Here is a 57,055-nt window from a genome sequence, read left to right on the forward strand (position 1 = left end):
ACCCGCTACGACAAACGCGCCCTCCACTACAAAGCCATGGTCACCATCGCCTGCCTACGACTCTGGCTGCCATGACTTTGCGGACACGACCTAGGACCAGGGGCGTGCGTCGAGGCGGAAACAGGGGTGGCGGGCGCGGTCGCCTGCGGGAATGGGGGGACGCGTGATCGGCCGTTCACCAGGCGATGTCGCGGGTACGGCGGTGCCGTCCCCCTCGGTGCTGCTGCGTGGCCACGGTCTGCGCGCCACCTCGAACCGCCGCCGGATTCTGGACCTCCTGGGGGCCCGGGACGCTCACCTGTCCGCGGCGGAGGTGCACGACGCGCTGCACCGGTCGGGTGAACGGGTGGATCCGGCGACCGTCTACCGCACCCTGGAAGTTCTGACCGAGGTCAGCCTGGCGCACGCGGTCGACGGGTCCGGGCCCAAGCGCTACGGCGGCGGGTCCGAGCCGCACCATCACGCCGTCTGCCGCGGGTGCGGGGCGGTGAAGGACCTGCCCCTCGGCGGCCTGGCCGAAGCGACCCGCCACATCGAGGAGTTGACCGGGCTGCGGCCCGACGCCTCCGGCGCGCTGCTCTTCCACGGGCTGTGCGGGGCCTGCTCGGTCTGACCGCCCAAGCCCGTCGCGCGCCTGCGCCTTGGGATGGTGCGCGGCCACGGTAAACAGGCGCGGCTGCACGTCGGTGGTGATGGTGGCGGCGAGATCCATGTGGCCTCGCGCCGCGCTGCCGGCGCGCATCTCCCAGTAGTGCTCCTCGCTCTCCCGCCGGGCGTAGTTGACGACGCGTACGCCGTGCTGGCCGGCGTGGAAGTTCGCACAGATGAAGCGGGGCTGGTGCCTCATCGACTCCTCGGTGGTGTGCGCGAGCAGGGCGATGGGCTCGTACTGCCGCTCGGGGGGGGCGACCGTGAACACGTTGATCGGCGTCGCCACGGTTCTGCTGCTGTCGATGGCCGCGGTGGTGGGCATGGGCGTCCCTTTTTCCGTCCTGGCGTGTCCTGGTGCCCTGCGTCCCGCGGTGACCAGGCGATCTGCCGGTAGCTCCTTATTGCACATATATTGCAAGTGCAGATGAAATGCAGAAGGAGGCTGGAGTGAGCGGACCGGTGGTGCTGGGGATCGAGTCGTCGTGCGACGAGACCGGCGCGGGCATCGTGCAGGACGGAAAGCTGCTGGCCCACGTGGTGGCGTCGAGCATGGACGAGCACGCCCGCTTCGGCGGCGTGGTCCCCGAGATCGCCTCGCGCGCACACCTCCAGGCGTTCACGCCGGTCGTGCGACAGGCCCTGTCCGAGGCCGGGCTGCGCCTCGGACAGATCGACGCGCTCGCCGTCACCACCGGCCCCGGGCTGTCGGGGGCCCTTCAGGTCGGGCTGGCAGGGGCGAAGACCCTTGCCTACGCGGCCGGGGTCCCGCTGTACGGCGTGCACCACCTGGCCGGACACGTCGCCGCCGACACTCTGGAGCACGGCCCGCTGCCCGAACCGTGCGTCGTCCTCATCGTCTCCGGCGGGCACACCTCCCTGCTCCTGGTCCGCGACCTGGTGCGCGAGCCGATCCTGCACCTGGGAGACACCCTCGACGACGCCGCCGGCGAATGCTTCGACAAAGTCGCCCGGATCCTCGGCCTGCCCTATCCGGGCGGCCCGGCCATCGACCGTGCCGCGAAGACGGGCAACCCGGACGCGGTCGCCTTCCCCCGCCCGCTGACCAAGGGCGGCGACGACCCGTACACGTTCTCCTTCTCCGGCCTGAAGACGGCTGCCGCCCGCTGGGTGGAACAGCACCGGCTGCGCGGCGCGGAGCCGTCGGTCGCCGATGGCGCTGCCGCGCTCCAGGAGGCGGTCGCGGACGTCCTCACCCGCAAAGCCGTGCGGGCCTGCCGCGACCACGACGTGCGCACGCTGATCGTCGTCGGGGGAGTGGCCGCGAACTCCCGGGTCCGCGCGCTGGCCGAACAGCGCTGTGCCGCGGCCGGAATCGAGCTGCGGGTGCCGCCGATGACGTTGTGCACGGACAACGGCGCGATGATCGCCGCGGTCGGGGACCTGCTGGTCCGCTCCGACGCCGAGCCGGCTCCGCTCGACGTGTCCATCGACCCGTCCGCGCCCCTGGAGTACGCCTCCCTGACTCCGCTCTCCGCGCCCGCGCCCCGGGCCGCCTGATGACCGCGGACGTGCACGTCGTCCCTGCTCAACGACTGCTCTCGTACGCGAACGGAGTGCGGGACGTCTACCGGGACGCTTTCGGACGGCCTCCCTGGAACGAGGACGCCGGGCGGGCCGACGCCTACCTGGACCGGCTCGACGGGGACGTGCACCGGCCCGGCTTCACGGCGGCGCTGGCCCTGGCCGGTGAGACGATAGTCGGCTGGGCCACCGCTTGGGACACCCCGAAACCCCTTCCCGCCGACCGCTGCTATCCGCAGGTCGCCGCCGCACTCGGGACTCAGCGAACGCAGGACTGGCTGTGCGGCGCCCGCGAGGTCGACGAACTGGCGGTCGCCGGCCACGCCCGCGGAACCGGCGTCGGCGCACGCCTCCTGCACGCGGTGACCGCGGACCGTACAGACGGCCGCTGCTGGCTGCTCACCGCGGCCCGCGCCACCGACACCCTCCGCTTCTATGAACGGGCCGGCTGGACGACCGCCACCCATCCCTCGCCCTCGGGCACGAGCCACGCGGCGTTGCTCGGCCCCAGGCATCCCGCCCGGCACCTCGCGCCCCGCCCTCTGTGATCACCGAAACTGTGGAGCACCACCCCATGCGTACCGCCGACATCCGTTCCCGATTCCTGGACTACTTCGCCGCGCGCCGCCACACGGTGGTGCCGAGCGCGCCGTTGCCCACCCCGGACCCGACGCTGCTGTTCGTCAACGCAGGCATGGTGCCGTTCAAGCCGTACCTGACGGGCGAGCAGGAGGCGCCGTGGCCGCGGGCGACCAGCGTGCAGAAGTGCGTGCGCACCCTGGACATCGAGGAAGTCGGCAGGACCACCCGGCACGGCTCGTTCTTCCAGATGAACGGCAACTTTTCGCTGGGCGACTACTTCAAGCACGAGGCCATCGCCTACGCCTGGGACCTGTCGACCACCGCCCAGGCGGAGGGCGGCTACGGTCTGGACCCGGACAAGATCTGGGTGACCGTTCACCATTCCGACGACGAGTCGCGGAGTATCTGGCGAGACGTCGTCGGCCTGCCCGATGCGCGGATCGTCGCGCGTGGCGACGAGGACAACTTCTGGTCGATGGGCGTGCCAGGCCCGTGCGGGCCGTGCTCGGAGCTGTACTACGACCGCGGCCCGGCGCTCGGCCGCGAAGGCGGACCGGCGGTCGACGAGGACCGCTACATGGAGTTCTGGAACCTCGTCTTCATGCAGTACGAGCGCGGCGAGGGCGTCGGCAAGTCGGGTTACCCGATCCTGGGCGAACTGCCGCGCCGCAACATCGACACCGGCATGGGCTTGGAGCGCATGGCCACCCTGCTCCAGGGCGTCGACAACCTCTACGAGATCGACGAGACCCGCCCCATCCTTGACCGGGCGGCCGATCTCGCCGCCGTCCGTTACGGCGTCGACGCCCAGGCCGATGTCCGCCTGCGCGTCGTCGCCGACCACGTCCGCACTGCCCTGATGCTGCTGGCCGACGGCACCAGCCCCGGCAACGAAGGCCGCGGCTACGTGCTTCGCCGGATCCTGCGCCGCGCGGTCCGCTCCATGCGCCAACTCGGCCACCAGGATCCCGTGTTGGGCGATCTGCTGGCGGTGGCCCGCGACTGCATGGCGCCCAGCTACCCAGAGGTGGCCGACGCGTACGCCCGCGTCGCCGACCAGGCGCAGGGCGAGGAGGACGCTTTCCGCGCGACCCTCAAGCAGGGCACCACCGTCCTGGACACCGCCGTCACCCAGGTGATGGAAGAGGGCGGCCGGACGTTGCCCGGCACCCAGGCGTTCCTGCTGCATGACACCTACGGCTTCCCCATCGACCTCACCCTGGAAATGGCCGCCGAACAAGGCGTCGAGGTCGACCGCGACGGCTTCACCGCCCTGATGAACGACCAGCGCGAGCGCGCCCGCGCCGACGCCCGCGCCCGCAAGTCCGGCGGCACCACCGACACCACGGCGCTGCGCGCCCTGCTGGATGCGCACGGGCCCACCGACTGGCAAGCCTGGTCCACCTTGACCACCGAATCCCGCGTCCTCGGCATCCTGGGCACGGCAGGCCCGGTTCCGGTCGCCCGAGAGGGCGAGATCGTCACCGTCGTCCTGGACCGCTCACCCTTCTACGCCGAATCCGGCGGTCAGGACAGCGACGCCGGTCGCCTCTCGTCGGCCCACGCGGAGGCCGAAGTCCTGGACGTGCAGCGTCCGCTGCCCGGCCTCGTCGCCCATCAAGTCCGCATCACCGCAGGCGAGCTGGCCCCCGACGACCACGTGGTCGCCGCGGTCGACCCGGAGTGGCGGCTCGGCGCCCGCCAGGCCCATTCCGGCACCCACGTCCTGCACGCCGCCCTGCGCGAGATCCTCGGTCCGACCGCGCTGCAGTCCGGCTCCTACAACCGGCCCGGCCACCTCCGCCTCGACTTCCCCTGGCGCGGAGCCCTGTCCCCGGCCGTGCGCAGCGAGATCGAGGAAGCCGCCAACCGGGCCCTGCGCAAGGACCTGCCCGTCGGCGTGCGTTGGATGACGCTGCCCGAGGCCAAGGAGATCGGCGCGCTCGCCCTGTTCGACGAGACCTACGGCGAGAAGGTCCGCGTCGTCGAGATCGGCGGTGCCTGGTCACGCGAACTGTGCGGCGGCACCCACGTCGAGCGCGCCTCCCAGATCGGCACCGTCGCCCTTACCGGCGAGTCCTCCGTCGGCGCCGGCATGCGCCGCCTGGAGGCGGCCGTCGGCATCGAGGGCTTCGACTACCTCGCGCGGGAACGAGACCTCGTCACCGCCCTCGCCGCACAGGTCGGCGCTCCCCGCGCCGAACTCCCGGAGAAGATCGCCGCACTCATCGACCGTCTCAAGACGACCGACCGGGAGAACGCCCGCCTCAAGGCGCAGGCCACCACCGCGCGCGCCCGGGAACTCGCCGGCACCGCGACCGACGTCAACGGCGTCCAGGTCGTCACCGTCACTGTCGAGGGAGGCGCGGAAGAGGCCCGCGCACTGGCCACGGCCGTCCGCGACCTCCTGCCCGCCGCCGTCCCCGTTGCGGTGGCAGTCGCCACGGCCAAGGGAGTCCTGGTCATCGGCCTGAACACGGCGGCTGGCGAACACGGCCTGGACGCCTCCGCACTGATCAAGGCACTCCTCGACGGACGAGGCGGCGGCTCCGCCGAACTCGCCCAGGGCGGCGGCCTGCCCACCGACCGCGTCACCGGGACGCTCGCCTCACTGCCCCGCCTCATCAGCGAACGCTGACGCACTCGCAGGCTGCGTCGGCCGCGCTCGGCGACTTCGCGCAGCGCAACCGACAGGCGGTCACGGGAACAGCCGTGCCCCCACCCGGGGCACCTCGGGGAGTGGGTCGATCGGCCGCACGACGGGGCGGGGCGACCGGCCGCGCCGACTGGAAACCGGGGCCATGTCCCGACAGGCGCCGGCGTCGTCCACGAACAGTGCGCCCTGAGGGGTGGTCCTGGTGGACAGGGCGGCGAAGCGGTCTCCGGTGCGCCGGCCCAACGAGCTTGCGGCCGCGCCGTGTTGGGCGCCGAGGACGCTGCTGTCGAGACGGGTCGCGTCGGTCGGCCGGGGCCAGGGACACCGGGACGAAGGTGCTCGCGGCCAGGCCGACGCGTTCTCCGTCCACTTCGGCGGCGAGGGCGACGACACCGGTGGGGAACTGCCCGAAGGCCTCGCGCAGCGTCCGCGGGTCGAGCGAGTGACCCGTCGGGGTGGCGATCGGGACGGCCACCCGCCACCGATCCGCGGAACATGCCCAGAAAGGCCGCCGCCGTCGAACGTGAACAGGGCCCCAGCACGACACACCACACCCGCTGCCACGGGGTCGTTCAGGGCAGCGAACTCAGGCGTGCCGTGGGAGAGGACGCCGACCTGTCGCCGCCGAAGGTGTCTTCTCTGCAGTCATCCGCCGTCCTCACACCGTCGTGAAGCCCGCCCCGGGCGAGGCGGAACACGATCATGCTCGGCGCCTCGCAACCCCGTGAACGAACGGAGTTGCGGCGACTGCAACATCGGGGATTACGTTGACTCAGGTGGTACGGAACGTGTCCAGGATGCGTTCCGCTGCCAGGGTCGCGGTGAGGGTGCCCTCGCGGACCTGTTGCTCCAGTTCGGGCGCCAGGCGGCGGACCGCCGGGTCGGTGTGCAGGCGGCTCAGCAGGTCGTCGCGGACCATCGTCCACGTCCAGTCGACCTGTTGGTCGCGGCGGCGATCGGCGAGCCGGCCGGAGGAGTCGAGGAGTAGGCGATGCTGCTCCAGGCGGTCCCAGAGCGTGTCGAGGCCCGTCCCCTCCCGTGCGCTGCAACTGAGTACCGGGGGCGTCCAGAAGGCGTCCTTGCCGTGCATCAGCCGCAGCGCGCCCGCGAGTTCCCGCGCGGCCGTCTGCGCGTCGCGTGCGTGCGGGCCGTCGGCCTTGTTGACGCTGATCACGTCGGCCAGTTCCAGGACGCCCTTCTTGATGCCCTGCAACTGGTCCCCGGTCCGGGCCAGGGTGAGCAGGAGGAAGGTGTCGACCATGTTGGCGACGGCCGTCTCCGACTGGCCGACGCCGACGGTCTCCACGAGCACCACGTCGTAGCCCGCGGCCTCCATGACGACGATCGACTCGCGCGTCGCCTTGGCGACACCGCCGAGCGTGCCGGACGTGGGGGAGGGGCGGACGAACGCCGCGGGGTCGACGGCGAGCCGCTCCATGCGCGTCTTGTCACCGAGGATCGAACCGCCCGTCCGGCTCGACGACGGGTCGACGGCGAGCACCGCCACCCGGTGCCCGAGCCCGGTGAGCATGGTGCCGAACGCGTCGATGAACGTCGACTTGCCCACCCCGGGCACACCGCTGACCCCGATCCGCCGGGACCGGCCGCTGTGCGGCAGCAGCTGGGTCAACAACTGCTGTGCCAGCTCCCGGTGTTGGGGCCGGGTGGACTCGACGAGGGTGATCGCGCGGGCGACGACCGCCCGCTTCCCGTCGAGCACACCCTTGACGTAGGTGTCGAGATCGATGGCCATGCGTGTCACCGGCTCACAGGTCGTCGTGCCCGAGCTCGCCTGCGAGCCGTGCCACGAGGTCGTACGCCGCGTCCGGGATGACCGTGCCGGGCGGGAACACCGCCGCCGCGCCCATCTCCAGCAGCGTCGGTACGTCGGTCGGCGGGATCACACCGCCCACGACGACCATGATGTCCTCGCGCCCCTCGTCGGCCAGCGCCTCGCGCAGCGCCGGCACGAGCGTGAGGTGGCCCGCGGCGAGCGAGGACACCCCGACGATGTGCACGTCCGCCTCGACCGCCTGGCGCGCCACCTCGGCCGGGGTCTGGAACAGCGGGCCGACGTCCACGTCGAAGCCGAGGTCGGCGAAGGCCGTCGCGATGACCTTCTGGCCGCGGTCGTGCCCGTCCTGGCCCATCTTGGCGACGAGGATGCGCGGCCGGCGCCCCTCCGCCTCGTCGAACGCGTCCACGCGGGCGCGGGTGCGGTCCACGTTCGGCGACTCGCCTGCTTCATTGCGGTACACACCGGAGATCGTACGGATCTGTCCGGCATGCCGCCCGTACACCTTCTCCAGGGCGTCGGAGATCTCGCCGACGGTGGCCTTCGCGCGCGCCGCGTTCACGGCGAGTTCCAGGAGGTTGCCCTCGCCCTCGGCGGCGCGGGTCAGGGCGGCCAGCGCGTCCCGGCAGGCCGTGTCGTCGCGCTCCTCGCGCAGCCGCCGCAGCTTCTCGACCTGCTGGGAGCGGACCGAGGAGTTGTCGACCTTGAGGACCTCGATCTCCTCGTCGCTGTCCACCCGGTACTTGTTCACCCCGATCACCGGCTGCCGACCGGAGTCGATTCGGGCCTGGGTGCGCGCCGCGGCCTCCTCGATGCGCAGCTTGGGGATGCCCGCGTCGATGGCCTTGGCCATGCCGCCCGCGTCCTCGACCTCCTGAATGTGTTGCCAGGCGCGCCGCGCCAGGTCGTACGTCAGCTTCTCCACGTACGCGCTGCCGCCCCACGGGTCGATCGACCGGGTCGTGCCGGACTCCTGCTGGAGGAGCAGCTGCGTGTTGCGGGCGATGCGCGCCGAGAAGTCGGTGGGCAGCGCGAGCGCCTCGTCGAGGGCGTTGGTGTGCAGCGACTGCGTGTGCCCCTGCGTCGCCGCCATCGCCTCCACGCACGTACGTGTCACGTTGTTGAACACGTCCTGCGCCGTCAGCGACCAGCCCGACGTCTGCGAATGGGTGCGCAGGGAAAGGGACTTGGCGTTCTTCGGGTCGAACTGCTTGACCAGCTTCGCCCACAGCAGGCGGGCGGCACGGAGCTTGGCGACCTCCATGAAGAAGTTCATGCCGATGGCCCAGAAGAAGCTCAGCCGCGGCGCGAACGCGTCCACGTCCAGCCCCGCCTCACGCCCCGCCCGGATGTACTCGACGCCGTCCGCGAGGGTGTACGCCAGCTCCAGGTCGGCCGTCGCGCCCGCCTCCTGGATGTGGTACCCGGAGATGGAGATCGAGTTGTAGCGCGGCATGCGCTGCGAGGTGTACGCGAAGATGTCGGAGATGATCCGCATCGACGGCTTCGGCGGGTAGATGTAGGTGTTGCGGACCATGAACTCCTTGAGGATGTCGTTCTGAATGGTCCCGGCCAGCTTCTCGGGCGGTACACCCTGCTCCTCCGCCGCCACGATGTACAGCGCGAGCACCGGCAGCACGGCGCCGTTCATGGTCATCGAGACGGTCATCCTGTCGAGCGGGATGCCGTCGAAGAGCTGGCGCATGTCGTAGATGGAGTCGATGGCGACGCCCGCCATGCCGACATCGCCGGTGACCCGCGGGTGATCGCTGTCGTAGCCCCGGTGCGTCGGCAGGTCGAACGCGACGGACAGGCCCTTCTGACCCGCCGCGAGGTTGCGCCGGTAGAAGGCGTTGGACTCCGCCGCCGTGGAGAAGCCGGCGTACTGGCGGATGGTCCACGGCTGGTTCACGTACATCGTCGGGTACGGTCCGCGCAGATACGGCTCCACACCCGGATACGTGCCCAGGAAGTCCAGGCCCTCCAGGTCCTGCCCGGTGTACAGCGGCTGCACCGTGATGCCCTCGGGGGTCTCCCACAGCAGGTCGTCGCCGCCCGCGGCCTTCTTGAGTGCCGCACGCCACTCGTCGGCGCTCCCGCCCGCCGCGGACGGGGTTCCCAGCGCGATCGACGAGAAGTCGGGGATGGACATCAGGACACTCCCATACGGTCGAGCGTGGCGGTGAGGACGGCCACGGCGTCGCAGCCGGCGTGGACGTGGTCGTCGATCCCCGCCCGGGTTCCGGGGCGGCCCGCGAGGAACACCCGGCTCGCGCCCGCCTCGCGCAGCGTCCGCGCGGCGGCCTCGGCCTGCTCCTCGTACACCGTGTCGCTGGAGCACAGGCAGGCCTCCGACGCCCCGCTCTCCTCGAACGTGCCCTCGGTGACCGGCTCGATGCCGCCCGCCTGGAACAGGTTGGCGGCGAAGGACAGGCGGGCGGTGTGCGCGGCGGCCGGTCCGAGGGCTGCCAGATACACGCGGGGGCGGGCGCCGGTCGCGGCCAGGTGCGCGTCGGAACGGGCCCGCAGCGCCTCGAACGCCTCGTCGCGACGCACCCGGGGCAGGCCGCCGCCGCGGGTGGCGGGCGCCGACTCGCGTGCCACGGGCTTCTCGGCGAGGTTCGGGAACTCGCTCACACCGGTGACCGGTTCACGTCGTGTGGCCAGCTTCTTGCTCCGCGCGCTCCAGGTGGCGGCCAGCCGGTCGCCGATCAGGCCCGAGCGCAGCGCCGCCGCCTGGCCGCCGGCCCGCTCGATCTCCTGGAAGAAGTCCCAGCCGACGTGCGCGAGTTCGTCCGTCAGACGCTCCACGTACCAGGAGCCGCCCGCGGGGTCGACGACCCGGGTGAGGTGGGACTCCTCGATGAGGATGGTCGAGGTGTTGCGGGCGATGCGGCGGGCGAACGCGTCCGGCAGCCCCAGTGCGTGATCGAAGGGCAGCACCGTCACGGAGTCCGCCCCGGCCACCCCGGCGGCCAGCGACGCCACCGTGGTGCGCAGCATGTTCACCCACGGATCGCGCCGGCTCATCATCACCGGCGACGTCACCGCGTGCTGCGGCTGCGCACCCGAGGCCGGAGCCCCGCACGCCTCGGCGACCCGTGCCCACAGGCGCCGCGCGGCACGGAACTTGGCGATGGTGAGGAACTGGTCGGCCGTCGCGGCGTACCGGAACTCCAGCTGGTGCAGGGCGTGTTGCATGCTCAGTCCCGCGTCCGTCAGGGTCCGCAGGTAGGCGACGCCGGTCGAGAGAGATGCGCCGAGTTCCTGGGCGGCCGACCCGCCGGCCTCGTGGTACGGCAGCGCGTCCACGGTCAGCGCGCGCAGCCCCGGGTACGACTCGGCGCAGCTGCCGGCCAGTTCGATGGCGGGCGCCACGTCGACAGCGGCTCCCGAGCGGGCCTCGTGCCCCAGCGGGTCGGCGCCCAGATTGCCGCGTACGGCGTCGGGGGCGACGCCACGCGTGTCGTAGAGTCGCAGCAGCTCCCGCGCGGCGTCGTCGTACTCGGCTCCCGCGTCGAGGACGACGGGGGCCAGATCGAGGTGGACGCCGTCGAGCGCGGACGCCAGCGCAGTGACCGGGAAGCGTGTCGCGTCGCCCGTGGTCAGCCACAGCGACGTGACACCGTTCTCCAGGTCGGCGAGTACCGTCGCGGAGTCGGCGACCGTGTGCTGCTGCCGTACGTCCCAGCCGCCGGCCGTGTTCCCCTCGGCGCGGCCGCCGCGTACGAACGGCGCGAATCCGGGCAGGCCGGGGTCGGGCGCGTCGCTGTCGGCTGTGTACAGGGGCGGGACAAGCAACCCGTCCTCAAGTGCGGTGGACAGGGTGCCCTCCGCCTCGGCGGCCGATACTTCCTTGCCCGACTTGCGCAGGACACCCGCCACCAGGTGCTGCCATTGCTCAAGGGTCGCGTCAGGGAACTCGGCTGCCAGGGAGAGCCCGTCGTCAGGCAGGACCGTCATGCTCGGATGCTAGGTCAGGAGGGTGCCGAGCGGGACGGGACGCGAGTGTGACCTTCTTTACCTTGCCCGTGAGGCGTCGACACCCTAGCGACCGGGCGCGGACGCCCTGGCGGCCGGCCACGACGGACTCTTGACCGCACCCCGTCTTGGCCGTGCACACGACACGCACTGTCCGAGGGATTCGACGACAGCACGACGGAAGCCGGTGAGAGTCCGGCACGGTCGCGCCACTGTAAACGGAGGCCTTCGGGTGCTCCGTGAGTCAGACCCGTGGCTGTCGTTCCACGCACCACCGATATGGGACGCGAACTCCCGAAGGAGGCCTTGCGCGATGGCGCAACACGTCGCCCAGCCGACCGCCACCACCCCCGTCGTTCCGGCCAAGCTGCCGCTGAAGGCCATCGCCCCTTGGGCGATCTTCTTCGGCGTCCTGATGCTGGTCCTGTTGTACTTCGTCGGCGCCGAACAGGGCGCCACCTCCGTGTTCAGCGGAGCGGACGTTCACGAATGGGTGCACGACGCCCGTCACCTGCTCGGCTTCCCCTGCCACTGAGAACACAGAGGAACGTCGCGCTCTCATGAACTCAACCACCGTACGCAACCTGCTCGTTCGCGGAATGCTCGCCGGTCTCGCGGCCGGCGTGCTCGCCCTCGTCATCTCCTACTGGCTCGGCGAGCCGATGGTCGACAAGGCCATCGGATTCGAGGAGGCGCACGCCGGCCACTCGCACGGCGACGAGGTCGAACTCGTCTCCCGCGGCCTCCAGTCGACGGCCGGACTCGCCACCGGCGTCCTCGTCTACGGCGTCGCCTTCGGCGGCATCGCGGCACTCGCCTACTGCTTCGCGCTCGGTCGTGTGGGCCGCTTCGGCCCCCGCGCGACCGCGCTGCTGCTGTCGGGCTGTGCGCTGCTCGCCGTGTACGTCGTACCGTTCCTGAAGTACCCGGCCAACCCGCCCGCCGTCGGCAACTCCGACACCATCGGCAAACGGACCACCCTGTACTTCCTGATGATGGTGCTCAGCATCCTCCTCGCGGTCGCGGCCACCATCCTCGGCAAGCGACTCGCACCCCGCATGGGCAACTGGTGGGCCGCCGTGGTCGCCGTCCTCGCCTTCGCCGTGGTCGTCGGTCTGGCCTTCCAGTTCCTGCCCGTGATCAACGAGGTGCCCGAGCACTTCCCGGCTGCTGTGCTCTGGCGCTTCCGACTCTCCGCCCTCGCCATCCAGCTCACGCTGTGGACGGGATTCGGACTGATCTTCGGCGAGTTTGCCGAGCGGCTGCTCAATCCCAAGCCTGCCACGGCAGGCCAGGCGGTGCCGGCAGGGAACTGACCAGCCGGCCGAGCACGCGGATCGAGGCAGAAATGAGGGCCCACGGAACCATCCGGGGGCCCTCACTCGTTTACCCCGGCACCACTGGTCCGGCGACGAAGCGAGGAGCCGAGTGGGCAGACAGATGCAGCCCCGACACATCGTCCTCGGCGGCCGGGAGGCCGTCGCACTCACCGTGGAGGAGTACGAGCAACTCGTCGCGAGCCGAAGGCAGATTCGGCGGCCAGAGCGCCAAGGTGCGCGTCCTTGCCCAGCAGGCGAAACGGACGCAGCGCCTCCTTGAGGAGCTTGAGGAACTGGCGGGGGACTGCGCCGAGGGCTCCTGTGCCGTGTCACCATCAGGAGCGCGGAGCGGCATCGCGGCCGACTGCCCGCGTTGCGCCCTCGCGGCGCTGCTGAGCCGCTTCCGCGACGGCACCTACTGAGGAAGCGGGCCGACGGAAGCTCGGGGCTGGGCGAGGGGTCGGCCGCAGCGCACGTTCCAGCGCCCGTCGCGCCCGCTCAGTTCGGTGACTGTCAGCGGTGTCACGTCGCAGCGCCAGAACGCCGACAGCGGTGCGCCCAGGGCGTGTACGACGGCGGCGCGCGTCAACTCCGGCTCCACGACGGCGATCACGAGACCGCCGTCAGTGGCCATCGCGTCGAGCCAGCGCGACACCCGCGCGCACACGGCGGCCACCGATTCCCCGCCTCCGGCGGGGAAAGCGGGGTCCCCGAGCCACTGGGCGACATCCTGCGGTGCTGTCTCGCTCACCTCGGCCAAGGTCCGGCCGCGCCAGTTGCCCGTGTCCGGTGCGGCCAACTCGTCCGGCGCGACGGGCGAACCGAGGCCCAGCAGCTCGGCGGTCTCACGGCAGCGTCGGCTCCCGGACACAACGGCCAGGGCAGGCTTCGGCAGCGCACAGGCCGCGGCACCGGCGGCCTCGCGGCCCGCGGCGTCCAGCGGGGCCCCGTCGTCGAACCGGGCCTGCCGCAGCGAGGCGTTCATGGCGGGCGAGACGAACCAGACGCGTTGGGTCATGGTGGGGTCCTTCCGGCATACGGGAGGTGCGATGGGGCGGGCCTCCGGACAGGAGACCGGACTGGAAATCAGAATCCCTGCCCCTCGACCGGATACGGCACGTGCGTGCGCCGGTCCGCGTCGATCGACAGGCGTCCGCCGGCCGGCGGACGCGCCCGCTGGGCTCGAAGAGGCTCGCGCCCGCGAAGAATCCGTCCTCGTGTCCGTCGAGGCCTCAAGGACCGGATCGGTGCGCTCACGATCGGCCGCAGCGAGCCGTTCCAGGAAGTCGGCCACATCGCTGAGTGCTCTCCGCAGTGACTGCATACGCGCTCCCTGGGCCCCCAGCTGCCTGCGCAGGGCGAGGAGGGACTCGTACTGCTTGACCGGTACGGCGATCATGGGTTTTCCGTTGACGACTACGGTCGTCGGCTCTTGCTTCACGACTGTCCCCCTGCTTCGTGAAAGGCGCTCGGGTGCGGCGGTGGGGGCGCCGGCGCCCTGTGCGACCGGCGCCCCCACCGCAATGCGTCAGGCCGGGTCGAGGTCCGCTCGCACGGTTCGTGCGGCGGACACCAGGTTCTCCAGGGAGGCCCGGGTCTCGGTCCAGCCGCGGGTCTTCAGGCCGCAGTCCGGGTTGACCCACAGGCGCTCGGCGGGAATGGCCTCAAGTCCCTTGCGCAGCAGGGTGGATACCTCCTCGGCGTTCGGGATGCGGGGGGAGTGGATGTCGTAGACACCCGGCCCGGCCTCGCGCGGGTAGCCGTGCTCGGCCAGCTCGCGGGCGACCTGCATGTGTGAGCGGGCGGCCTCCAGGCTGATGACATCGGCGTCGAGGTCGTCGATGGCCTGGACGATGTCGCCGAACTCGGCATAGCACATGTGCGTGTGGATCTGGGTCTCCGGCCGCACCCCCGTCGTCGACAGCCGGAACGCCTCGGTCGCCCACTCCAGGTACGCGGCGTGGTCCGCGGCGCGCAGCGGCAGGGTCTCGCGCAGTGCCGGCTCGTCGACCTGGATGATCGAAGTGCCGTTCGCCTCAAGGTCGTTGACCTCGTCGCGCAGGGCCAGGGCGACCTGGCGTGCGGTGTCGCCGAGCGGCTGGTCGTCGCGGACGAAGGACCAGGCGAGCATGGTGACCGGGCCGGTGAGCATGCCCTTGACCGGGCGGTCCGACAGCGACTGGGCGTACGAGGTCCAGCGCACCGTCATCGGTTCGGGGCGGGAGATGTCCCCGGCCAGGACCGGCGGGCGGACGTAGCGGGTGCCGTAGGACTGCACCCATCCGTGCTGCGTGGCCAGGTAGCCGGTGAGCTGTTCGGCGAAGTACTGCACCATGTCGTTGCGCTCGGCCTCGCCGTGCACGAGGACGTCGATGCCGGTCTTCTCCTGGAAGGAGACGACGTCGCGGATCTCGTTCCTGATGCGCCCCTCGTAGCCGGCCGTGTCGATGCGGCCGGTGCGCAGGTCGGCCCGGGCGGTGCGCAACTCGGTGGTCTGCGGGAACGAGCCGATGGTCGTGGTCGGCAGCAGCGGCAGTCCCAGGTGGACGCGCTGGGCCGTCGCCCGCTCCGGGTACGCCTGGGCGCGACGGGTGTCGGACTCCGTGACGGCGGCGGCACGGGCGCGCACCGCCGGGTCGCGGGTGATCGGCGACGTGGCGCGGGAGGACAGCGCGGCCCGGTTGACCGCCAGGTCGGCGGTGATCGAGTCCGTGCCCTGGGCGAGGCCCTTGGCGAGGGCGACGATCTCGGCGGTCTTCTGGCGGGCGAAGGCCAGCCAGCGCAGGATCTGCGGGTCGACGTCCTTCTCCAGGGCGGCGTCCAGCGGCACGTGCAGCAGGGAGCAGGAGGCTGCGACGTCGACGCGGTCGGCGAGGCCGAGGAGGGTGCCGAGCGTGGCGAGGGACTTCTCCAGGTCGTTGACCCAGATGTTGCGCCCGTTGACGACACCGGCGACCAGCCGCTTGCCGGACAGACCGCCGACGGCGGCGAGCGCGCCGAGGTTGGCGGCCGCGGCGTCGGTGAAGTCGAGGGCGAGGCCGTCGACGGGCGCCTTGGCGAGCACCGGAAGGGCATCGCCGAGCCGGTCGAAGTAGGAGGCCACAAGGAGCTTCGGCCGGTCGGTCGCGGTACCGAGGTCGCGGTAGGCGCGCTCGGCGGCGTTGAGCTCGGCCGCGGTACGGTCCTGGACCAGGGCGGGCTCGTCGAGCTGCACCCACTCGGCACCGGCGGCACGCAGGTCCGCGAGGACCTCGGCGTACACGGGCAGCAGCCGGTCCAGCAGCGTCAGCGGGTCGAAGTCCGTGGCGACGCCCGGCGCCGGCTTCGACAGCAGGAGGTACGTGACCGGGCCCACCAGAACCGGTCGGGCGGTGAGGCCCTCGGCGAGGGCCTCCTTCAGCTCGGCGACCTGCTTGGTGGAGTCGGCGGTGAACACCGTGTCCGGACCCAACTCGGGCACCAGGTAGTGGTAGTTGGTGTCGAACCACTTGGTCATCTCCAGCGGCGCCACGTCCTGGGTGCCGCGGGCCATCGCGAAGTACCCGTCGAGGGCGTCGGCAGCGACGGCGGCCTGGTGGCGTTCCGGGATCGCACCGACCATGACGGTGGTGTCGAGGACGTGGTCGTAGTAGGAGAAGTCACCGGTGGGGACCTCGTCGATGCCGGCCGCCGCCATTTCCTGACGGTTGGTGCGGCGCAGTTCGGCGGCGGTGGTACGCAGGGCGTCGGCGGTGATGCGGCCCTTCCAGTACCCCTCGATCGCCTTCTTCAGCTCTCGGTTCTGGCCCTGGCGCGGGTAGCCGTACACGGTGGCCCGTGCTGCCGCGGCTGCGGTCTTGGTGGTCACGGAGTTCTCCTTCGAGAGACGTATCCCTGGGATCCCGAAGACCCGAGCGCGCGAAGGAGCGACAGAAACGGCGGTACGACCTCGCGCGGCAAAGGCGCGATCGTTCGCCGGATATGTACGCCGACCCGCCCTCGAGGTCACCGGAATGTCCGTGCGCGCGTCGTACGCGCACGGGCAGATGGCAGGTCTTCGGACTCGCGGGCGCGTCCTCCTGTCATGGAGGACATCTACTGGCCGTCGCTTCCCAGGCCCTGTCTGTCGGACCCAGTGCGTATGACGGCGGTCGTTCCCACTCACCGCTGCGGGGCAGTCCCGGATTCCCACCGGGTTCCCTCTTGCGACGCATCCCGCCTGGCGGACGGGGCGAACCAGCTGCAGCGCTCACCCTACGGGCCGGTGGCGGAGAGTGGCCAGATGGTCCGGATTCCGGACGGTGAGATGGGCCACCTGAGAGCTGGACGGCCGAAAGCCCGTGGGGCGTGGACCGGCGTCGTGCGCCGACCCACGCCCCACGGGCTCAACCGTCGCCGTCCCTCATTCCGGCGGCGGTACCCGGGCCCCTCAGCCCCGGTGGTTCTCGGTGGCCACCTGCTCGTAGACATGGAAGCCCCGCCCGGTCTTCCGCCCCAACAGGCCTGCCTCCACCATGCGTTGGAGCAGTGGCGGCGGTGCGTACAGCGGCTCCTTGAACTCCTCGTAGAGCGATTCGGCGATCGCGGCGACGGTGTCGAGCCCGATCAGGTCGGCGAGCCGCAGCGGTCCCATGGGATGTGCGCAGCCGAGCTCCATGCCGTGGTCGACGTCGGCCGGTGTCGCGAAGCCGGACTCCGTCATACGGATCGCCGACAGGAGGTACGGGACGAGCAGCGCGTTGACGACGAACCCGGCGCGGTCACGGGAGCGCACCACGGTCTTGCCGAGTGTCCCCGTGGCGAAGTGCTCCACCAGCGCGGCGGTCCCGGCCGAGGTGTGCAGCGATGTGACGACCTCGACCAGGGGCAGGGCCGGCACCGGATTGAAGAAGTGCAGTCCGACGACGCGGTCGGCGCGCCCGGTCGCCATGCCGAGGCGCATGACGGGGATCGAGGAGGTGTTGGTGGCGAGCACGGCGGCCGGATCCTCGACGATCTTGTCGAGAGCGGCGAACAGTTCCGTCTTGTCGTCGGTGTTCTCGACGATCGCCTCGATGACGAGTTGCCGGTCGGCAAGATCGTCCAGTTCCCCGGTGAACGTCGTCCGGCCGAGTGCGCCCTGCGCCTGCGCGGCTGTGCACTTGCCCCGGTCGACCGCCTTGCCGAGCGAGGCCGTGATGCGGTCGCGGGTGCGCTGTACGGCTGTGGCGTCGGCCTCGCACACGATCGTGTCGATGCCGGCCCGGGCGCAGACCTCGGCGATGCCCGCGCCCATCTGGCCGCCTCCGACGACTCCCATACGGTTCACGTCGATGGTCATGACTGCCGCTCCGTGGTCCGCACGAGGTGGCGCGTGTAGGCGTCGGGCGTGAAGAAGAGGGGGAGTTCGGTGGCGAGCGCGGTGCGCTCGAAGAGCGCACGGATCTCGTCGAGGGGAGCGAAGGGGAACTCGGCCACGAGAGCGGAGAGTTCCTCTTCGAGGAGAGCGAGGACCGTCTCCCGGTCGACCTGCCGGTGGCGCAGCCACTGCCAGACCTGGACGCGGGCGATCTCGGCGGTGGCGGCGTCCTCCATGAGACCGTCCAGTGCGACCGCGCCCTGTCCGCGCAGCCAGGCGGCGAAGTAGCGGACCGCGACCGAGACGTTGGTGCGCACACCCTGGGGTGTCGGTGGACCGCTCACCTTGCGGACCGCGAGCAGCTGCGAGGGTGTCACCTCCACGTCCTCGCGGGTCCGGCTCAGCTGGTGCGGCTCGTCACCGAGCACGCCGTCGAAGACCTCCCGGCACAGCGGGACCAGCGCCGGGTGCGCGACCCAGGATCCGTCGAAGCCGTCCTCGGCCTCGCGCTCCTTGTCCAGGCGGACCTTCGCCCACGCGGCCTCGTTGGCCTCGGGGTCCTTGCTCGGCACCTGTGCCGCCATCCCGCCGATGGCGTGGGCGCCGCGCTTGTGGCAGGTGCGGACGAGGAGTTCGGTGTACGCCCGCATGAAAGGCGCGGTCATGGTGACCCGGGCGCGGTCCGGCAGCAAGAAGTCGCTCCGGTGGCCGAAGGTCTTGATGACGCTGAAGAGGTAGTCCCAGCGTCCCGCGTTCAGCCCGGCGCTGTGCTCGCGCAGTTCGTACAGCATCTCCTCCATCTCGAACGCCGCTGTGATCGTCTCGATGAGGACCGTGGCCCGGACCGTGCCGTGCGGGATGCCGAGGAGGTCCTGGGCGAGGACGAAAATGTCGTTCCACAGCCGCGCCTCCTCGCGGTTCTCCAGCTTGGGCAGGTAGAAGTACGGGCCGTGTCCCGCGTCGATCTGCCGCTGCGCGCAGTGGAAGAAGTACAGGCCGAAGTCGACGAGCGCGGCCGGCACCGGGCGGCCGTCGACCTCCAGGTGCTCCTCGTCGAGGTGCCAGCCGCGGGGGCGGACCACGATCGTCGCCAGGGGCCGATCGGTGGCAAGCCGGTACACCTTGCCCGCCTCGGTGGTGAAGTCGATGCGCCGCTCGATCGCGTCCAGCAGGTTGAGCTGCCCGCCTATCACGTTGTCCCAGGTCGGTGCCGTGGCGTCCGCGAAGTCGGCGAGCCAGACCCTCGCTCCGGAGTTGAGCGCGTTGACGGTCATCCGGCGCTCGGGCGGTCCCGTGATCTCCACGCGCCGGTCGGCGAGACCGGGAGCCGGAGGCGCGACCCGCCAGTGCGCGTCCTCACGGATCCGCCGCGTCACCATCGAGAAGTCGAGCGGGTATCCCTCGGCGAGCCGCAGCGCCCGGCGCCGACGCTCCTTGAGCAGGCGTTCGCGGTCCGAGGCGAAGGTTCGGGCGAGCGTACCGATGAAGTCGAGCGCGGCGGGAGTGAGGATCTCGTCGTGGCGGTCGCCCGGAGCGGCGAGCACCTGAACGGGCCTGGCGATGAGCTGCGGGGACATCGGATCTCCTGAGGGAGGGAGGAGGCGAAGGTACGAGGACTGGGAGGAGCGGGTTGCACAATGCGGGGATGGATCACACAGTCATGAAGGTCGTCGCGGCGGCCGTCGTCGAGAACGGAAAACTGCTCGTCGTGAGCAAACGGGCGGCGCCGGACGTCTACTTCGTTCCGGGCGGCAAGCCCGAGCCGGGCGAAGAACCGGAAGAGACGCTGGTGCGGGAGTTGCGCGAGGAACTGGGCGTCGAGCCGGGTCGGCTCGAACCGCTCACGGTGGTGGAGGAGAGGGCGGCTTTGGAGGGCGTACCGATGCGGTTGACGGTCTTCACCACGACGCTCATCGGCGATCCGGTCCCCGCGGCCGAACTGTCCGCCCTGCGCTGGACCGACGGGCGGGAAGCGGGACTCAGGCTCGCCCCCGCCGTCGAACACCATCTGCTGCCGCTGCTGCGCGACCTGGGCAGGATGGAGCGGCTCGCCGGGTGAGGGCGCTCACCGGGTGACCGAGGAGACCCGGTGAGGCGCACCGCCCGCCACGTCCTAGTGGAACTGCTCGGCCTCGGTGGACCCGGTCAGAGCGGTGGTGGAGGAGGCGGGGTTGATCGCCGTCGAGACCTGGTCGAAGTAGCCGGTGCCGACCTCGCGCTGGTGCTTCACGGCGGTGAATCCGTGTTCCTGCGCGGCGAACTCCCGCTCCTGCAGGTCGACATAGGCGGTCATGCCGTGTTCGGCGTAGCCGCGCGCGAGGTCGAACATGCCGTGGTTGAGGGAGTGGAAGCCGGCGAGAGTGATGAACTGGAAGCGGTAGCCCATCGCGGCCAGCTCCCGCTGGAACTTGGCGATCTGGTCGTCGTCCAGGGCGGCTTTCCAGTTGAAGGAGGGCGAGCAGTTGTACGCGAGCATCTGGTCCGGGTGCTCGGCGTGGATGGCCTCGGCGAACTCGCGGGCCTGCGCCAGGTCCGGGGTGCCGGTCTCCACCCAGATGAGGTCGGAGTACGGGGCGTAGGCGAGGCCGCGGGCGATGACGGGGGCCATGCCGTTGCGGACGCGGTAGAAGCCCTCGGCCGTGCGCTCGCCGGTGACGAACCCGGCGTCGCGCTCGTCGACGTCGCTGGTCAGCAGGTTCGCCGCGAGCGCGTCCGTGCGGGCGACGATCAGTGTCGGCACGTCGGCGATGTCGGCGGCCAGTCGGGCCGCGTTGAGGGTGCGGATGTGCTGGGAGGTCGGCACGAGCACCTTGCCGCCGAGGTGGCCGCACTTCTTCTCGGAGGCGAGCTGGTCCTCGTAGTGGATGCCGGCGGCGCCCGCCGCGATCATCGCCTTGGTGAGTTCGAAGGCGTTGAGCGGGCCGCCGAACCCGGCCTCCGCGTCGGCGACGATCGGGGCCAGCCAGTCGATCGAGTCGTCGCCCTCGCTGGTGGCGATCTGGTCGGCGCGCAGCAGCGCGTTGTTGATCCGGCGGACCACCTGGGGAACGGAGTTGGCCGGGTACAGGGACTGGTCGGGGTAGGTGTGGCCGGCGAGGTTGGCGTCGGCGGCGACCTGCCAGCCGGACAGGTAGATGGCCTGCAGGCCGGCCTTCACCTGCTGCACGGCCTGACCGCCGGTGAGCGCGCCGAGGGAGTGGATGTAGTCCTGCTCGTGCAGTTGGCGCCACAGGCGCTCGGCGCCGCGCCGGGCCAGGGTCGCCTCTTCGCGGACGCTCCCGGAGAGGCGGATCACGTCCTGGGCGCTGTAGGTGCGGTCGATGCCCTTCCAGCGCGGGTCGGTGGCCCAGCGGCGGGTGAGTTCCTCGGCTGCCTGTGTGCGTGTGTCGGTTGCCATGACGGTCACCGTCTCCTCGGTCGTTCGTCTGCGAAGTCAGTCATCACCACGGCACTCGCCGCTTGTGCGGCGGCACTGTGTGTCGTGTGATGGGGTGCGGCCCGCCGGTCCCTTGTGCTGCAGAGCGGAGCAATCCTTGCGCAGACCTGTCGGCATGGGATGCGACCGGTGCCGGGATCTCCGACGTCAGGGCATTGGTCGTGCCCCGGTTTCCGGTTCGCACCCGCCGTGGTCCGGTGGGCCGCACTCAGACTCTGGCACTGGCACTGAGTGCCATCAAGCATGGCTGGATGCCAACTTCTGCGAATCTTCCGGTGCTGATTTGCCAAGCTTGCGAAGGGTTCATTCGCGTCGCGGTCACGTACGCTGAGCCGTCCCGGAGGGGAGGGCCATCACCATGGGAAAGACGTATGCGGGTGCGCGGCTGCGGCGGCTGCGCGACGAGCGGGGCTTCAGCCAGGCCGAACTGGCCCGCACGCTCGGGATCTCACCCAGCTACCTGAACCAGATGGAGCACGACGCGCGGCCGCTCACGGTGCAGGTGCTGCTGCGCCTGACCGAGGTGTTCGGTGTCGACCCGGGCTTCTTCTCCGAGCGCGACACCGGCCGCCTGGTGGCGGACCTCAGGGAGGCGCTGGCCGCCGAGATCGACGCGGCACGGGTCGGCGCGACCGACCTCACCGAGCTCGCCTCGCGGATGCCGGAGGTCGCGCAGGTCCTGCTCGACCTCGGCCGCCGCAACCAGCGCCTGGCCGAGCTGGTCGGGGGACACGACGGCCGTGACCCGCGGGGCCTCGACGCCCCGCGCTCCCCGCACGAGGAGATCCGCGAGTACTTCTACCGCCGCCAGAACTACCTCCACGAGATCGACACCGCCGCGGAAGAGGTCGCCGCCTCCGTCGGTATCCGTCCTGGAGAAGTGCTCAGTGCGCTCGCGGCCCGCCTGGAAGACCGGCACGGCACACGCCTCAGCACCGAGTCCGGCGACAGCCTCCACCGTTACGACCACACGACGCGCACCCTGCACCTGTCGCCGCGACTGCGCCCGGGCCAGCGCGCGTTCCGTATGGCCACCCAACTCGCCCTGCTGGAGCACGCGGACGACCTGGACCGGCAGGCGGCCGAGGACTTCGTCCCGGGCATACCGGCCCACTCGCTGGCCCGCATCGGCATCGCCAACTACTTCGCCGCCGCGCTCATCCTCCCGTACCGCGACTTCCACGCGGCGGCCGAGGCGGTGCGCTACGACATCGAACGCCTCACCGACCGCTACGGGCTCGGCTACGAGACGGTCTGCCACCGCCTCAGCACCCTCCAGCGACCTCGGCTGCGCGGTGTCCCCTTCTCCTTCATGCGCGTCGACCGGGCGGGCAACGTGTCCAAACGGCAGTCGGCCACGGGCTTCCATTTCTCGCGCGCGGGCGGCACCTGCCCGCTGTGGAACGTCTACGAGGCGTTCGCCGCGCCCGGCCGCATCCACGTCCAACTGGCCGAAATGCCGGACGGAAAACGGTACTTGTGGACCGCCCGCGCCGTCACCCGGCACCGGGGCGGCTGGGGCGAACCCGGCAAGACCTTCGCGATCGGCCTCGGCTGCGAACTGCGTCACGCGCACCGGCTGGTCTACTCCGACGGTCTCGACCTCGGCCGCAGCGCCGCCGCGACCCCGATCGGGATGGGCTGCCGCGTCTGCGAACGCCTCGAATGCCCGCAGCGGGCCGCGCCGCCGCTGGGGCGGCCGCTGCGGATCGACCAGCACTCCAGCACCTTCGTGCCCTATCCCGTGGCACACGACGACTCGCAGGCCCCGCACCCTCAATGACCGCCGAAGGATGCACGGGCCCCACCGGACCGACGGGCTCGCCGCCGCATACGTCACAATGGGCGCACGAGGCGACGGGGACCAGGAAGCCGGTGTGAATCCGGCGCGGTCCCGCCACTGTGACCGGGAAGCGGTCCTCCCGCATGCCACTGCCCGCGCGAGCGGACGGGAAGGCGGAGGCGAGCGATGATCCGGGAGCCAGGAGACTGACCCGTCGCCGGTCCAGCAGCAGGGGCGAGGACACCCCGGAGAGGATCGATGTGACGACGCATGCCTGTACAGAAGCGGGAAGAGGCCCCGAGCCCGGCAGGCGCGGGGTACTGGCCGCCGCAGGTGCCCTGGCTCTCGGCGGAGCCGGGCTGCTCACCGGGTGCGGTGGTGACACCGAGGACGGGTGCGGCGGCGACCGGTTCCGTGCCGCGTTCACCTCCGGCGGCTCCCAGGAGACCCTCGACCCGCACGTCGCACCGAACTTCGTCGACCAGGCCCGCGCCAAGGCCCTCTACGACACGCTCGGCACGTACGCGGACGACATGTCGGTCCGCAAGCGGCTCGCCGAGTCCTGGGAGTCCAACGCCTCCGGCACCCGCTGGCACATACGCCTGCGCGAGGCGCGCTTCCACGACGTGAAGCCGGTCACCGCCAAGGACGTCCTCTACAGCTACCGGCGCGCCGCCGACCCGAAGACCGGCTCGCCCTCGCAGGTGCTGCTCTCCGCGATCGACTTCGACGCCAGCAAGGCCGACGGCACGCAAGCAGCGCCGGCAACTCCGCCTCGGGCCGGGTCAGCTTGAGTTCGACGGTATGGGCCCCGATGGCACGGGAACGCTTCAGGTCGATGATGGACAGCGAGTTCTTCGCCAGCCGCTCGGAACTCTTCGGATCGAGGATGCGGGAGAGCGAGAACAGCACGTCCTCCGCCTCGAAGGCGTGACCGTCGTGGAAGCGGGCCGGGCGCAACTGGAAGCGCCAGACGGTGAGATCGGCGTTCGCCTCCCAGCTCTTCGCGAGCCGTGGCACCGGACGCAGTGTGTCGCCCAGCTCGACCAGTTTGTCGAAGACCGCCTTGCAGCGCGCCTGGTCGATGAACTGCCGTCCCACGTGCGGATCGAGCGTCTCCTTGGCGCCGAACCCCGGGAACACCGCCCGTATGGTCCCGCCGCGCCGCGCCTCGGCTTCGACGACGACTGGTCCGCGGACGCACCGCAGCCGGAGAGCAGCGCCGTCCCGACGGCCACGCCTCCCGCCAGCGACAGCACCGCGCGGCGGCTCCGTGAAGCAGCGACCGTCCGGTCCACTACGACCCTCACCCCTTAATGCACGTCATGTGCAATAACGGAATCATGGCAGATGGTGTAGGTGCCGGAAGAGGGGGTGTCATCACCAGGACGTCCTCACTCCGTCGCGGCGACGACGCTGGGCTTCTGGCTGAGGGCGGGCGCCGAGGCGCAGCTGGGGGTGCGCCCGGTCCTGGCCGCCGGCGACCGGGATGCCCCGGCCCGTGCCGTCGCGTCCCAACTGGCCATCGACACGGTCCACGCGGCCTGCTTGCCCGAGGACAGGGCCGCGCTCGTCGCCGTGCTCAAGGCCGAGGGGCGCCGGGTGGCGGTCGTCGGTGACGGTGTGAACGACGCGGCGGCGCTCGCCTCGGCGGACCTGGGGATCGCGATGGGGGCGGGCGCGGGCGCGGCGATCGGCGCCGCGGACGTGACCCTGGTGCGCGGCGACATCGAGGCACTGGCCGACGCCGTCCGCCTGTCCCGCACGACGCTCGCCACCATCCGCGCCAACCTGGTCCGGGCGTTCGGCTACAACGCCGCCACTGTCCCGCTGGCCATGGTCAGTCTGCTCAACCCGATGCTCGCCGCGGCGGCGATGTCGGTCAGCTCGGTGCTTGTCGTCGCCAACAGCCTGCGGCTGAGAGCCTGGCAGCCCGCTCCGGTCCGTTCGCGGGGGCCCCGGCGCGGCGAGAGGAGCGCCTGGTGACGGTCTCCCCGCCCGACGCCGGCCGGTCCGGACGTGCCTGGCGGCTCAAGCAGTCCGCACTCGCCGCGGCCACACCCCTGATCGCGTGCCTGCCGGCCCTGGCCGGGGGTTGACCTGCGTGACCAAGCCCTCGATGGTCGGCGGCGGACGCAGGAGGTTCGGTCAGCGGCGCAGTGCCGACAGCAGTCCCTCGCACGCCGTCGCCGCCCGCTCGGCCGCCGTCGAGCAGATGCGGCAGTGCTCCCGGTGTGCCGCATGCCGTCCGCACTGGTCACGGGCGTCGCGGCAGGCGATGAGGCAGGCATCGAGCTGCGCCGTGATCAACGGACGCTGGGCGTCGTCCCCGCGCAGCAACAGCCGCGACGTGGTGCCGGCCACGTCCGCACAGTCCAGATTCTGGGTGATCGCCTCGCGCAGGGAGTCCGCGTCCTTGTCGGCGAGCATGCCCGCCGCGCAGGCGCTGCTCGACTGCTCGCAGACGGTCAGTTCGGTCACGGCACGGGCGAGGACTTCGCTGTCGATCCTCGATGGCGGCCGAGCGCGCTTCCGTCGACCCTGACGGTGTCCACGATCGCCCGCATCGCCCGGACGGGCGCTGTCCCCGGGCGTCGTTCCCTCAGGAGGAGGCGCCGTGCAGGCGCAGGTACGCGCCCAGCCGCTCGATCGCCGAGGGGTTGCGCGGGCTCTCGACGAGGTCGGCGTAGTCCAGGGTGTAGATCCGCTTGTGCTTGATCGCGGAGACGTTGCGCAGGGGCGGGTAGGACAGCAGGAACTTCTTCTTCTCTTCGGCGCTCGTCGTCCCGTAGTCGTTGATGACGATGACGTCCGGATCGCGCTTCACGACCGTTTCCCAACCGACCGTCGTCCACGAGTCCTTGAGGTCGTGAACGATGTTGACGCCCCCTGCCTCGCTGATGATCTGCTCGGGCGCGGCGTAGCGGCCCGAGGTGAAGGGCTGGTCCTGGCCGCTGTCGTAGAGGAAGACCGACGGCCGGTCCGCCCTCTTGGGAGCCTTGGCGCGGACCGCGGCGACCGTGGCCTTGTACTGCTTGATCAGCTTCTGCGCGCGGTCCTCGACGCCGAAGATCCGGCCGAGGTTGTCCAGGTCCGTGTAGAGCGCGTCGAGGGGCGGCATGATGCCGCGCGAGGTGTCGGTGCGGGCGTTGCGGCAGGACTCGGTGAGCAGGTACGTGTCGATGCCGTCCTTGTGCAGCTCGTCCGGTGTCAGCGTGTTCTCGTTGAATCCGTAGTTCCAGCCGGCGAAGACGAGGTCGGCGCGTGCCGAGAGCGCGATCTCCTTGGTGACGCGGTCCTTGGAGAGCCACTTCACCTCGTCGTACGCGTCCTTGTACGGGAGGCCTTCGGTGGTGCCCTTGTCCGCGGGCATGACATATCCCGCCATGCGGTCCTCGAGGCCGAGCGCGAACATGAGCTCGGTGATGCCGACGTCGTTGGTCACCACGCGGTCCGGGCGCTTTTCGTACGTGACCTTCTTGCCGCAGTTGGTGACGCTCACCGCCTTCGGTCTCGCGGACTTGTCGTCCTTCGCGATCTGCGCGCCGCAGCCGGTGAGGCTGAGCGTGAGGGCGGTGGCGAGGCCGAGGGAGACGGAGGAGAGCAACGTGCGCACGGGGAAACCTTTCAGAGGAGGCGTCAGGGAGTCAGGAAGCCAGTGGATCGAAGAGGAACTGCAGGGTGCCGGTTCCGGGGTGGCGCACGCGGTGTGCCCGCACGCCGAACACCTCGGCGAGCAGTGCGGGTGTCAGGACCTCGTCCGGGTGGCCGGAGGCGACGACCCGGCCGGCCTGCAGGACGTGCAGGCGGTCGCAGTGGGCGGCGGCGAGGTTGAGGTCGTGCAGGGCCGCCAGCACGGTCGGCCCGCTCGCGCGGACCTGGCGCAGCACGTCCAACTGGTGGGCGATGTCGAGGTGGTTGGTGGGCTCGTCCAGGACGAGAACGCGCGGCTCCTGCGCGAGCGCGCGTGCGATGAGCACGCGCTGCTTCTCGCCGCCGGAGAGCGACAGGAAGCCGCGCGCGGCGAGGTGTGCCACCCCGGCCCGTTCCAGGGCGTGCTCGCAGATCGCCCGGTCGCGTGCGGCGGACCGGTCGCGGTGGGGCAGTCGCGCCATCGCGACGACCTCGGTGACCGTGAAGTCGAACTCCGTGGACGACTCCTGCGGCAGCGCGGCGAGCATCCGTGCGGCGGCCCGGGGCGTCATGCCGTGCACGTCCTCGCCCCCCACCCTGACGACGCCCGCGTCGGGGCGGCGCGCCCGGTAGGCGCACCGCAGCAGCGTCGACTTGCCGCTGCCGTTGGGGCCGACCAGCCCCACGAAGGTTCCGGCAGGCGCGTCGAGGGTGACCTCGTCGACGAGCCGTGCGCCCGCCACCTCGACCGAAACGTCCTCGACATCGAGTCGCACGTCGTGTCCTCCAGAGCAAGCTTCAGTACGGGTGGTCAGTGGGGGAGTCGGTACGGGTAAAGGACGGCGAACTCAGCGGCCGGAGAGCGCGTGACCACCGCGCCGCATGAGCATCAGGAACGCGGGCACGCCGAGGGCGGCCGTCACCGCGCCGACGGGCAGTTCGGTCGGGGCGAGCAGCACGCGGGACAGCACGTCCGCCCAGACGAGCAGGACCGCCCCGGCGAGCGGCGCGACCGCGAGCACCCGTGCGTGGGAGGCGCCGACGAGGATCCGTACGAGATGCGGAACCATCAGCCCGACGAAGCCGATCGCCCCGCTCACGGCGACGACCGTGCCGGTGACGGCGGCGGTCACGACGAACAGTTCACGCCGCAGCCGGTCGGGCGGCACACCCAGCGCCGCCGCGGTCTCGTCCCCCATCGAGAGCGCGTCGAGGGCCCCTGCCCGCACCCTGAGCCACAGCCAGCCCGCCAGCACGGTCGCGGCGGCCAGCGGAATCTTCGGCCAGGTCGCCCCGCCCAGGCTGCCGAGCAGCCACATCATCGCCGAGCGGGCCGCCTCGCCCCGCTCGGCACCGAAGACCATGACGGTGGTGACCGCCTGGAAGCCGTAGGCGAGTGCCGTGCCGGTCAGGACGAGCCGCAGCGGGCTCAGCCCGAGCGGCGAGCGGGCCACCGCGTAGACCACGAGGGTCGCGGCGAGTGCCGACAGGAAGGCAGAGAAGGAGAGAGCCCACACGCCGAATCCGGCGAGCGCGCCGAAGAGGATGACCGCGTTGGCGCCCACGGCGGCGCCGGAGGAGATGCCGAGCACGAACGGATCGGCCAGGGCGTTGCGCACCAGCGCCTGCACCGCGACGCCGACCGCGGTGAGCCCCGCACCGACCACGGCCGCGAGCACGACGCGAGGAAAGCGGATCTCCCACACGATGGTGTAGGCGCCCACGTCGTCGGTGCCGAGACTCCCGCCGCTGATGCCCGCCCACATGAGCCGCAGTACCCGCTCCCAGCTGACGCCCGTCGCCCCGAGCGCGACTCCGCACGCCAGCGAAACGCCGAGTACGCAGATGAGCCCGACGATCAGCGGGGCCGTGGGTATACGTCCGCGGGCGGCGTCGGCGGACGCGGAGGGGGTGGCGGGAGCGGCGGTGCGGGACAAGGCGGGCGCACATCCTCCGGGTCGGCGCCGGCGGCGCGACACACAGGGCACCAGAGGAGCCCGGAGGTTCTGGCGGTCCTGTTCGCAGTCCACGGCGAACGGTTGACACATCGACACGCCTGCCGCGGGTGACCGGACTCGCACGGCCTGACCAGGCCGCGCACACCGTTGCGGGACAGCGCCGGAGTCTCACCGGCTTCCCCCACGAGAGGCCTCCGCACAGTAGCAAGCGGAGGTGAGGGGTGACGCCCGGGTGGGGCTTTGCCTGCATTGCCCTACTGCTGCCGAGTTACTGGAGGCCCAATGCGCCGACGATGTCGTCCGGCGGACAAGGGGACGTCAGGGGGCAGGGCAGCGCGACAGTTACGCTCACGGTTGTCCTAACGGAGTTTCGCGGATACAAACACGAGCAACGCCAACCGCAGCGTCCGTCTGAGCTTCCTCGGCCAGTGAGTTGCTTTGGTGCGACTGTAGAGGGATCCTCCGGCCGTACCAACTGAGTAGCCCCAGTGGATGCCGGGTGAGCGTGTCACATCTGATAGGAGATTCTTCGTCTGCTGGCGGCACAGCAGCTGCACCCATGTTGACCAGGCGAAACGGTAGTTGGTGCGGCCCCCGGTCGGGGGCCGGTCCGGAAATGGTCCGGATCTTGTGTTCTCGGATACCGGATATCCGTGGCGACCAGCACGTTGGCGCTGCTCGCCACATTCGTTTGTGCAGAAGTTGTTCGTTGCCCGTTGCTGACGGCGGAGCGGTCCGAGCCGGGGGAGAAGGTCATCCGCTTCGCCCGCAACGCCGACCTGATCATGGAGTGCGTCCCAGGCCGCGCCACGGTCTGAGAAAGCCGCTCCCCAGACGCTTGGGTGGCACTGGCGTCCGAGTATTTGCCGTCCTTTAGGTGCGGTTTGGACGTAATCTGCAGTCGGGTCTGCCGCAGTAACCTCCGTGTCGCGGCAGACCCGACTTTTTCCAGCGGTGGCCGAGGGTCGAGCAGCCGGATGGATGTCGGCCCCTGTATCCATCCGTACGCCATGAGGGGACCGACACCGGCGCGGTTGGGCTGGCCGAACTCGCGCACTATCCGATCGTCCTGACGCTCCACCGTCTTTGGGGTCGCGGGCAGCACGGGACCATGCGCCTCACGATCGGTACCAGGCTGTGACCCACCGGCAGATGCGGGCAGCCGGCCGATAGAACCTCAGTTGTGGTGGCCGTTCCGGCGCGGGCGGCGTGACCAGTACAGGGCTCCGGCGCCGCCGGCCATGAGGGCGGCCGCGATGCCGCCGATGACGAGGGTGGCGGTGCGGTCGGCTCCGGTGTGGGCCAGTTCCGGCCCGCTGGGGCTGGGGCTGGGAAGTGGTGCCTGCGAGGTCGGAGGTGACGTCGGTGTAGGGGTGGGAGTCGTAGGCGGAGCTGTGGTGGGGCTCGGTGTGGGGGTGTCGGTGGGAGACGGCGTTGGTGTCGGGGTGGGACTGTCCGTGGGAGTTGGGGTGGGACTGTCCGTGGGCGTCGGGGTCGGGGTGTCCGTCGGCGTAGGTGTGGGTGATGCGTCGTCGCAGTCCACGTTGCCGTCGAAGGGGTGGTAGTGGATCTCTCCGGCGTTGACGGGGGTTCCGCCGGTGGCTGCGGTGGAGCCCTGGACGAGGGATTTGACGATGACGTCGCCCTCGATGTTGGAGGGGTCGAGGTCGATCAGCTCGGCTGATGGGGCGTAGATGGTTCCTTCGATCTGGTCCCCGTCGGGGTTGGTGATGCGGGTGGCGTCGGGGAAGTCCCACAGGATGTGGTTCTGCGAGGAGCCGACGCCGGCCATGGTGGGGGTGTGCCAGGTGAAGTTCCCTGCCTCGGCGGTGGTGTCGACCACGATGACGAACGGTGCGTCGGCGGTGGGCTGGTTGAGGAGTGTGAACGTGGAGATGTTGTTGAGCATGGCGCCGGTCAGGTGCAGGACGTTGGTCCTGCCGGGATCCAGCTGGACCTTGATCTGTGAGTTGGGCGGGATCGTGGACTGATCGGGCAGCGGGTTGCCGTTCCCGTCGAGCAGGGTGACGTTGTTGGCGCAGCTCGCCATCTGTGTGGCCCGGTCGCGGTAGGTGCCGAACAGGCCTGGGAAGTCCATGAGGCTGGACGGCCCGACCGCTGTGGCAGGCTCTTGTGTGCTCAGTTCGATGCGGGGGGTTCCGTCGTAGGCCGTGGATGGCGCCGTCACGTGGGTGTTGACCGAGGCGCCGTTCTGGTCCTGGTTGCGGACCTGGCTGCCCGTCAGGTCACCGATCTTGAGGTAGCCGTTCTGCAGGACCTTCAGTACTCCGGTGGGGCTGCTGTTGCCGTAGTCGATACGGCCGCCCACGAGGAGCGCGGTGGGGCGTGCGTCGCCGGGCGCGGTGTAGGTTCCGGCCGTGTTGAGCGAGACGTTGTAGCCGGCCCCAAAACTGAGATTCCCGCCGACCGCGACCGGCCCTTCCGACTCGGTGCTGCCCAGGTAGGCGTCGTTCTCGGTGACCACACCGAAACCGTTGTTGCCCGCGACGGGGTTGCCGATGGAGACCGCCGCCCGGACGGCGGCAGCTGGCTGGTCCGCGGCAGCAGCTGCCACGGACAGGGCTGTGCAGGCGGCGCACCCAGCCGCCATCAATGCACCTTTTGTCTTGTTGCTCATGGTGTGACGATATGGATGGCGACAGTATGGGCGTGGGGGCCACGCCGCTGCGCTAGCCCATGCGTGGACCCCGGTTCGAATACGCCCCCCAAGGGCTGTCCGCCGAGGGGCGGTGTGTCGCCTGCGACTCGGTGAGGCTGAGTCGGCGTGAGCCCCACCGGTCTGATCTGTGTGGCAGTTGCATTTCGCGGCGGATCGCTTCCTCCGGGCGATCCGCTCAGTAGCCGCGCTGACCTTGCGCCGGCGCTGCGGCGCGGCACGGTTCGCTGGGGGGGACTGGGATTGGCTCTTGCTGCGTGCCCGCCCCGCGCCGGTCAGTGGTGTCGCGGAGTCCTCGCGACCAGTGACACTGGGCCAACTCGCGGCGCGGGCCCGGCGGGGGCAAGCCCGCCCCGGTTGCCGCTATCACTCGCTCCGTGGACGACCTGGTCAAAGCCCTCGGTGCGGGCAGCGGGATCTCCAAGTCCGAGGTCTCGCGGATCTGCGGCGAACTCGACCAGGAACTCCTCGCGTTCAAGGAACGGCTGCTGGATCACACCGTGTTGCCCTACGTCTTCCTGGGCGCGACCTACTGCAAGGCGCGGGCGAATCACCGGATCGCCTCGCAGGCGGTGGTCATCGCGACCGGGATCTCCGCCAGCGGGCACCGCGAGATTCTCGGCCTGATGGTCGGCGACAGCGAGTCGAAGCCGGTCTGGACGAAGTTCCTGCGCAGCCTGCGCGCCCGTGGCCTGGACCACGTCCAGCTCGTGATCTCCGATTCGCACAGCGGTCTGGTGGCCGCGATCCGCACCGTGTTCCGCGGCTCGGCCTGGCAGCGCTGCCGGGTCCACTTCGGTCGAGACGTCTTCTCGGTGATCGAAAAGGGGTCCGCGGAGATGGTCGCCGCGACCATCCGCACGATCTTCGCGCAGACCACCGCCGAGCAGGTCCGCACCCAGCTGGATGTCGTGGCGGACATGCTCGGACGACAGTTCCCACAGGTCAAGACGATGCTCCTGGACGCTGCACCCGACATCACCGCATTCGCCGACTTCCCGCCGGCGCACTGGAAGAAGATCTGGTCCACGAACCCGCTGGAACGGCTGAACCGAGAGATCAAACGACGGGCCGACGTCGTCCAGGTCTTCCCCGATCCCGCCGCTCTGGACCGGCTCGCCGCCGCGGTCCTGGCCGAACTCCACGACGAGTGGCAGGTCTTCGACCGCCGTTACCTCTCCGAAGGGTCCATGGCCCAGCTCTTCACCGACCAGCCCACCCCACAGCAGAAGATGACCGCACAAGCGGAGCCGAACCAGCTCGACTGACTACACCACTTCGCGGGACACCATCCATCACGCTCCTGCCCGCACCAAGGAGAAGTCCCCGGTGCGGCTGATCGGTGACGGCTCCACTTCCTTCACGGGAGCCCAGTCACACCAGCCGTCCGCTCCCGAGCCCCTCGAGCCCGGCCAGACGCCACCGCAGTTCGTCATCTTCTCCTGGGACGGCGCGGGAGAGGTCGGCAACGGCCTCTTCCCCCGCTTTTTCGACCTGGCCCGCGAGCACGGCGCTCACATGACGTTCTTCCTCTCCGGGCTCTACCTGCTTCCCGAATCCCACAAGCGCCTCTACCAGCCGCCCAACAACCCCGTGGGCGCCCATGAATAGCGAAATCCGTCGAATCGTCTTCTAGCGGTGCGGATTTCGTAGTGGTCGGACGAGGCTGCGACGGCCCAGGTCGCACTGCCCCGCAGGCGGCGCCCCTGTCGCGGCGCCGGGGGAGGGGGCGCGTCGCGGTGGTGTGGGTGGCGGCCGGCGGCGAGGAATGACGCATATGTGCGATAAATTTCCGCTGAGATTGATGGAAGTGGTGTCCGGACCGGGCTCTTCCCGTGCCCTGACGACGCGTTCGAACGGAGGGAAGCAATGCCCGGAGCCGATTCGGTCGCACACCGTGGAAGGCGCCTCGCGTGGCCGTGGTTCCTGGTCGTGGTGGTGGCCTACCTCGCGGTCCTCAAGGGGGCCGGAGCAATCGTGGGCGTGGACACCGGTGCGTCGGACAGTCGGTTCCCGACGGCGGAGTCGGTGGTGCTCAGCGGGCTGATCCCCATCGGCCTGTCGGTCCTGTTCGCCGCGGCCGTCGTGACCTGGCTGGGCTGGTGGGGCCAGATCGTCCGCTATCGGGTGCCCGTCCGGGCGTGGGTGTGGTGCGTGCCGCTGTCCATGACGGCCGCGGCGATCCTGGGCATGAACTACCCGAACCTCGTCGCCCAGAAGGCGTCGCTCGTCCTGGCCCTGCTCGCCATGGCGGCGTGCGTCGGCGCCGCCGAGGAACTCATGTTCCGCGGTATCGGTGTACAGGTCTTCAAGCGGTCCGGTCTGAGTGAGGGCAGGACCGCTCTCTACTCGTCACTGGTGTTCGGCCTGGTTCACCTCAGCAACGCGTTCGGTGAGGGTTCGCAGGCAGTCCTCCAGGCGGTGATCGTCTCGACGTCGGGCTACTTCTTCTATCTCTGCCTGCGGGCCGGCGGCACCCTCCTGCTTCCCGTCGCCGTCCACGCACTGTGGGACTTCGGCCTCATCTCGAACTCCGTCGGCGAGGACCCGAAGTCGTATCCCGGCGTGATGCTCCCGATCCTGCTCCAGGTCGCGTTGATCGTTCTGCTGATCGTGAGGCGCCGCACGATCGAACCCGCGACGGCCCTCACGCTTCGGTGAGCGTCTCCCCGGTCGCGGGGCCGGCGAGTCCCGCGACCATCCGGGCGTACGCCTCACCTGCTCGTTCGTCGAGTTCCGTCAGGGGGATCCCGGTGTCCCGGGCGTACGCCTCGCGGAAGATCGCGTAGCCCATCTGTGCCGCGGCCGTCATCACGTGGGCGGCGACGGCGTCCGCGTCCGGCGGCAGCGCGCCGGTGTTCAGGTCCCGCTCCAGGCTCTTGCGGGTCTGTTCGAAACGCGGGAGCGGGCTGAAGTCGGTGTCGCCGTCCAGGGCCAGCAGGGTTTCGAGGCGGACCACTTCGGGTTCCTCGACGCGGTAGTGGAACATCGCTTGGCGGCGTTCGGGGAACGGCCGCTCCCAGTGGCCGTCGCCCTCCGCGACCCGGCGCTCGACCAAGTCCGAGGCGGCGGCCCGCAGCAGGGCCTGCCGGGTGCCGAAGTACTGGTAGATCTGGCCGTGGTTGACGCCCGCCTCCGCTGCCACCTCGCGGAGGCTGATCCCGGCGAGGACGCCGTCGCGGTCGAGCAGCCGACGCGCGGCGGCCAGCAGATCGGCCTCCGTCTCCTGGCGGCTGCGCCTGATCCTGCGCGCCTTGCCCGGTTCGCTCATGCCTCGCTGCTCCTCGTTCTCGGCCGTGTTTCTTCTCGGTTCCGACCCTTGCCGTGCCGGAGGGACCAGCTTAGAGTCCCGCTAGTAACGTTTCGTTAATAACAGATCGTGAATTGAGTGTGTACCCATGACGGCACTCCCACTCGCGGGTATCCGGGTCCTCGACCTCTCCACCGTCCTCGCCGCACCGGTCACCGCCACCTTCCTCGGCGACTTCGGCGCCGAGGTCGTCAAGGTGGAGGAGCCCGGCCGCGGCGACTTCACCCGCGGCACGACCCCCGGAGCCCGCTCCGCCTACTGGGCCCAGGAGGCCCGCAACAAGAAGTCGGTCACCCTCGACCTGCGCACCGAACAGGGGCAGCGGATCGTGCGCGACCTCGTCCCGAAGTTCGACGTGGTCGTCACCAACTACCGCCCGCCGACGCTGCGTTCCTGGGGGCTCGACCCGGACCGGCTCAGCGAGCTCGCCCCCGACACCGTCCTCGTCTACGTCACGGGCTACGGCCTCACCGGCCCCTACAGCGACCGCGGCTCCTTCGACCGGATCGCCAGCGCCTTCGCGGGACTCACCTACGTGACCGGGGACGACGACCGCGACCCGGTGCGCAGCGGGTACTCGACGATCGACTACATGGCCGCCTACCTCGGCGCGTTCGCCGTGGTCACCGCCCTCTACCACCGCGACACCGCGGGCGGCGGCGGACAGGTCGTCGATCTCGCCCTGTACGAGGCCGGGTTCCGCGCCTCCGAGGACGCGCTCGCCGCCTACGCGACGACCGGCCGGGTCCGCGAACGGGCGGGCAACCGCAACCCGCAGATCGTGCCCGCCAGCGACTTCACCACCGCCGACGGCCGCCGCGTCTCGGTCCACGCGGGCACCGACGCGCTGTTCCGCCGCCTCAGCCGGCTCATGGGACGGCCCGAGCTGGCCGACAGCGAGGAGTACGCGACCCGCGCGGCCCGCGCCCGGCACGCGGAAGCCCTGTACGCACTCATCGGCGAGTGGGCCGCCACGTACACCGCCGACGACCTCAGCAAGCTCCTCAACGAGTCGGACATCCCGTCCTCTCCGCTGATGAGCATCGCCGACATCGCCGCCGACCCGCACTACCGCGAGCGCGGCACTCTGGTGCATGTCCACGACGCCGAGTTCGGCGACCTGCCCATGCCCGCACCGCTGCCCCGGCTGTCCAAGACGCCTGGCAGCGTCCGCTCCACCGGGCCCGCACTCGGCGAGCACAACACCGAGGTCTACTCCGGTCTCCTCGGCCTGAGCGAGGACCAGCTCGCCGCCCTGGAGGCCGACGGGGTCATCTGACCCCTGGCTCCGCGCGCTCCTCTTCCCCGCTGTCACCGGCCGGTCCCGCAGATCCGGCCGCGTGCAGCGTCCTGTCACCGCTTCCGGGAGGTCGTCACCCATGGCCGCACCACGCGATCCCTTCGCACTGGGGGACCGGCTCGACCGGCTCCCGCTCAGTTCGTTCCACCGCAGGCTCGTCTTCGCGCTCGCCGGGATGATCCTGTTCGAGTGGGTGGAGGTCAACGCCTTCGCGTTCGTCGCGCCCACGTTGCGCGAACAGTGGGGCATACCGCTGTCCACGGTGGCTCTGATCGCGGGCGTCAGCCAGCTCGGGGCGTTCGGCGGCGGCGTGCTGGGCGGATATCTGGCCGACCGGCTCGGCCGTCGGCGCACGATGCTCGTCAGCGTCGCCGTGTACTGCGCGGGCAGCGCTCTGTGCGTGGTCGTGCAGGCTCCCTGGCAGCTGATGGCGGCCCGCTTCGTCGCGCATCTGGGCGCCCAGTCCATGGCCGTCATCGCGATCGTCACGCTCAGCGAGTTCGTCCCCGCGGCGGCACGCGGGCGGTTGCAGACGTGGAAGGTCGCCGTCGGCGCGCTGGGCATCCCGATCGCCGCGTGGACCGGCTACCTCGTCGTCCCGCACTGGACGTGGGGCTGGCGGCTCGTCCTCGGACTCGGCCTGTTCGGCGTGGTGTTCGCCTGTCTTGTGCACCGCTGGGTTCCGGAGAGCCCGCGCTGGCTGCTGAGCCGGGGCGAGGGGGAGCGGGCGGAGGAGATCGTGCGCTCCATCGAACGGAGCTGCGGAGTCCCGTCCCCGTCCCCGTCCCCGGACGCGACGGCCGGTGCGCAGGCCGAGTCCCGTGCGGCCCCTGCCGACGGGGGCGAGCGCCAGGACACCTCTCCCGCCTCCCGTGTCCGCTTCGCGGAGCTGCTGGCACCACCGAACCGCCGCCGGTTCGCCGTGGTCGCCACCATGTGGGTCGCCGGGCTGTTCGCCTACTCCGCCTTCAACACCTGGACCCCGACCTTCCTCTCGGAATCCGGCCTCGACCTGGACGACACGCTGCTGCTGTCCGCCTGCGTCGCCAGCGCCGCGCCCCTCGGGGCCGTCCTCGCCGTACCGCTCATCGACCGCTGGGACCGGCGCCGCACCCAACTCGTCCTCGGCTGCCTGACCGCGGTCACCCTGCTGCTGTTCGGCATGGTCCACTCACCGGTCGCCGTCCTGGTGCTCGGTGCCCTGACCAGTCTGTTGTTCCAGACATCGGTTCCGTTCCTCCAGGTGTACTCCGCCGAGGTCTTCCCCACCCGGGTACGAGCTCTGGGGTCGGGCACCTCCAACGCCCTGTCGCGCATCGTCAACTTCGGCGCGCCGACCCTGGTCGCGGCGGTCTACAGCGGAATCGGCTACGCCGCGGTCTTCGCCATGCTGGCGCTCCTCGGCCTGGTCGGCGGCTGCGTCGCCGTCCTCTTCGGCCCCCGCACCACCGGCGTCAGCCTGGAGGCCGCAGCGGAGGCCACCCGCACCCCGAACGCCTCAGAGCAGAACCTCAAGGAAGACGCCCTATCGTGACCGACCTGACCTACGCGAGCGCCACCGAACTCGTCGCGCTCGTCAAAGACGGCTCCCTGTCCCCGCGCGAGCTGACCGACCACACCCTGGAGCGCATCGCGGCCGTCGACCCGGCGCTGACTCCGTCGTCGCACTCGATCCCGGACGCGCTCGCGCCGAGGCCGACGCCCTGGGCGAGCGGCTGGCCCGGGGCGAGGAGGTCGGCCCGCTCGCCGGGCTGCCCGTCCTCGTCAAGGACTTGGAGGACGCCGCCGGATTCCCCACCAGTCGCGGCACCAGCGGCTTCCGCGACGCCCCGCCCGCCGCCCGAGACTCCGTGCACGTCGCCCGGCTGCGCGCCGCCGGAGCCTTGATCATCGGCAAGACGAACACCCCGCCGGTCGGTGCCGCCATCCACACGGCCAACGACGCGTTCGGCATCACCCGCAACCCCTGGAACCCCGAGCGCTCGCCCGGCGGATCCAGCGGCGGCGCGGCGGCGGCCGTCGCCGCCGGCCTCGTGGCCCTCGGCACGGCGAGCGACGGCGGCGGCTCCACTCGCATCCCCGCGGCGCTCTGCGGCCTTCCCGGACTCAAGCCGAGCCGCGGACGCATCCCGCAGGGACCGCTCCGCAGGCCGAACTGGCCGCAGAACTCGTGCCCCTCCGGCATGGCGCGCACAGTCCGCGACACCGCCCTGCACCTGGACGTCACGGCCGGCCACCACCCCTGCGACCCGTTCTCGCTGCCCGCGACCACCGGCTCGTACCTGACCGCACTCGACACACCGCTGCCCGCTCTGCGCGTCGGCGTCCTCACCACACTGGGCGTGGCCAGGCCACGCCCCGAGATGCTCGACGCATTGGAAAGGGTGGCGGCGCTGTTGCGCGGCGAAGGCCACGCGGTGCGCGAGGAAGACGCCGCCCTCCCGGACGCCGAGAGCTACCCGCGCCCGTTCCAGCTGCGGCAGAAGCTCCTCGCGTACAACCGCTACCTCGGCCTCGTCGACGAACTCGCCGCCCGGCGCGACGACTTCGAACCGTGGTTCGCGCGACTCCTCGACGACGGCAGCAAGCTCACGCCCGAGGAGGCCGCCGCGCACTGGGCGCACCGCTCCCGGCTCGACCAGTGGACGGCGGACCTCTTCACCCGCTACGACCTGCTGCTCCTGCCGACCGTGCCGACCACCGCCTGGCCGGCCGAAGGCCCCGACACCCTGAAAGCCGTACGGGAAGGCACGCTGCCGATCGCCTTCACCTCGGTCTTCAACGACACCGGGCACCCGGCCATGAGCGTTCCCGCGGGTCTCGCACCCGACGGCCTGCCCTGCTCCGTCCAACTCGTCGCCCCGCACCACCGGGAGGACCGGCTGCTGGCGGCGGCCCGGCTCGTCGAGGAAGCGGAAGGACCGCTGCGGCCGCCGCCGGTGGTCATCGGGGGATGAGCGACCGGGGACGGAGCCGATGGCGGCGCCGCAGAGGCCTTCCGAAGCGGCGGTGACGTGGCCATGGCAGGGCTCGGCGCATGACCGTGCCCCGCCATGGAAAGACTCCGGGCAGACGGTGGACATGTTATGGGCGACGGGCTCTCCGCTCACCTGTACCCACCGTCGGCCTTCCTGCCCCGGGAGTGGTGATGTCCGAGACAGAGGTCTCCGTCCGGGAGGCGTGCAACAGCGACTGGCCCCTCATCTGGCTCTTCTGGCGCCGCATCGTCGCCTCCGGCGAGAGCTACATGTGGGCCCCCGGCACCAGCGAGACCGAGGCCCGTGCGCTGTGGATGCTGCCCCCGCCGGCCCGCGTCTACGTCGCCGAGACTCCCGGCGACGGCGTGGTGGCCAGCGCCATCCTGGAACCGAACCAGCCCGGTCTCGGATCCCATGTGTCACACGGACAGTTCATGGTGGACCCCGGTTCCTGGAACGGCGGCATCGGCCGCCGTATCGCCGACCACGTCGTGGACCAGGCCCGCGCCCTCGGCTACCGGTCGATGCAGTTCAACGCCGTCGTCGCCACCAACGAGCGCGCCCTCGCCCTGTGGCACGACATCGGTATGCGAACGCTCACACGGGTCCCCGGAGCCTTCCATCATCCCGAGCACGGTTACGTGGACACGTACGTCATGTTCATGCACCTGTGAGCACCGTGGCCGCAATCAGTCGCCGGTACACGTTCCGAAGTCGCTCCAGCCCGGCTTGTAGCGCTGGGGCCAGTGCGGCACGTCGTAGGCGTTGTCACCGTCCTGTTGGCCGGTGCGTGCGCGGCGGCGGTCGAATGTCACGTCGTAGCGGGCTACTTGGCCGTCTCCGGCGGTGCGGAAGACGGCCAGGTCTGCGCGTCCGTCGTGATCCGCGTCGGAGGCCCTCAACCCCCAGACGAACAGGTCGTCGTCGAAAGCGATGCGGGTACGGGAGGCCCCCTTGAGGTCCGCGCCGAGCGGCCCGAAACGGATTTCCTGGACCCGCCCGGCACTCGCCGCGGGATCGTCGGTCGTGTCCCTCCGTCCGGCGGCGACAGCCATGTCCAGGTGCCCGTCGCCGTCGAAGTCGGCGAAGGTCGAGGCGGCGGCGAGCCCGGAGCCGTTCGGGGCGACCAGGGCACCTGGCCTAACGGTCTTCCCGCCGCCGAACGCGACGCGGGTACGGCTGCTGTCGCGGCCGGGGTCGGTCACGACGTCAGCGCGGCCGTCGCCGTCCACGTCCGCGTGCAGCACGGTTCCCCGCTCGCCCGCGCACGGCTTCTTCACGGCGGCCGCGTACGCGTCGGACCCCTCCGCACCGCCGGTACCACCGCAGCCGCAGAGCAGCATCGACGACGCCATCACCGTCAAGAGGCTCGCACGTACGCCCCCGATACGTGTCCGTTGCATGTTCGCTCCCGATTCCCATGCCGCTGCGCTGATCATGCTGTCAGGTGGACGACGCCTGCCCACCCGCAGGGGTGCTCATGCGCCGGCCTGCGGTCGGCGAGAGCGCCACCGAACGGGTGGCAGGGTGCGGCCGGAAGCGTGAACGTGCCCGCTCCGGAGCATGAGGCGCGGCGGAGCGAGGAGACGGAGGGGTGTCAGCCTCTGTCCGACCGAAGGAGTTCCGCCATGACGCGTACGACCGCCACCCTGCTCGCCGCGACCGGCCTCGCCGTCTCCGCCGGATTCGCCGGCGCGGCACCGGCGAGCGCCCAGGAGTATCCGGAAGGCCCCTTCGCCGTCGTCTCGGTGCCCGAACCCACCCAGTGCGTCGCCGCTCTGCGCGTGGACAACTCTGGCGCGCATACCCAGCAGTTGCCCGGCACGGAGAACTGCGCGCCGACGGACCCGAACCACAAGTGGACCTACGACGCCGCCACCCAGCAGCTCCGGAACGTGGGGCGCAACGAGTGCGTGTGGAACCGCACCCTGCCCGACGGGACGCACCGGGTCGTCTTCCGCGGCTGCAAGGACGCGGCGCTGGTGCAGGACAACCAGAAGTGGACGGCGACCGACGACAAGCACATCGAGTCGGCTGTCGGCGGGTGCATGGTGCTGGAGCCGAAAGCATCGGTGATCGCCGTCGAGGACTGCGCGGACGACGACGCGCAGCAGGACACGAGCCTGGTGCCGGTGCGTTGAGCTTCCCGGTGTGGCCGTGAGCCACACGGTGGATCGACCGGTCCGTCGCCCGGCGGGGAGGCGGACCGCGGCGCTCGTTTGACGCTCCGGGCTTCCTGCTGCCACGCAGTGAGCTCAAGGAGAGACTCTCACCTGGTGCTTTGCGCTTTCGGGGCAGAGTGCATCCTTTCGGTGACGCAGATCGTGGAGCACGCCACCAGGCAGCCTGGAGTTGCTTTTGACGGAGTTTGGCGGACACCAACGTTGATAACAGCAACCATCACGTTCGGTTGAGCTTCTTCGGTGGGTGAGCTGAGCCGGCTGCACGATAGTCGTGAAGTCCGGCCGCACCAACTGGACAATCGAGCCGCGTGCCCGAACCTGCGGGGAGACGCCGTCGGCAGTTCCGCTGTCTTGCCTGCTCAGAGCGACGGCCTGGGATGGCCCCGATGAGGCTCGCAGGGATCTGGGGAGCCGGATGGCTCCCCAGACGTGTTCGGCGTTCTTCCATCCGACGTTCTGGTGCCGGTGAGCGTTATTCGGTGAGCAGCTCCTGCGTGTGCTCGCCGAGGCCGGGCGCCTGGGCCCGGAAGGTGTCGAGTCCGGCGCCGAAACCGACGGGGAATCGGGCCTGGGGGACTGTGTCCGGTCCGGCGGGCCGTGCGAACAGGCCGCGGGCCACGGCGTGCGGGTCGGCCAGGAGTTCGGCGGGGCGGGAGACGACCGGGGCCCAGGGGGCGCCGATCGCGTCGAGCCGCTGCTCCCACCAGGCGTAGTCGCGCGCGGCGAAGACCTTGGTGAGCAGCGCGTTCACCTCGGTCTTGGCGGCCGTGCGGGCTCCGCGCCGGTCGTAGGCGTCGGTGTCCAGCTCGGGGAAGTCCGTAGCGAGGTCGTCCCGTAGCTGTCGCCAGAACTTGTCCTCGAAGGTGGCGAGCGAGAGCCGCTGCCCGTCGGCCGTCGTGAACAGGGCGTTGTCGCCCATGACGAGCCCGGCCGTGAGCGGGTCCTCGATATCCAGCTGCTGGAACGCGAACAGTGAGCACCAGGCGCTGATCGAGTCGCTCAGCGAGACGTCGATGTGCTGGCCCTGGCGGCCGCCCTCACCACCGTCGCCGAGGGCGGCCGCCAGGGCGAGCGCGGCGTGCAGGGCGCCGACCATGTCGCCGATACGGACCCCGGGACGGTTGACGTCGCCGTCCAGGCTTCCGGGGACGGCGTAGAAGCCGGACAGGCCGAGGAAGTTGAGCTCGTGGCCGGGCTTGTCGGCGTACGGGCCGCTCTGGCCGTAGCCCGTGAGCGAGCACAGGACGAGGTGCGGGTTGGCCGTGTGCAGGGTCTCGAAGCCGAGGCCCATGCTGTCGAGGACGCCGGGACGGTGGCTCTCGACGACGGCGTCGGCGGTGCGGGCCAGGCGCAGGAACGCCTCCCGTCCCTCGTCGGTGCGCAGGTCGAGCGTGACGGAGCGTTTGTTGCGGTTGAGGGCGTCGAACAGGGCGGGGGCCATGCGCAGTGGGTCGCCCGTCGGGGGCTCGACCTTGATGACGTCCGCTCCGAGGTCGGCGAGGAGCGAGGTGGCGTACGGGCCGGGGAGCAGCCGGGACAGGTCGAGGACGCGCTTGCCGGTGAGCGCGGACCAGTTCGGGGGCGAGGGGGTCATGAGGGGGCGGGCCTTTCCGGGGGAGGGGCTGAGTCAGGCGCCGGCGGCCAGCAGCTTGGCGATGGCGTTGCGCTGGATCTCGGAGGTGCCGGTCAGGACGCGGAACATGCGGACCTTGCGGAACATGAACTCGACCTCGTTGCCCTGTGTGAGTCCTTCCTTGCCGTGGATCTGCACGGCCTCGTCGAGGATGCGGAAGCAGGTCTCGGCGACGAAGAGCTTGCACATGAAGGCCTCGGTGCGTACGTCCTTGCCCTCGTCCAGCGCCTTGAGCGCCGCGTACGTCATGGAGCGGGCGGCGTACAGGTCGGTGGCCATGTCGGCGAGCTTGTGCTGGATGGCCTGCATCGAGATCAGCGGGCGGCCGCCGGCGACCTTGCGGGTGCGGGCGCGCTCCAGGGTCAGGTCGAGGGCGCGGCGGGTGAGGCCGAGGACGGTCGGGCAGTGCAGCAGCCGGTTCGTGGTGACGCGGCCCAGCGCGATGCGCAGCCCGTCGCCCTCGGCGCCCATCAGGTTGGCGGCCGGGACGTGGCAGTCCTGAAGGATGATGTCGCTCTCGATGTGCTCGCCGGACATCGGCGTCACGCCGTCCTCGACGCGGCAGCCGGGGCTGTCCAGGTCGACGAGGAAGGTGGCGAAGGACGGCTTGTCGCCCTCCGTCTCTCCGGTGCCGGCCATGCGGGCGACGACGATCGCGAAGTCGGCGAAGGGGCCCGCGGAGGAGAACACCTTGTGCCCGGTCAGCCGGTAACTGCCGTCGTCCTGGCGTACGGCGACGGTGCGCATGGAGCGGACGTCGGATCCGGCGTCGGTCTCGGTGAGGGAGAAGCAGCAGGCCCGCTCGCCGCGGATCAGGGGCAACAGGTAGGTGTTCAGCTGGTGTTCGGTGGCGTGTTTGAGGATGTCACCTGCGCGCAGCGGGCCGCCCATGTCGCCGAGCACGCTGTGGGACAGGACGCGGCCGCTCGCCCCGAGCTCCTCCTTGAGGGCGGCGAGCTGGGAGAACGTCAGGTCCTGGCCGCCGTGCTCCTTGGGCAGGTGGATTCCGTAGAAGCCGAGCTCGATGCTGCGGCGCCAGACCGGTTCCAGGTCGGCGCGGGTCAGGCGGCTGCTGTCGGTGAGGCCGCGCTCGCGCTCGTAGTCGGCGAGCTCGCCGTCGAGGTAGTCGCGGAGCCGGTCGACGAGCTTGGCGGTACGCGGGTCGTCGTCGTAGGAGGGGCGGAGAGAGAAGGTCATGGAGGCTCCAGCAGTCGTGGTGGTGAGGTCAGTTGACGCGGCGGGCGGAGTCGCCCCAGTACGGCTCGCGCACGGCCTTGCGGTCGACCTTGCCGTTGCGGTTGGTGGGCAGCTCGGTCACGAAGTCGACCGAGCGGGGCTTCTTGAAACGGTCGAGGCGCTCGGCGCAGAAGTCGATCAGTTCCTGCTCGGTGAGGTCCGCTCCCGCGTGCCGCACGACGACGGCCTGGACGGCCTCGCCCCACTTCTCGTCGGGCACGCCGACGACGCAGGCCTCCTGGACGGCGGGGTGCTCGTAGAGGGCGGCCTCGACCTCGGTGCAGTAGATGTTGAAGCCGCCGGAGATGATCATGTCCTTCTTGCGGTCGACGAGGAACAGATAGCCGTCCTCGCGCATCCACCCCAGGTCACCGGTGTGCACCCAGCCGTCGCGGAAGGTCTCCGCGGACAGCTCGGGCGCCTTCCAGTACTCGCGTACGCAGTCCTGGCCGCGCACGACGAGTTCGCCGATCTCGCGCGGTGCCCGCTCGCGGCCCTGCTCGTCGACGATGCGGATCTCGGTGTCGTAGGCGGGGCGGCCGCAGGACTGGAGCAGTTCGGAGTCCTCGCGCACGGCGCGTGCGACCTCGTCGCTGGACAGGCTCGCGATCACGCTCGTGGTCTCGCCGAGCCCGTAGCCCTGGGCGACGACCGGGCCGAAGAACTCGACGGCATCACGCAGCCGCTGGGGCGAGATGGGAGCTCCACCGACCCGGATGTTCGTCAGCGACGACAGGTCGTGGTCGGCCGCGCCGGGGTGGGCGAGGATCGTGTTCAGCATGGCCGGGACCAGGAAGGTGGAGGTGATGGCCTCCTTGGCGACGGTCTCCAGGAACGCCTGCGGGCTCCAGGCGGGCAGGACGTGGGTCGTGGATCCGCCGAACACCCCGGCGAGCAGCGGCATCCCGGTGGCGTGCGTGATGGGTCCGCAGGCCAGGTAGCGGGAGCCGGGGCGGGCCCGGGACTCCTCGTCCATCAGCTGCTTGCGCATGTTGGCCAGGCGGTTGCCGACCGTCTGCACGGCGGCCTTGAGCGCTCCGGTGGAGCCCGAGGTGAAGTTGAGGACGCAGGGCTGGTCCTCGGGGACGTCGACCCTGACCGGTTCCTGCGTGCCCTCGGCCAGCAGGTCGGCGTAGCGGATCTCGTCCGCTCCCGCGTCCTGCAACTCGTCGAGCGCGACGGCCAGGCAGTCCGTGCCGGCGGCGGCGATGGCGGCGAGGGCGTCCTCGCGGTGCGCGGCGTCGTAGACCAGGACGCGGACCGGGGCGTAGCCCAGGATGTGGCCGACCTCGCCGCGTCCCAGGCGGGCGTTGATCGGGGCTCGCGTCAATCCGGCCTTGTACAGGGCGAATTCGACCTCGACGAGCTCGCCGCGGTTCCAGGCCAGGGAGGCGACCGCGTCGCCGGGGCGCAGACCGCGCGAGACGAGGGCGGAGGCCAGCCGGTTCGTCGAGCGTTCCAGGTCGCGGTAGCTCCAGGAACGGTCCTGACAGACGAGGGCGGGCGCCTCGGGGCGGTAACGGGCGCTGCGCGTCAGGTAGATGCCGAGATTCATGGGGGCTTTCACTCCAGCCGGCTCGGGGGAGGGGACGTCGACGGGCGGGGCACGGAACTTCGGAGCAACAGCGACCACACCGAGAAGTTATTCACTCACGCCAGTTACAGACAGAGTGTTCAATAACGTGTGGGCTGTCAAGATCTCCTAGACTGGCGGACGCCGGAACGTGCGAACCGGAACGTGGGAGTCGAGGAGGGGACCATGGCCGAGGACAGGCGCACCAGGCGCTCACGCCGACTGCTGGGCGGCGCGCTGGTCGAGCTGGTGCTGGAGCGTGGCTTCGCGGCGCTCACGGTGGAGGACATCACCGAGCGCGCGGACGTGGCGCGCGCGACGTTCTACGCCCACTTCCGCAGCAAGGAAGAACTGTTCGCGCGAGTGACCACGGACCTGCTCGACGAGCTGGTCACGCGGCTGGCCCCGACGGTCGCCGGCAGCGCGACCGGTTTCACCGGCAAGCCGGTCCTGGAGATGCTCCGGCACGCCCGCGAGGAGCGTGATCTGTACCGGATCGTGCTGCGGGGCGAGGGTGACGGCAAGCCGCTCCAGATGTTCACCGACACCTGCGCGCGCATCACCGCCGAGGAGTTCCGGGCCCGGGCCGAGCGCAACGACGTACAGCCGCGCATCGACCCGGACCTGCTGGCCCGCGTCTGGGTGGGCGAGCAGACCGCGGTGCTGCGCTGGTGGGCCGAGCAGGAGTCGCCCGACCTGCCGGCCGAGGAAGTCGTCCGCATGCTGCTCGACCTGGCCATGCACGGACGCTACTGGGCCACGGGCTTCGAGGCGCCGGCCTGAGCGCCCATGGCCAGCCCGAGGCGCCGGGCGTCCCGCTCGGGCCGGATGGTCACCAGCGCGAAGAGCCCGCACACCAGCATCACCGCGCCCGAAAGCAGGAAGGTGTGCTGGTATCCGGCGCCGCGTGAGGACGCCGCGTCCAGCAGGTGCCCGGTCACGAACGGCGCGATCAGGATCGGCAGCGTGCCGGTCCCCGCGACGATGCCGAACACCGCGCCGCGCTGGGCCGGTGGCACGACCGCGGCCGCCGTCACGTAGTGCAGCGGGAAGACCAGGGCGAACACGCTGAAGGCCACCGCGACCATGGTGAGCACCGCCGCCCGCGGACCGACGAGCGGAACGGCCGCCATGGCCAGACCCGCCACGGTGACCGCGATCCCCTGCAGCGCCCCGCTCGACCAACGCATCGAAACCCCGCGCCGGTTGAGTGCGTCGACCAGCGGTGACACGGCCAGCAGCAGCACGAACCCGAGGCCCGCCACGACGCTGATGACGGTCGCCGCGCGGCCCGGAGCCATTCCCAGCTCCGTCCGCAGGAAGGTCGGCAGCCACGCCTGGCTGAGGGCGTTGGCCCACGAGCCGCCGAACGCGCCGACCATGCTGCCCAGCATCGTGCCGCTGGTCAGCAGTGTCCGGTACGGCAGCCGCTCGGCGTCGGCGGCCGGCTTCGCCGCCGCCTGCTTCGCCGCCGCCCCGCGCTTCGGCGCGGCCGGCTGTCCGTACGGCCCGTCGTGCCCCAGCCTCCACCACACCAGGGCCCACACCACGCTCGTCACGGCGAGCGCCGCGAAGGCCGAGCGCCAGCCGAATCCCGTGATCAGCGCGGTCAGCACCGGCGCCGCGATCAACGTACCGAGCGCCGCACCGCTGATCTGCAGCGCCGAGGGCAGCCCGCGCCGCCCCTCGGGGAACCACTTGTACAGGGCGTGCATCGACATCGGGGTCGCAGGACCTTCGGCCGCTCCCAGCAGCACCCGCCCCGCCACCAGCGCCGGGACCGACGCGACCAGCAACACCGGCACCTGCGCCACGGCCCACAGCAGCGCCATCGCGAACAGCATGACCCGACTGGAGATCCGCGACGAGACGAACCCGACGAGGAACCCCGTCAGACTGAACAGCACCGCGAACGAACTGGCTATCAGCCCGTACGCGCTGTTGCTCAGGTCCAGCTCGTCCATGATCGGCACCGCGGCGAGGCCGAGGACTGCCTTGTCCGCATAGTTGAGCAGCATGAACGTCACGATCAGCGCGGCGATCAGCCACGCACGCCGTCCGACGTCCGCCCCGTCCGGCGGTGGCACCTTCGCACTCTTCAGGGGTGAGACCGGGCTGGACTTCGATACGGACATAGGGCTCTCCTGCGAAGGCAGTGGCAGTACGGGAGGCAACCTGCAGAACCCGCACACAGGGCACCGGGGCAGGGAACGGTGGCCCACGGTTGAACGAATCCATACAGGTTGTTCGTTAAAAAGTGATCAGTTCAGAAAGTTAGGCTGAGTTCGCCATCCGGTCAACGGTTCGACTCCACCGTCCCGAAACCCGCCTCGCTCAGCACTCCTCTGGGGTCGCGTCCTGAACCACCCTCTCCGGCGGTCTCCGGCTGGTATCCGAAGAAGGCGCCGCAGGAGGCCCGTCAGGTGCCGATCCTCGGCGAGCAGTGGCCCGGCATCCCGGCCCGAGGCCGAGATGCAACCGACCGAGCTGATGTCTGCTGGCTACCGATCGCCAAGGGCCTCACGCCCCACGGCCTGCGCGACACCCACCGCACGATGATGGAGCACCTCGGCACCGAGAAGGTCCTCATGGACGACCGCATGGGTCACATCGACGGCTCGGTCTCCGCGCGGTACGCGCATGTAACCCGTGGGATGCGCCAGCGCCTCATGGCCGGCTTGACCGAGCAGTGGGAGGTAGCCCTCGACTTCAGGCTGGCGATTCGCCCGGGCTCGTCGGTGCGAGTGTTGGCTGACCTGCTTCGACAACGCACGGTTGAGCGGCAGTAATTGCACCTGCTGGAGAAGGGCCCGGGATCCCTGGCTCGGCCCCTACCGGGGACGACGTTTCGGTGGTACCGGGCCAGGGATGACGTCAAGATTCATGTGTTCCTTGAACAGATGGACCAGGTTGGCGCCATCGAGGAGTTCGAGGCGGCCGTGCTCGTCGGCGAACGCCTCGCTGGCCCGCCCGAACCACGACGTCGTCACCAAGATGCCCTTGGCCGCACGCCTGTGTTCCACTACGCCGGCCAGGGCCGAGACTAACGGACGGAACGGCGCCCCGGTTCAGTACGCCGCGTCGCGGCTCGCGGTCAGGGCGTCGATCAGCCCGAGGCCCGCGTCTCGATGGTGGTCGATCGCCGTGTACCAGGTGTTCAGCGCGGTCCGGACATCGGCGATGAACCGCTGCGCGGCCGGGGCGAGCCCACCGGTGCGGTGCACCAGCCCGAACCGGGCTTCGATGGCCGGATCCGTTTCGAGGACGTGGGCGCCGGCGTCCAGCGCGGTCAGGCATATGCGAAGCGGCAGGAAGGCCTGGAACCCCGACCGGAGCACGAACGTGAGCTGAGCCGACCGGCTCGGCACGGTGGCGCCGATCCTCGCGTCGACGTTGTTCGCGCTCAGTACGCGCTGGATGACGTTCTCCTCGTGGCCGGGTACCTGCCGGCACACCAGTGGCAGGTCGCCGAGGCGAGTGATGTCCAACGGGGCGCCGTCGGCGGATGCGGGGTGACCGGGCGGCCGTACCAAAAGGAAGCGCTGCAGGCCCAGTTCCACGAACTGGAGGTCGGAGCGCAACGTCGAGTCGACTGCGAAGCCCAGTTCGGCCTGCCCGTCCGAGACCGCCGCCATCATCTCTTGGTGCGATCCGGCCTCGTTGATGGCCAGGCGCACATCGGGATGCCCGGTGGTGAAGCCGGTGGCCCAGGAGGCCACCGCTTCGCTCGACATGTCGGGGGTGCACACCACGGTGAGTGCGCCGCCCTGGAGCTGCTGGGCGCGCCGCATCGTGTCCTCGATGTCCACCATGCCCTCCAGCATCCTGCGTGCCAGGGGTACGAGCTCCCGCCCGGCCGAGGTGGGGACCAGGCGGCGGCCCGTCCGGTGGAACAGCGACACCTTGAGCTCGCGCTCCAGGGACCGGACCGCGTTCGAGAGCGAGGGGTGGGAGAGGTAGAGGTGGTCCGCCGCGCGGCCGAGTCCGCCCTGGTCGACGATCGCGAGGAAGTACTCGAGTTGCCTGAGTTCCACCTGACCCAGCCCCCTGTCCGTTCATGGGCCCCGTCGCCCGGACGACCCACGCCCGGGCGTCAGCAGTCACACTGTCTGCCTGCCTGTCACACGATATGTGTCGGGCAGTGTTCCGTCCGACCGGACCTGTCGGACGACGGCCCGGCCAAGGTTGCGCTCGTGGATCGGAGAGGACCCCTCGTAGATGCGCAAGGCCCGTACGTCGCGCCACATTCGCGGCACCGGGTGGTCGCCCACGATTCCCTCGCCGCCCAGGAGCTGCACGCAGCGGTCGGCGACCCGGCTCGCCATCTCGGTGGAGAAGAGCTTGGCGGCGGCGATGCGGTGGCGGGGGATGGAGCCGGTGTCGAAGTCCTCGGCTGCCGCGACGGTGAGGGCGCGGGCGGCCTCCAGCTCCGCGAAGCACTCGCCGAGATCGGCCTGGACGGCTCCCAGGTCTGCGAGCGGTGCCCCGAACTGGTCGCGTCCCAGGAGGTGTTCGGCTGTTTCCTCAAGGATGCGGGTGGCCTGACCCACGCACGTGGCCGCCACGTGGAGGCGGGCGTGGTTGATGCCGCGCAGCGCGGCGGGGAACCCGCCGCCGAGCCGGTCGCCCAGCAGGGCGGAGTCGTCCACCTCCACTGACGTGAAGGTGATCTCGGCGACGGGCGCCTCGGCGTGCCCATTCATCCGGGTGGCCGGCCGGGTCTCCAGCCCCCGACTGCGGCGCGGCACCAGAAACGCGGACACTCCGCCGGCTCCCTCCCGCGAGCTGCCGGTGCGGGCGAACACCACCAGTTCGTCGGCCCAGTGAGCGTTGGTGATGTACCGCTTGTGGCCGTCGATGACCCAGCCGCCGTCCTTGCCGCGGCGCGCGGTCGTGGTGAGCGAGCCCGCATCGGAGCCGGCTCCCGGCTCGGTCAGCGCGAACGCGGTGATCAGCTCCCCGGCGGCCATGCCGGGCAGCATGCGCTTGCACTGCTCCTCGGTGCCGTGGTCGAGGATGGCCTGGGAGCACAGTCCGATCACCGAGGCGAACCGCGAACGGTAGACGCAGGAGGCACGGGTGAACTCCATTGTCATACGCACCTGCTGGGTCATGTTCCACTGGAGTCCGCCGAGCGCCCTCGGGATGGATATGCCGAAGAGTCCACCGCGGGCCAGCGCCTCCATCACGTGCTCGGGGACCGCTCCGGTCTCCACCATCTCCGCCTCGGCGGGGATGAGGACGTCGTCGGTGAGTTCCGCGACCCGCTTGAGGTGTCCCTCGAAGTCCAGGTCGAAAACGTCGGGGTCGATCATGCGCTCTCCTTCATGGGGATGGGGGTGTGGACGGGTGAAGCGGGCGCGCTGACGGTGGTCTCGGGGTACGGTCCTGCCACGACGCCGCGGCCGATCAAGTCGCGTATCTCCGCTTCGTCGCGCCCCAGTTCGGCCAGGATCTGCCGGGTGTGGGCCCCGGTCTCCGGGGCCGGTGACGAGGTGGACGGCCGCCGACCGTCGAGCGAGAAGGGCGTAGTCGGTGCCGAGTAGCTGCCGCCCGCCGCCTCGTCCCCGTCCGCCGGCGCGCAGGCGGCGATCAGCCCGGATGCCAGCAGGTCGGGGTCCTCGGTGATCTCGTCGAAGCCGCGTACGGCGCCGCAGACGATGCCCGCCGAACTCATCCGGGCCAGGGCTTCGTTGCGGTCGAGTCGTCCGAGGGTCGCGTGCAGGATGTCGAGCAGCTCGGCCCGGTGGGCGACCCGCGCGGAGTTCGTGGCGAAGCGGACGTCGGACACCAGCCCGGGGCGGCCGATGAGCCGGCACAGCGCCGCGAACTTCTCCTGGGTGTACGCCGAGACGACGACCGCGCCCCCGTCGCGGGTACGGATCAGATCGGCGGCCGGAGCGGCGAGCGCCTGGCCGTGGCCGCGCCTGCGCGGGGCTGTGCCCGTCATGCCGTACTCCGTCCACTGCGAGGACTGCGCGTGCACGACCGCCTCCATCAAGGAGGTCTCGACGACCCGGCCGCGTCCGCTGGCGGACCGGGCGAGGAGCGCGGCCAGGACCCCGGAGGTCAGTGCTTGCGCGGCGAGTACGTCGGCGACGGCGAACCCGACCCGCTGGGGGGCGCCCCCGGCCTCACCGGTGAGGTCCATGACGGCGAACTCGGCCTGGGCGGCGATGTCGAGACCGGCCCGTCGTGCGGAGGGGCCGAGGGAGCCGAATCCGGTGACGAATCCGTAGATCAGACCAGGGTGACGGTCTGTCAGGGTGGCTGCATCGAGATGCAGCCGCTCCACCACCCCTGGCCGGAAGTTGTGCAGCACCACGTCGGCCGAGGCGATCAGCTCGGCAACGATTCCGCTGCCGCCGGGGGCTCGGAGATCGATGGCCAGGCTGCGCTTGGACCGATTGTTGGCCCGTACCATCGCCATCCCGAAGGTGCCGATGCGCCGAGCCTGATCGCCGGCGGGGGGCTCGACCTTGATGACGTCGGCGCCAAGGTCGGCGAGGTTCTGTCCGGCTCCGGGAGCGGCGATGAACTGGCCGAAGTCCACCACCCTCAGTCCGTGGAGCGGGCGGACCTCGGACGGGACCGCGTTCGACGGGTGCATTGCGTTGTTCTGATTCATCGGGTCGACTCCTTGGCGCGGCGGCGTGCCGCCTCGGCGAGCAGGACCTCGCGGGATCGTTCGGGATGCAGGAGGAGCCCGCCGCTGACGGCGAGAACGCAGATGGTGATCCCGATGATCAGGAAGCCGTGCGCGTACCCTTCGGCGGCCGTGCGGCCGGCGTTCACGACCACGCCGAGCACCCAGGGGGCGACGATGCCGGCGAGGCTGTAGAGGGCGTTGGCGCAACCGAAGAAGCCGGCTCGGTGTTTGCGAGGCAGGAAGTCAGCCGCACCGGCGAGGCCGAGTGCGAAAGCGACGCTGTTGATGGAGAAGGAGAGCATCACCAGGACGACCTGCAGCCCACCCGGCGGAAGTTGAGTGAAGGCGATCATCGTCAGGCCTGAGAAGCAGAGGTACCCCATGGTCAGGTAGCTTCGGGCCACTCGGGAGGAGAAGCCCGCCTTCAGGAGACGGCCCGACAGCAGCCCGGCCGTCAGCAGGACGACGATGGCCAGGGCGTACGGCAGGGTGATGAGCAGGCCGACGGTCGACTGTGCGTACCCCATCCCTTGGTTCAGGAAGGACGGGAGCCATGCCACCTTCAGCGATGTGACGAGGAATCCCGCTGATCCGAGGAGTACCACTCCCCAGAAACTGCGGTTCTTGAGCAGGGAGAAGAACGGGACGTCGATGTCCCCGTTCGGGTCCTCGGGGAGTTGCTCGGACCCGGCGGCCACGGCGCCCAGTCGCCAGGCTCCCGGCTCGTGTCGGGTCACCCAGAGCCAGACAACGAGCCATACCGCACCGGCCGCGATCAGCGCAACGAACCCCGAGTGCCAGGACCAAGTCACGATGATCCACGTCAGGAGCGGTGACGCGACCAACGGGCCGAGCGACGAACCGGAGTTGACCACGGAGCCCGCGAAGGCGCGACGCTGAGGAGAGAACCGGTCCGTGACGATCGACTGGCACAGTGCGTACGTCGGCCCCTCGAAGAAGCCCAGCAGAACCCGGGACCCGACGAGCACGGTCAACGTGGTGGGCGCCGTGAGCGGAGCCATGCTGAGGAGCCAGGTGAGCATCAGCAGCGCTGCCGACCAACGCCAGTTGAGCCGTTGGAATCCCATCGTCAGGAATATCGCGCCTACCGCGAACAGCCAGAAGAACGAACTCGACACCATGCCGTACTGGCTCGCGTCGAGACCGAGGTCGGCCTCGATATCGGGGGCGGCGATGCCGATCGCGGCCTTGTCGGCGAAGTTCAACGTGAAGAACGCCAACAACAGGCCGATGATCCACCAGTCCCTCGCCGGGACTCCCTTCCGGATGCGTCCCGTGGTGTCCTGCTCGGCACTCGGGTGTTTTGCCGTGTCTGCGCTCATACTCACCTCCGAACACGTGGTTTACGGGAACCGGCCGTACGTCGTGTCAGCCGGGAAAGACGCGCGGAAGTTGCGAGGCCCGGCCGGTGAACTTCGGCTCCCGCTTCTCCAGGAACGCCGCGACACCTTCCTTGCCATCACCGACCGAGGTGTAGAACATCGCCAGTGAGTCGGCGGCGTGTGCGTCACGGGGGTGCGGAGCCCCGGCGTTGCCCAGGACGAGTTGCTTGGCCAGGCCCAGAGCGACCGGGGAGCGACCGACTACGAACTTCCGCGCAAGCTCGTACGCTGCCGTCAGCAGTTCCTCCGGGGCGTGAACCGACCGCACCAGGCCGCCGTCCCGCGCCTCGTCCGCGCTGAGGACCTCGGCGGAGTAGATCCATTCGAGGGCCTGGGACACGCCGACGATGCGGGGCAGGAACCAGCTCGAGCAGGCCTCCGGGACGATGCCGAGCCGGCCGAAGACGAACCCGATACGGGCCTTCGTCGAGGCCAGGCGCAGGTCCATCGCGCAGGTCATGGTCGCGCCGATGCCGACCGCCGGGCCGTTGATGGCTGCGATCACCGGTTTGGGCAGCGCGTGGATCGCCAGCGCGACCTTCCCGCCGGTGTCGCGGAGTCCGTCCGCGTACTCCGGGTGCGTGGCCGGGTCGGCGAGGTGTGCGCGGACCGTCTCGGGGGTCGGGCGCAGGGTCTCGTCGAGCCCGAAGACGTTGCCTTCGGCGGAGAGATCCATCCCGGCGCAGAAGGCCCGGCCGGCGCCGGTCACCACGATCGCCTTCACCGCGTCGTCGGTGGCATCGCCGCTGAAGAAGTCGAGCAGTTCGCGGGCCATCGTCACCGAGAACGCGTTCAACGCGTCGGGACGGTTGAGTGTCAGGGTGCCGATGCCGTCGGCGTCCGTGTCGAAGGTGAGCGTCTCGTAGATCATGTCGCCCAGTCTGGTGGGCAGTTCTCGATTGCAGTACGCCTGTGCCCGCAGGTTCTGACTCATGGATCCGTAGCCGATTCATGGGTTGTCCGCGCTGCCGGACTGCTCCGAGACTCGAAGGTCATCAGTCCTTCCCGACCTCTGAGGAGACACGTGCTGTCCACCGAGTTCACCCGCCTGTTCGGCGTCGAACATCCCATCGTCTGCGGTGGCATGACCGGCGTCGGCACTCCCGATCTGGTCGCTCCGGTGGCCGAAGCCGGAGCGCTGGGTTTCGTCACGGCACTCAACAGCCCCACCCCCGAACACCTGGCACAGGAGATCGCCCGGTGCCGGACCATGACAGACAAGCCGTTCGGGGTGAACCTGACGATCCTGCCGACGCGTACTCCGGTGCCTTACGACGAGTACCGGCAGGTGATCGTCGAGAGCGGCGTCGGCGTCGTGGAGACGGCCGGAAGCAACCCGGCCCCGCACCTGCCACACTTCAAGGCAGCCGGGATCAAGGTGATCCACAAGGCGGTCTCGGTGCGGCACGCGCTCAAGGCGCAGCAACTCGGCGTGGACGCGGTGACCATCGACGGTTTCGAATGCGCCGGACACCCCGGCGAGGACGATGTGCCCGGCCTCGTACTCATCCCCGCGGCCACCAGATTGCTCGACATCCCGGTGATCGCCTCGGGCGGGTTCGCTGACGGCCGAGGGCTCGTCGCAGCGCTGTCACTGGGGGCCTCCGCGATCAACATGGGCACACGATTCGTCGCCACCGAGGAAGCCCCCGTTCACGACAACGTGAAGCGGCAGATCGTCGCCAACGACGAGCGGTCGACGATTCTGGTCTTCCGTGAGTTCCGCAACACGGCGCGCGTCGCCCGCAACGGCATTTCCACGAAGATCGCCGAGATGGGACGGCAGCCGCAGGCCACCTTCGGTGATGTCGCGGACCTGGCTTCGGGCGTCCGGGGGCGTGAACGCGTGCTCGGACAGGGCGACATGGAGGGCGGGATGTGGTGGGCCGGTCAGTCCCAGGGGCTCATCGACGACGTTCCCGCGGTCGGTGAGCTCGTCGACCGGATGGTCACCGACGCACGGGAAACGGTCACTGGCCGCCTGTCCTCCATGGTGTGAGAGCCCAGTCCAGTCGCGTCAGGGTGCCGGGCCGAGGCTCCGGTACGTCGGCGGCGGGCACGCGGGCACGCGGGCACGCGGGCACGTGCTCGCGTGCGCGTGGGAAAGGGCGCCATGTCCCTCAGGCCGTAAGGGATTTGAGTTCACGGGGGGCTTGGAGTGCCCCTGGGATTCCGACACCTGGGCGCTGGATATTTCGTCATCAGTGTGTGCGCAGCACCGGCCGCGCATGCGACGGAGTGGAGAGGCGCCACGGCGTCCGTGGCGCTCCCTGAAGGCGACTCGGGGTGGGAGTCCCAGCTACGCTGACGGTTGTCCTAACGGAGTTTCGCGGACACCAACAAGGACAACCCCCACCGCAAGGTCCGGTTGAGCTTCTTCGGCGGGTGAGTCGCTCTGGGTGCACCACTCATGTGGACAGTGACGGGCGAGGCGGATCTTTCACAGCCACCCGTTGCGCTGCGCGTGCAACGCCAGCTGAAAGCGGTTCGCGGCGCCGAGCCGGGCCATGAGGATCTGTAGGCGGCGGAAGAGGGTGCGTCGGCTGATGCCCAGTTCGCGGGCGATGGTTTCGTCGCTCGCGCCGCCCGCGAGGAGCCACAGCAGACGGCGGTCGGCGGGCGGCGGGCCGCCCGGGGTCGTGGTGCGGCCATGGAACGGCAGGGCCTGGCGCCAGCACTGCTCGAACAGGGCCACCAGCGCGGACAGCAGCCCGCACGGCTGTACGACCAGCGTCGTGTGGTTCACGTCGGCCTCTTCGATGGCCAACGACACCAGGGCGTACGCGTCGTCGATGATCACGAGCTTCACCGGTACCGAGGGGAGCACTCGGGCCTGCTCGCCGGCGTTGATGCACGGTTCGATGGATTCCCTCAGGCGGCCTGGATGCTCCAGCGATTCACGTGAATAGACGACCCGCTGGGTGACGCCGCGGGCGAGCGTGGCCAGCGCGTCGCCCGTGGACTCGGGCATGGGAGTGTACGGCGGGGACTCCAGCTGGCGGATCTGCTCGCGGGCACTCGCCCAGGCCTGTCGCGTCCGGGGGCCGACGGCATCGCCGGTGACGACCTCGACGAGCGTGTCCCGGTGAGTGGCGAGCCGTCGGCGCCTGAACGACTCGAAGGCACCGCCGACGGCGACCCGTGACTCCTCGAGTTCCGCTGTCCGGTGTCGTGCGAGCACCTCCAGAGCGGCGGCCGGCGGCACCGGCGCCACCGGGTCCCCGTCCGGCCCCGTGGCCACGGCAAGACCCAGGTCGACGAGCGCGCCGTACGCCGCGTCCGCGTCCTCGGCCCGGTCCAGGCCCGCCGCCGCGGCGATCTCGCCCAGCGGAGCGGGAGCCAGGTCGAGCAGCGCCGGATAGAGCCGGGCCGCCGCGTCGTCGAGGCCGAGCAGCCGGAGGGCCGCACCGAGTTTCACGTTCGTCATGAAGCGCATTATCGGCGCCTTCCGGAGCTCGCG

The 57,055-nt window shown here is 70.5% G+C and carries 45 protein-coding genes, 6 pseudogenes and 4 riboswitches; of the genes and pseudogenes, 24 read left to right on the forward strand and 27 right to left on the reverse strand.

Annotated elements, in window-relative coordinates; genetic code table 11:
- Positions 1-151 precede the first annotated feature (151 nt).
- The 4 genes from ACIA8D_RS27495 (at position 152) to alaS (ending at position 5,413) form a co-directional block, all read left to right on the forward strand.
- Complete coding sequence (locus ACIA8D_RS27495; RefSeq protein WP_399236362.1) at positions 152-613, forward strand: Fur family transcriptional regulator; 462 nt, start codon at positions 152-154, stop codon at positions 611-613.
- Positions 614-1,110: 497 nt separating this feature from the next.
- Positions 1,111-2,169: a tRNA (adenosine(37)-N6)-threonylcarbamoyltransferase complex transferase subunit TsaD gene (gene tsaD, locus ACIA8D_RS27500; protein WP_399236558.1), complete on the forward strand. Its 1,059-nt coding sequence runs from the start codon at positions 1,111-1,113 to the stop codon at positions 2,167-2,169.
- Positions 2,169-2,741, forward strand: coding sequence for a GNAT family N-acetyltransferase (locus tag ACIA8D_RS27505; protein WP_399236364.1), 573 nt, complete (start codon positions 2,169-2,171; stop codon positions 2,739-2,741). Before tsaD ends, ACIA8D_RS27505 begins: the two co-directional genes overlap by 1 nt.
- A gap of 26 nt (positions 2,742-2,767) precedes the next feature.
- On the forward strand, positions 2,768-5,413 hold the full coding sequence (gene alaS, locus ACIA8D_RS27510; protein ID WP_399236366.1) for an alanine--tRNA ligase: 2,646 nt from the start codon (positions 2,768-2,770) through the stop codon (positions 5,411-5,413).
- A 790-nt stretch (positions 5,414-6,203) separates the two neighbouring features.
- Here alaS and meaB read toward each other — a convergent pair.
- The 3 genes from meaB to ACIA8D_RS27525 are packed head-to-tail and all read right to left on the reverse strand — an operon-like array spanning position 6,204 to position 11,189.
- The gene (gene meaB, locus ACIA8D_RS27515) at positions 6,204-7,184 is read right to left on the reverse strand and encodes a methylmalonyl Co-A mutase-associated GTPase MeaB (RefSeq protein ID WP_399236368.1); all 981 of its coding nucleotides are present in this window, start codon (positions 7,182-7,184) and stop codon (positions 6,204-6,206) included.
- Positions 7,185-7,197: 13 nt separating this feature from the next.
- Entirely contained in the window at positions 7,198-9,378 is a 2,181-nt protein-coding gene (gene scpA / locus ACIA8D_RS27520; RefSeq protein ID WP_399236370.1) for a methylmalonyl-CoA mutase, read from the reverse strand.
- On the reverse strand, positions 9,378-11,189 hold the full coding sequence (locus tag ACIA8D_RS27525) for a methylmalonyl-CoA mutase family protein (protein ID WP_399236372.1): 1,812 nt from the start codon (positions 11,187-11,189) through the stop codon (positions 9,378-9,380). Before ACIA8D_RS27525 ends, scpA begins: the two co-directional genes overlap by 1 nt.
- Before the next feature lie 197 nt (positions 11,190-11,386).
- Positions 11,387-11,457: riboswitch (cobalamin riboswitch) on the forward strand.
- A 63-nt stretch (positions 11,458-11,520) separates the two neighbouring features.
- On the opposite strand from ACIA8D_RS27525, the gene ACIA8D_RS27530 reads away from it, so the two are divergent.
- The 3 genes from ACIA8D_RS27530 (at position 11,521) to ACIA8D_RS27540 (ending at position 12,948) form a co-directional block, all read left to right on the forward strand.
- Positions 11,521-11,742 (forward strand): CbtB-domain containing protein, encoded by a 222-nt coding sequence (locus ACIA8D_RS27530; protein ID WP_399236374.1) that lies wholly within the window; start codon positions 11,521-11,523, stop codon positions 11,740-11,742.
- A 25-nt stretch (positions 11,743-11,767) separates the two neighbouring features.
- Positions 11,768-12,523: a CbtA family protein gene (locus ACIA8D_RS27535; RefSeq protein WP_399236376.1), complete on the forward strand. Its 756-nt coding sequence runs from the start codon at positions 11,768-11,770 to the stop codon at positions 12,521-12,523.
- A gap of 236 nt (positions 12,524-12,759) precedes the next feature.
- Positions 12,760-12,948, forward strand: a complete 189-nt coding sequence (locus tag ACIA8D_RS27540) for a hypothetical protein (protein ID WP_399236378.1) — start codon at positions 12,760-12,762, stop codon at positions 12,946-12,948.
- On the opposite strand, the gene ACIA8D_RS27545 is transcribed toward ACIA8D_RS27540, so the two are convergent.
- The 4 genes from ACIA8D_RS27545 to aceB form a co-directional block, all read right to left on the reverse strand.
- A complete protein-coding gene (locus tag ACIA8D_RS27545) occupies positions 12,942-13,544 on the reverse strand; it encodes a histidine phosphatase family protein (RefSeq protein WP_399236380.1) in 603 nt (200 codons plus the stop codon). The genes ACIA8D_RS27540 and ACIA8D_RS27545 overlap by 7 nt on opposite strands.
- Positions 13,545-14,054: 510 nt before the next feature.
- Positions 14,055-16,373, reverse strand: coding sequence for a 5-methyltetrahydropteroyltriglutamate--homocysteine S-methyltransferase (gene metE, locus ACIA8D_RS27550; protein WP_399236381.1), 2,319 nt, complete (start codon positions 16,371-16,373; stop codon positions 14,055-14,057).
- 162 nt (positions 16,374-16,535) lie between these two features.
- Positions 16,536-16,761: riboswitch (cobalamin riboswitch) on the reverse strand.
- Positions 16,762-16,934: 173 nt separating this feature from the next.
- Entirely contained in the window at positions 16,935-17,825 is an 891-nt protein-coding gene (locus ACIA8D_RS27555; RefSeq protein ID WP_399236383.1) for a 3-hydroxybutyryl-CoA dehydrogenase, read from the reverse strand.
- A complete protein-coding gene (gene aceB, locus ACIA8D_RS27560; RefSeq protein WP_399236385.1) occupies positions 17,822-19,420 on the reverse strand; it encodes a malate synthase A in 1,599 nt (532 codons plus the stop codon). The genes ACIA8D_RS27555 and aceB overlap by 4 nt, the downstream gene beginning before the upstream one ends.
- A 68-nt stretch (positions 19,421-19,488) precedes the next feature.
- Between aceB and ACIA8D_RS27565 the strand changes: the two genes are divergently transcribed.
- Positions 19,489-19,902, forward strand: coding sequence for an NUDIX domain-containing protein (locus tag ACIA8D_RS27565; RefSeq protein ID WP_399236386.1), 414 nt, complete (start codon positions 19,489-19,491; stop codon positions 19,900-19,902).
- Between the two features lie 54 nt (positions 19,903-19,956).
- Here the strand turns inward: ACIA8D_RS27565 and aceA are convergent, their stop codons facing one another.
- Positions 19,957-21,240: an isocitrate lyase gene (aceA, locus tag ACIA8D_RS27570; RefSeq protein WP_399236388.1), complete on the reverse strand. Its 1,284-nt coding sequence runs from the start codon at positions 21,238-21,240 to the stop codon at positions 19,957-19,959.
- A 397-nt stretch (positions 21,241-21,637) separates the two neighbouring features.
- On the opposite strand from aceA, the gene ACIA8D_RS27575 reads away from it, so the two are divergent.
- Complete coding sequence (locus tag ACIA8D_RS27575; protein WP_399236390.1) at positions 21,638-23,062, forward strand: short-chain fatty acyl-CoA regulator family protein; 1,425 nt, start codon at positions 21,638-21,640, stop codon at positions 23,060-23,062.
- Between the two features lie 80 nt (positions 23,063-23,142).
- Positions 23,143-23,271: riboswitch (cobalamin riboswitch) on the forward strand.
- 51 nt (positions 23,272-23,322) lie between these two features.
- Positions 23,323-23,856, forward strand: a complete 534-nt coding sequence (locus ACIA8D_RS27580) for an ABC transporter substrate-binding protein (protein WP_399236391.1) — start codon at positions 23,323-23,325, stop codon at positions 23,854-23,856.
- 16 nt (positions 23,857-23,872) lie between these two features.
- Here ACIA8D_RS27580 and ACIA8D_RS27585 read toward each other — a convergent pair.
- A pseudogene (locus tag ACIA8D_RS27585) lies at positions 23,873-24,082 on the reverse strand (ABC transporter substrate-binding protein); the annotation flags it as partial.
- Here ACIA8D_RS27585 and ACIA8D_RS27590 point away from each other — a divergent pair.
- Positions 23,993-24,379 (forward strand): hypothetical protein, encoded by a 387-nt coding sequence (locus ACIA8D_RS27590; protein ID WP_399236564.1) that lies wholly within the window; start codon positions 23,993-23,995, stop codon positions 24,377-24,379. The pseudogene ACIA8D_RS27585 and the gene ACIA8D_RS27590 sit on opposite strands and share 90 nt — an antisense overlap.
- A gap of 132 nt (positions 24,380-24,511) precedes the next feature.
- A pseudogene (locus ACIA8D_RS27595) lies at positions 24,512-25,048 on the forward strand (HAD-IC family P-type ATPase); the annotation flags it as partial.
- Positions 25,049-25,210: 162 nt separating this feature from the next.
- Here the strand turns inward: ACIA8D_RS27595 and ACIA8D_RS27600 are convergent.
- The 4 genes from ACIA8D_RS27600 to ACIA8D_RS27615 all read right to left on the reverse strand — a co-directional run bounded on the left by ACIA8D_RS27600 (position 25,211) and on the right by ACIA8D_RS27615 (position 28,632).
- Positions 25,211-25,543 (reverse strand): hypothetical protein, encoded by a 333-nt coding sequence (locus ACIA8D_RS27600; RefSeq protein ID WP_399236392.1) that lies wholly within the window; start codon positions 25,541-25,543, stop codon positions 25,211-25,213.
- Between the two features lie 121 nt (positions 25,544-25,664).
- Positions 25,665-26,678, reverse strand: coding sequence for an ABC transporter substrate-binding protein (locus ACIA8D_RS27605; RefSeq protein ID WP_399236394.1), 1,014 nt, complete (start codon positions 26,676-26,678; stop codon positions 25,665-25,667).
- A 31-nt stretch (positions 26,679-26,709) separates the two neighbouring features.
- Positions 26,710-27,471 (reverse strand): ABC transporter ATP-binding protein, encoded by a 762-nt coding sequence (locus ACIA8D_RS27610; RefSeq protein ID WP_399236396.1) that lies wholly within the window; start codon positions 27,469-27,471, stop codon positions 26,710-26,712.
- A gap of 72 nt (positions 27,472-27,543) precedes the next feature.
- On the reverse strand, positions 27,544-28,632 hold the full coding sequence (locus tag ACIA8D_RS27615; RefSeq protein ID WP_399236397.1) for a FecCD family ABC transporter permease: 1,089 nt from the start codon (positions 28,630-28,632) through the stop codon (positions 27,544-27,546).
- Between the two features lie 105 nt (positions 28,633-28,737).
- Positions 28,738-28,872, reverse strand: a riboswitch (cobalamin riboswitch).
- Between the two features lie 434 nt (positions 28,873-29,306).
- Here ACIA8D_RS27615 and ACIA8D_RS27620 point away from each other — a divergent pair.
- Complete coding sequence (locus tag ACIA8D_RS27620) at positions 29,307-29,471, forward strand: hypothetical protein (protein ID WP_399236399.1); 165 nt, start codon at positions 29,307-29,309, stop codon at positions 29,469-29,471.
- A gap of 359 nt (positions 29,472-29,830) precedes the next feature.
- On the opposite strand, the gene ACIA8D_RS27625 is transcribed toward ACIA8D_RS27620, so the two are convergent.
- Positions 29,831-31,291 (reverse strand): collagen-binding domain-containing protein, encoded by a 1,461-nt coding sequence (locus tag ACIA8D_RS27625; RefSeq protein ID WP_399236401.1) that lies wholly within the window; start codon positions 31,289-31,291, stop codon positions 29,831-29,833.
- 407 nt (positions 31,292-31,698) lie between these two features.
- Between ACIA8D_RS27625 and ACIA8D_RS27630 the strand changes: the two are divergent.
- The 3 genes and pseudogenes from ACIA8D_RS27630 to ACIA8D_RS27640 form a co-directional block, all read left to right on the forward strand.
- Positions 31,699-32,598, forward strand: a pseudogene (locus ACIA8D_RS27630) (IS256 family transposase); the annotation flags it as partial.
- A 58-nt stretch (positions 32,599-32,656) separates the two neighbouring features.
- Positions 32,657-32,938 (forward strand): annotated as a pseudogene (locus ACIA8D_RS27635) (hypothetical protein); the annotation flags it as partial.
- A gap of 261 nt (positions 32,939-33,199) precedes the next feature.
- Complete coding sequence (locus ACIA8D_RS27640; protein WP_399236403.1) at positions 33,200-33,991, forward strand: CPBP family intramembrane glutamic endopeptidase; 792 nt, start codon at positions 33,200-33,202, stop codon at positions 33,989-33,991.
- Here ACIA8D_RS27640 and ACIA8D_RS27645 read toward each other — a convergent pair.
- Positions 33,978-34,601: a TetR/AcrR family transcriptional regulator gene (locus tag ACIA8D_RS27645; protein WP_399236405.1), complete on the reverse strand. Its 624-nt coding sequence runs from the start codon at positions 34,599-34,601 to the stop codon at positions 33,978-33,980. The two genes, ACIA8D_RS27640 and ACIA8D_RS27645, sit on opposite strands and share 14 nt — an antisense overlap.
- A 127-nt stretch (positions 34,602-34,728) precedes the next feature.
- On the opposite strand from ACIA8D_RS27645, the gene ACIA8D_RS27650 reads away from it, so the two are divergent.
- From ACIA8D_RS27650 to ACIA8D_RS27665, 4 genes are all read left to right on the forward strand, one after another.
- Positions 34,729-35,919 (forward strand): CaiB/BaiF CoA transferase family protein, encoded by a 1,191-nt coding sequence (locus tag ACIA8D_RS27650; protein WP_399236406.1) that lies wholly within the window; start codon positions 34,729-34,731, stop codon positions 35,917-35,919.
- Positions 35,920-36,019: 100 nt separating this feature from the next.
- Positions 36,020-37,474: an MFS transporter gene (locus ACIA8D_RS27655; RefSeq protein ID WP_399236408.1), complete on the forward strand. Its 1,455-nt coding sequence runs from the start codon at positions 36,020-36,022 to the stop codon at positions 37,472-37,474.
- Between the two features lie 169 nt (positions 37,475-37,643).
- A complete protein-coding gene (locus tag ACIA8D_RS27660; protein WP_399236559.1) occupies positions 37,644-38,897 on the forward strand; it encodes an amidase in 1,254 nt (417 codons plus the stop codon).
- Positions 38,898-39,088: 191 nt separating this feature from the next.
- Positions 39,089-39,592 carry a GNAT family N-acetyltransferase gene (locus ACIA8D_RS27665; protein WP_399236410.1) on the forward strand — a complete coding sequence of 168 codons (504 nt, stop codon included), beginning with the start codon at positions 39,089-39,091 and terminating at the stop codon, positions 39,590-39,592.
- 15 nt (positions 39,593-39,607) lie between these two features.
- Here ACIA8D_RS27665 and ACIA8D_RS27670 read toward each other — a convergent pair whose 3' ends face one another.
- The gene (locus tag ACIA8D_RS27670; protein ID WP_399236412.1) at positions 39,608-40,321 is read right to left on the reverse strand and encodes an FG-GAP repeat domain-containing protein; all 714 of its coding nucleotides are present in this window, start codon (positions 40,319-40,321) and stop codon (positions 39,608-39,610) included.
- Positions 40,322-40,546: 225 nt separating this feature from the next.
- On the opposite strand from ACIA8D_RS27670, the gene ACIA8D_RS27675 reads away from it, so the two are divergent.
- Positions 40,547-41,059, forward strand: a complete 513-nt coding sequence (locus tag ACIA8D_RS27675) for a hypothetical protein (RefSeq protein ID WP_399236414.1) — start codon at positions 40,547-40,549, stop codon at positions 41,057-41,059.
- A gap of 514 nt (positions 41,060-41,573) precedes the next feature.
- Here the strand turns inward: ACIA8D_RS27675 and ACIA8D_RS27680 are convergent.
- The 3 genes from ACIA8D_RS27680 to ACIA8D_RS27690 are packed head-to-tail and all read right to left on the reverse strand — an operon-like array spanning position 41,574 to position 45,525.
- A complete protein-coding gene (locus ACIA8D_RS27680; RefSeq protein ID WP_399236416.1) occupies positions 41,574-42,695 on the reverse strand; it encodes a CaiB/BaiF CoA transferase family protein in 1,122 nt (373 codons plus the stop codon).
- 33 nt (positions 42,696-42,728) lie between these two features.
- On the reverse strand, positions 42,729-43,931 hold the full coding sequence (locus tag ACIA8D_RS27685; RefSeq protein ID WP_399236418.1) for an acyl-CoA dehydrogenase family protein: 1,203 nt from the start codon (positions 43,929-43,931) through the stop codon (positions 42,729-42,731).
- 28 nt (positions 43,932-43,959) lie between these two features.
- Entirely contained in the window at positions 43,960-45,525 is a 1,566-nt protein-coding gene (locus ACIA8D_RS27690) for a class I adenylate-forming enzyme family protein (protein ID WP_399236420.1), read from the reverse strand.
- 204 nt (positions 45,526-45,729) lie between these two features.
- Between ACIA8D_RS27690 and ACIA8D_RS27695 the strand changes: the two genes are divergently transcribed.
- Complete coding sequence (locus ACIA8D_RS27695) at positions 45,730-46,326, forward strand: TetR/AcrR family transcriptional regulator (RefSeq protein ID WP_399236422.1); 597 nt, start codon at positions 45,730-45,732, stop codon at positions 46,324-46,326.
- Here the strand turns inward: ACIA8D_RS27695 and ACIA8D_RS27700 are convergent.
- A complete protein-coding gene (locus ACIA8D_RS27700) occupies positions 46,293-47,678 on the reverse strand; it encodes an MFS transporter (RefSeq protein ID WP_399236424.1) in 1,386 nt (461 codons plus the stop codon). The two genes, ACIA8D_RS27695 and ACIA8D_RS27700, sit on opposite strands and share 34 nt — an antisense overlap.
- A 234-nt stretch (positions 47,679-47,912) precedes the next feature.
- Here ACIA8D_RS27700 and ACIA8D_RS27705 point away from each other — a divergent pair.
- Positions 47,913-48,332: pseudogene (locus ACIA8D_RS27705) on the forward strand (LacI family transcriptional regulator); the annotation flags it as partial.
- Between the two features lie 42 nt (positions 48,333-48,374).
- Here the strand turns inward: ACIA8D_RS27705 and ACIA8D_RS27710 are convergent.
- The 6 genes and pseudogenes from ACIA8D_RS27710 to ACIA8D_RS27735 all read right to left on the reverse strand — a co-directional run.
- Positions 48,375-48,584 (reverse strand): annotated as a pseudogene (locus tag ACIA8D_RS27710) (restriction endonuclease); the annotation flags it as partial.
- 27 nt (positions 48,585-48,611) lie between these two features.
- Positions 48,612-49,577 carry a LysR family transcriptional regulator gene (locus tag ACIA8D_RS27715; protein ID WP_399236426.1) on the reverse strand — a complete coding sequence of 322 codons (966 nt, stop codon included), beginning with the start codon at positions 49,575-49,577 and terminating at the stop codon, positions 48,612-48,614.
- 66 nt (positions 49,578-49,643) lie between these two features.
- The gene (locus tag ACIA8D_RS27720; RefSeq protein ID WP_399236428.1) at positions 49,644-50,858 is read right to left on the reverse strand and encodes an acyl-CoA dehydrogenase family protein; all 1,215 of its coding nucleotides are present in this window, start codon (positions 50,856-50,858) and stop codon (positions 49,644-49,646) included.
- The gene (locus ACIA8D_RS27725; protein ID WP_399236429.1) at positions 50,855-52,171 is read right to left on the reverse strand and encodes a CaiB/BaiF CoA transferase family protein; all 1,317 of its coding nucleotides are present in this window, start codon (positions 52,169-52,171) and stop codon (positions 50,855-50,857) included. The genes ACIA8D_RS27720 and ACIA8D_RS27725 overlap by 4 nt, the downstream gene beginning before the upstream one ends.
- A complete protein-coding gene (locus tag ACIA8D_RS27730) occupies positions 52,168-53,535 on the reverse strand; it encodes an MFS transporter (RefSeq protein ID WP_399236431.1) in 1,368 nt (455 codons plus the stop codon). The genes ACIA8D_RS27725 and ACIA8D_RS27730 overlap by 4 nt, the downstream gene beginning before the upstream one ends.
- Positions 53,536-53,581: 46 nt before the next feature.
- Positions 53,582-54,529: a crotonase/enoyl-CoA hydratase family protein gene (locus ACIA8D_RS27735; RefSeq protein ID WP_399236433.1), complete on the reverse strand. Its 948-nt coding sequence runs from the start codon at positions 54,527-54,529 to the stop codon at positions 53,582-53,584.
- A 90-nt stretch (positions 54,530-54,619) separates the two neighbouring features.
- Between ACIA8D_RS27735 and ACIA8D_RS27740 the strand changes: the two genes are divergently transcribed.
- A complete protein-coding gene (locus ACIA8D_RS27740; protein WP_399236435.1) occupies positions 54,620-55,594 on the forward strand; it encodes an NAD(P)H-dependent flavin oxidoreductase in 975 nt (324 codons plus the stop codon).
- A 441-nt stretch (positions 55,595-56,035) separates the two neighbouring features.
- Here ACIA8D_RS27740 and ACIA8D_RS27745 read toward each other — a convergent pair whose 3' ends face one another.
- Positions 56,036-57,022, reverse strand: coding sequence for a LuxR family transcriptional regulator (locus ACIA8D_RS27745; RefSeq protein WP_399236436.1), 987 nt, complete (start codon positions 57,020-57,022; stop codon positions 56,036-56,038).
- Between the last annotated feature and the right edge of the window lie 33 nt (positions 57,023-57,055).

It is taken from the genome of Streptomyces sp. NPDC051684 (assembly GCF_044453445.1).
GTDB lineage: Bacteria > Actinomycetota > Actinomycetes > Streptomycetales > Streptomycetaceae > Streptomyces.

Coding starts and splice junctions, on each gene's coding strand:
- ACIA8D_RS27495 (WP_399236362.1), top strand. CDS start 152: ATGGGGGGACGCGTGATCGGCCGTTCACCAGGCGATGTCGCGGGTACG.
- ACIA8D_RS27505 (WP_399236364.1), top strand. CDS start 2,169: ATGACCGCGGACGTGCACGTCGTCCCTGCTCAACGACTGCTCTCGTAC.
- alaS (WP_399236366.1), top strand. CDS start 2,768: ATGCGTACCGCCGACATCCGTTCCCGATTCCTGGACTACTTCGCCGCG.
- meaB (WP_399236368.1), bottom strand. CDS start 7,184: ATGGCCATCGATCTCGACACCTACGTCAAGGGTGTGCTCGACGGGAAG.
- scpA (WP_399236370.1), bottom strand. CDS start 9,378: ATGTCCATCCCCGACTTCTCGTCGATCGCGCTGGGAACCCCGTCCGCG.
- ACIA8D_RS27525 (WP_399236372.1), bottom strand. CDS start 11,189: ATGACGGTCCTGCCTGACGACGGGCTCTCCCTGGCAGCCGAGTTCCCT.
- ACIA8D_RS27530 (WP_399236374.1), top strand. CDS start 11,521: ATGGCGCAACACGTCGCCCAGCCGACCGCCACCACCCCCGTCGTTCCG.
- ACIA8D_RS27535 (WP_399236376.1), top strand. CDS start 11,768: ATGAACTCAACCACCGTACGCAACCTGCTCGTTCGCGGAATGCTCGCC.
- ACIA8D_RS27545 (WP_399236380.1), bottom strand. CDS start 13,544: ATGACCCAACGCGTCTGGTTCGTCTCGCCCGCCATGAACGCCTCGCTG.
- ACIA8D_RS27555 (WP_399236383.1), bottom strand. CDS start 17,825: ATGACCATCGACGTGAACCGTATGGGAGTCGTCGGAGGCGGCCAGATG.
- aceB (WP_399236385.1), bottom strand. CDS start 19,420: ATGTCCCCGCAGCTCATCGCCAGGCCCGTTCAGGTGCTCGCCGCTCCG.
- ACIA8D_RS27565 (WP_399236386.1), top strand. CDS start 19,489: ATGGATCACACAGTCATGAAGGTCGTCGCGGCGGCCGTCGTCGAGAAC.
- aceA (WP_399236388.1), bottom strand. CDS start 21,240: ATGGCAACCGACACACGCACACAGGCAGCCGAGGAACTCACCCGCCGC.
- ACIA8D_RS27575 (WP_399236390.1), top strand. CDS start 21,638: ATGGGAAAGACGTATGCGGGTGCGCGGCTGCGGCGGCTGCGCGACGAG.
- ACIA8D_RS27625 (WP_399236401.1), bottom strand. CDS start 31,291: ATGAGCAACAAGACAAAAGGTGCATTGATGGCGGCTGGGTGCGCCGCC.
- ACIA8D_RS27640 (WP_399236403.1), top strand. CDS start 33,200: ATGCCCGGAGCCGATTCGGTCGCACACCGTGGAAGGCGCCTCGCGTGG.
- ACIA8D_RS27645 (WP_399236405.1), bottom strand. CDS start 34,601: ATGAGCGAACCGGGCAAGGCGCGCAGGATCAGGCGCAGCCGCCAGGAG.
- ACIA8D_RS27650 (WP_399236406.1), top strand. CDS start 34,729: ATGACGGCACTCCCACTCGCGGGTATCCGGGTCCTCGACCTCTCCACC.
- ACIA8D_RS27655 (WP_399236408.1), top strand. CDS start 36,020: ATGGCCGCACCACGCGATCCCTTCGCACTGGGGGACCGGCTCGACCGG.
- ACIA8D_RS27665 (WP_399236410.1), top strand. CDS start 39,089: ATGTCCGAGACAGAGGTCTCCGTCCGGGAGGCGTGCAACAGCGACTGG.
- ACIA8D_RS27670 (WP_399236412.1), bottom strand. CDS start 40,321: ATGCAACGGACACGTATCGGGGGCGTACGTGCGAGCCTCTTGACGGTG.
- ACIA8D_RS27675 (WP_399236414.1), top strand. CDS start 40,547: ATGACGCGTACGACCGCCACCCTGCTCGCCGCGACCGGCCTCGCCGTC.
- ACIA8D_RS27680 (WP_399236416.1), bottom strand. CDS start 42,695: ATGACCCCCTCGCCCCCGAACTGGTCCGCGCTCACCGGCAAGCGCGTC.
- ACIA8D_RS27685 (WP_399236418.1), bottom strand. CDS start 43,931: ATGACCTTCTCTCTCCGCCCCTCCTACGACGACGACCCGCGTACCGCC.
- ACIA8D_RS27690 (WP_399236420.1), bottom strand. CDS start 45,525: ATGAATCTCGGCATCTACCTGACGCGCAGCGCCCGTTACCGCCCCGAG.
- ACIA8D_RS27695 (WP_399236422.1), top strand. CDS start 45,730: ATGGCCGAGGACAGGCGCACCAGGCGCTCACGCCGACTGCTGGGCGGC.
- ACIA8D_RS27700 (WP_399236424.1), bottom strand. CDS start 47,678: ATGTCCGTATCGAAGTCCAGCCCGGTCTCACCCCTGAAGAGTGCGAAG.
- ACIA8D_RS27720 (WP_399236428.1), bottom strand. CDS start 50,858: ATGATCGACCCCGACGTTTTCGACCTGGACTTCGAGGGACACCTCAAG.
- ACIA8D_RS27725 (WP_399236429.1), bottom strand. CDS start 52,171: ATGAATCAGAACAACGCAATGCACCCGTCGAACGCGGTCCCGTCCGAG.
- ACIA8D_RS27730 (WP_399236431.1), bottom strand. CDS start 53,535: ATGAGCGCAGACACGGCAAAACACCCGAGTGCCGAGCAGGACACCACG.
- ACIA8D_RS27735 (WP_399236433.1), bottom strand. CDS start 54,529: ATGAGTCAGAACCTGCGGGCACAGGCGTACTGCAATCGAGAACTGCCC.
- ACIA8D_RS27745 (WP_399236436.1), bottom strand. CDS start 57,022: ATGACGAACGTGAAACTCGGTGCGGCCCTCCGGCTGCTCGGCCTCGAC.